The sequence below is a fragment of the Tateyamaria sp. ANG-S1 genome, from assembly GCF_000814025.1.
Classification (GTDB): Bacteria; Pseudomonadota; Alphaproteobacteria; order Rhodobacterales; family Rhodobacteraceae; genus Tateyamaria.
Map to the genome: position 1 here is coordinate 1 of NZ_JWLL01000015.1, position 57,671 is coordinate 57,671.

At 61.3% G+C, this 57,671-nt stretch carries 49 protein-coding genes, 1 tRNA gene, 3 pseudogenes and 1 riboswitch (1 of these 54 running past the window's edge); of the genes and pseudogenes, 28 read left to right on the forward strand and 25 right to left on the reverse strand.

Annotated elements, in window-relative coordinates:
- Positions 1-180 precede the first annotated feature (180 nt).
- From RA29_RS19560 to RA29_RS19595, 8 genes and pseudogenes are all read left to right on the forward strand, one after another.
- Positions 181-1,311, forward strand: a pseudogene (locus RA29_RS19560) (molybdopterin cofactor-binding domain-containing protein); the annotation flags it as partial.
- The gene (gene xdhC / locus RA29_RS19565) at positions 1,304-2,227 is read left to right on the forward strand and encodes a xanthine dehydrogenase accessory protein XdhC (RefSeq protein ID WP_039689231.1); all 924 of its coding nucleotides are present in this window, start codon (positions 1,304-1,306) and stop codon (positions 2,225-2,227) included. The pseudogene RA29_RS19560 and the gene xdhC, both read left to right, overlap by 8 nt.
- Positions 2,224-3,738 (forward strand): ABC transporter ATP-binding protein, encoded by a 1,515-nt coding sequence (locus RA29_RS19570; RefSeq protein ID WP_039689232.1) that lies wholly within the window; start codon positions 2,224-2,226, stop codon positions 3,736-3,738. Before xdhC ends, RA29_RS19570 begins: the two co-directional genes overlap by 4 nt.
- 57 nt (positions 3,739-3,795) lie before the next feature.
- Positions 3,796-4,878 carry an ABC transporter permease gene (locus RA29_RS19575; RefSeq protein WP_039689234.1) on the forward strand — a complete coding sequence of 361 codons (1,083 nt, stop codon included), beginning with the start codon at positions 3,796-3,798 and terminating at the stop codon, positions 4,876-4,878.
- A complete protein-coding gene (locus RA29_RS19580) occupies positions 4,878-5,255 on the forward strand; it encodes a hypothetical protein (protein ID WP_039689236.1) in 378 nt (125 codons plus the stop codon). The genes RA29_RS19575 and RA29_RS19580 overlap by 1 nt, the downstream gene beginning before the upstream one ends.
- A 5-nt stretch (positions 5,256-5,260) precedes the next feature.
- Positions 5,261-6,181, forward strand: coding sequence for an ABC transporter permease (locus tag RA29_RS19585; protein WP_039689238.1), 921 nt, complete (start codon positions 5,261-5,263; stop codon positions 6,179-6,181).
- A gap of 33 nt (positions 6,182-6,214) precedes the next feature.
- Complete coding sequence (locus tag RA29_RS19590; protein WP_039689243.1) at positions 6,215-7,288, forward strand: BMP family ABC transporter substrate-binding protein; 1,074 nt, start codon at positions 6,215-6,217, stop codon at positions 7,286-7,288.
- A gap of 82 nt (positions 7,289-7,370) precedes the next feature.
- On the forward strand, positions 7,371-7,760 hold the full coding sequence (locus RA29_RS19595) for a tautomerase family protein (protein ID WP_039689245.1): 390 nt from the start codon (positions 7,371-7,373) through the stop codon (positions 7,758-7,760).
- Between the two features lie 6 nt (positions 7,761-7,766).
- Here the strand turns inward: RA29_RS19595 and RA29_RS23330 are convergent, their stop codons facing one another.
- From RA29_RS23330 to RA29_RS19610, 3 genes are all read right to left on the reverse strand, one after another.
- Positions 7,767-8,492 carry a hypothetical protein gene (locus RA29_RS23330; RefSeq protein WP_039689247.1) on the reverse strand — a complete coding sequence of 242 codons (726 nt, stop codon included), beginning with the start codon at positions 8,490-8,492 and terminating at the stop codon, positions 7,767-7,769.
- A 116-nt stretch (positions 8,493-8,608) separates the two neighbouring features.
- On the reverse strand, positions 8,609-9,484 hold the full coding sequence (gene ppk2, locus RA29_RS19605; RefSeq protein ID WP_052249809.1) for a polyphosphate kinase 2: 876 nt from the start codon (positions 9,482-9,484) through the stop codon (positions 8,609-8,611).
- 52 nt (positions 9,485-9,536) lie between these two features.
- Positions 9,537-10,217 carry a DUF2461 domain-containing protein gene (locus tag RA29_RS19610; protein ID WP_193743592.1) on the reverse strand — a complete coding sequence of 227 codons (681 nt, stop codon included), beginning with the start codon at positions 10,215-10,217 and terminating at the stop codon, positions 9,537-9,539.
- Positions 10,218-10,509: 292 nt separating this feature from the next.
- On the opposite strand from RA29_RS19610, the gene RA29_RS19615 reads away from it, so the two are divergent.
- The 3 genes from RA29_RS19615 to RA29_RS19625 are packed head-to-tail and all read left to right on the forward strand — an operon-like array spanning position 10,510 to position 13,276.
- A complete protein-coding gene (locus RA29_RS19615; RefSeq protein ID WP_039689249.1) occupies positions 10,510-11,436 on the forward strand; it encodes an aldo/keto reductase in 927 nt (308 codons plus the stop codon).
- Positions 11,433-12,488, forward strand: coding sequence for an FAD-dependent oxidoreductase (locus RA29_RS19620; protein ID WP_039689250.1), 1,056 nt, complete (start codon positions 11,433-11,435; stop codon positions 12,486-12,488). Before RA29_RS19615 ends, RA29_RS19620 begins: the two co-directional genes overlap by 4 nt.
- 17 nt (positions 12,489-12,505) lie before the next feature.
- Positions 12,506-13,276, forward strand: a complete 771-nt coding sequence (locus RA29_RS19625) for a GH25 family lysozyme (protein WP_039689252.1) — start codon at positions 12,506-12,508, stop codon at positions 13,274-13,276.
- 85 nt (positions 13,277-13,361) lie between these two features.
- Here the strand turns inward: RA29_RS19625 and RA29_RS19630 are convergent, their stop codons facing one another.
- The 4 genes from RA29_RS19630 to RA29_RS19645 all read right to left on the reverse strand — a co-directional run bounded on the left by RA29_RS19630 (position 13,362) and on the right by RA29_RS19645 (position 20,329).
- Positions 13,362-15,860, reverse strand: coding sequence for an FAD-dependent oxidoreductase (locus tag RA29_RS19630; RefSeq protein WP_039689253.1), 2,499 nt, complete (start codon positions 15,858-15,860; stop codon positions 13,362-13,364).
- A 196-nt stretch (positions 15,861-16,056) separates the two neighbouring features.
- Entirely contained in the window at positions 16,057-17,460 is a 1,404-nt protein-coding gene (locus tag RA29_RS19635) for an FAD-linked oxidase C-terminal domain-containing protein (protein WP_039689254.1), read from the reverse strand.
- Positions 17,461-17,487: 27 nt separating this feature from the next.
- Positions 17,488-19,269 (reverse strand): gamma-glutamyltransferase, encoded by a 1,782-nt coding sequence (gene ggt / locus RA29_RS19640; protein ID WP_039689255.1) that lies wholly within the window; start codon positions 19,267-19,269, stop codon positions 17,488-17,490.
- Positions 19,270-19,342: 73 nt separating this feature from the next.
- A complete protein-coding gene (locus tag RA29_RS19645; RefSeq protein WP_039689257.1) occupies positions 19,343-20,329 on the reverse strand; it encodes a D-glycerate dehydrogenase in 987 nt (328 codons plus the stop codon).
- Positions 20,330-20,475: 146 nt separating this feature from the next.
- Between RA29_RS19645 and RA29_RS19650 the strand changes: the two genes are divergently transcribed.
- The gene (locus RA29_RS19650) at positions 20,476-20,946 is read left to right on the forward strand and encodes an SH3 domain-containing protein (protein WP_241462664.1); all 471 of its coding nucleotides are present in this window, start codon (positions 20,476-20,478) and stop codon (positions 20,944-20,946) included.
- Here the strand turns inward: RA29_RS19650 and RA29_RS23800 are convergent.
- Positions 20,943-21,071 carry a hypothetical protein gene (locus RA29_RS23800; protein ID WP_275041520.1) on the reverse strand — a complete coding sequence of 43 codons (129 nt, stop codon included), beginning with the start codon at positions 21,069-21,071 and terminating at the stop codon, positions 20,943-20,945. The two genes, RA29_RS19650 and RA29_RS23800, sit on opposite strands and share 4 nt — an antisense overlap.
- 81 nt (positions 21,072-21,152) lie before the next feature.
- Between RA29_RS23800 and RA29_RS19655 the strand changes: the two genes are divergently transcribed.
- From RA29_RS19655 to RA29_RS23015, 4 genes and pseudogenes are all read left to right on the forward strand, one after another.
- Positions 21,153-22,145, forward strand: coding sequence for an NADPH:quinone reductase (locus RA29_RS19655; RefSeq protein WP_039689362.1), 993 nt, complete (start codon positions 21,153-21,155; stop codon positions 22,143-22,145).
- Positions 22,142-23,473 (forward strand): mechanosensitive ion channel family protein, encoded by a 1,332-nt coding sequence (locus RA29_RS19660; protein ID WP_039689258.1) that lies wholly within the window; start codon positions 22,142-22,144, stop codon positions 23,471-23,473. Before RA29_RS19655 ends, RA29_RS19660 begins: the two co-directional genes overlap by 4 nt.
- Before the next feature lie 63 nt (positions 23,474-23,536).
- Positions 23,537-23,612 (forward strand) — tRNA-Gln (locus tag RA29_RS19665).
- A gap of 196 nt (positions 23,613-23,808) precedes the next feature.
- A pseudogene (locus RA29_RS23015) lies at positions 23,809-23,949 on the forward strand (IS5/IS1182 family transposase); the annotation flags it as partial.
- 144 nt (positions 23,950-24,093) lie between these two features.
- On the opposite strand, the gene RA29_RS19675 reads toward RA29_RS23015, so the two are convergent.
- Entirely contained in the window at positions 24,094-24,777 is a 684-nt protein-coding gene (locus tag RA29_RS19675; RefSeq protein WP_152613093.1) for a hypothetical protein, read from the reverse strand.
- Positions 24,778-25,458: 681 nt separating this feature from the next.
- Here RA29_RS19675 and RA29_RS19685 point away from each other — a divergent pair.
- Positions 25,459-27,084: a hypothetical protein gene (locus RA29_RS19685; protein WP_152613094.1), complete on the forward strand. Its 1,626-nt coding sequence runs from the start codon at positions 25,459-25,461 to the stop codon at positions 27,082-27,084.
- Between the two features lie 265 nt (positions 27,085-27,349).
- On the opposite strand, the gene RA29_RS19690 is transcribed toward RA29_RS19685, so the two are convergent.
- From RA29_RS19690 to RA29_RS22610, 4 genes are all read right to left on the reverse strand, one after another.
- Positions 27,350-28,060: an ABC transporter permease gene (locus RA29_RS19690; RefSeq protein WP_193743593.1), complete on the reverse strand. Its 711-nt coding sequence runs from the start codon at positions 28,058-28,060 to the stop codon at positions 27,350-27,352.
- A 68-nt stretch (positions 28,061-28,128) separates the two neighbouring features.
- A complete protein-coding gene (locus RA29_RS19695) occupies positions 28,129-29,043 on the reverse strand; it encodes an ABC transporter permease (protein ID WP_193743594.1) in 915 nt (304 codons plus the stop codon).
- A 20-nt stretch (positions 29,044-29,063) separates the two neighbouring features.
- Positions 29,064-30,551: an ABC transporter substrate-binding protein gene (locus RA29_RS19700; protein WP_039689271.1), complete on the reverse strand. Its 1,488-nt coding sequence runs from the start codon at positions 30,549-30,551 to the stop codon at positions 29,064-29,066.
- Entirely contained in the window at positions 30,548-31,123 is a 576-nt protein-coding gene (locus RA29_RS22610) for a DUF1636 domain-containing protein (RefSeq protein WP_152613095.1), read from the reverse strand. Before RA29_RS22610 ends, RA29_RS19700 begins: the two co-directional genes overlap by 4 nt.
- An 11-nt stretch (positions 31,124-31,134) precedes the next feature.
- Positions 31,135-31,341, reverse strand: a riboswitch (cobalamin riboswitch).
- 158 nt (positions 31,342-31,499) lie between these two features.
- On the opposite strand from RA29_RS22610, the pseudogene RA29_RS23020 reads away from it, so the two are divergent.
- Positions 31,500-31,706: pseudogene (locus RA29_RS23020) on the forward strand (Asp/Glu racemase); the annotation flags it as partial.
- On the opposite strand, the gene RA29_RS19710 reads toward RA29_RS23020, so the two are convergent.
- Positions 31,669-33,231 carry a peroxidase family protein gene (locus RA29_RS19710; protein WP_039689274.1) on the reverse strand — a complete coding sequence of 521 codons (1,563 nt, stop codon included), beginning with the start codon at positions 33,229-33,231 and terminating at the stop codon, positions 31,669-31,671. The pseudogene RA29_RS23020 and the gene RA29_RS19710 overlap by 38 nt on opposite strands.
- Before the next feature lie 250 nt (positions 33,232-33,481).
- Between RA29_RS19710 and RA29_RS19715 the strand changes: the two genes are divergently transcribed.
- A complete protein-coding gene (locus RA29_RS19715) occupies positions 33,482-34,606 on the forward strand; it encodes an efflux RND transporter periplasmic adaptor subunit (protein ID WP_039689276.1) in 1,125 nt (374 codons plus the stop codon).
- 1 nt (position 34,607) lies between these two features.
- A complete protein-coding gene (locus tag RA29_RS19720; RefSeq protein ID WP_039689278.1) occupies positions 34,608-37,772 on the forward strand; it encodes a multidrug efflux RND transporter permease subunit in 3,165 nt (1,054 codons plus the stop codon).
- Here RA29_RS19720 and RA29_RS19725 read toward each other — a convergent pair.
- Positions 37,703-38,710: a helix-turn-helix domain-containing protein gene (locus RA29_RS19725; protein WP_082029640.1), complete on the reverse strand. Its 1,008-nt coding sequence runs from the start codon at positions 38,708-38,710 to the stop codon at positions 37,703-37,705. The genes RA29_RS19720 and RA29_RS19725 overlap by 70 nt on opposite strands.
- 77 nt (positions 38,711-38,787) lie before the next feature.
- On the opposite strand from RA29_RS19725, the gene RA29_RS19730 reads away from it, so the two are divergent.
- The 3 genes from RA29_RS19730 to RA29_RS19740 all read left to right on the forward strand — a co-directional run bounded on the left by RA29_RS19730 (position 38,788) and on the right by RA29_RS19740 (position 42,823).
- Positions 38,788-39,948 carry an acyl-CoA dehydrogenase family protein gene (locus RA29_RS19730; protein ID WP_039689280.1) on the forward strand — a complete coding sequence of 387 codons (1,161 nt, stop codon included), beginning with the start codon at positions 38,788-38,790 and terminating at the stop codon, positions 39,946-39,948.
- Between the two features lie 91 nt (positions 39,949-40,039).
- Positions 40,040-42,040 (forward strand): acetate--CoA ligase family protein, encoded by a 2,001-nt coding sequence (locus RA29_RS19735; RefSeq protein ID WP_052249814.1) that lies wholly within the window; start codon positions 40,040-40,042, stop codon positions 42,038-42,040.
- A 3-nt stretch (positions 42,041-42,043) separates the two neighbouring features.
- A complete protein-coding gene (locus tag RA29_RS19740) occupies positions 42,044-42,823 on the forward strand; it encodes a carnitinyl-CoA dehydratase (RefSeq protein ID WP_039689282.1) in 780 nt (259 codons plus the stop codon).
- Here RA29_RS19740 and RA29_RS19745 read toward each other — a convergent pair.
- Positions 42,820-44,202 (reverse strand): cytochrome c peroxidase, encoded by a 1,383-nt coding sequence (locus tag RA29_RS19745; RefSeq protein WP_342666434.1) that lies wholly within the window; start codon positions 44,200-44,202, stop codon positions 42,820-42,822. The two genes, RA29_RS19740 and RA29_RS19745, sit on opposite strands and share 4 nt — an antisense overlap.
- Here RA29_RS19745 and RA29_RS19750 point away from each other — a divergent pair.
- Positions 44,131-44,601: a tetratricopeptide repeat protein gene (locus RA29_RS19750; protein WP_039689369.1), complete on the forward strand. Its 471-nt coding sequence runs from the start codon at positions 44,131-44,133 to the stop codon at positions 44,599-44,601. The genes RA29_RS19745 and RA29_RS19750 overlap by 72 nt on opposite strands.
- 330 nt (positions 44,602-44,931) lie before the next feature.
- Here the strand turns inward: RA29_RS19750 and RA29_RS19755 are convergent, their stop codons facing one another.
- The gene (locus RA29_RS19755) at positions 44,932-45,696 is read right to left on the reverse strand and encodes an isocitrate lyase/phosphoenolpyruvate mutase family protein (protein ID WP_039689284.1); all 765 of its coding nucleotides are present in this window, start codon (positions 45,694-45,696) and stop codon (positions 44,932-44,934) included.
- A 338-nt stretch (positions 45,697-46,034) separates the two neighbouring features.
- Between RA29_RS19755 and RA29_RS19760 the strand changes: the two genes are divergently transcribed.
- Together RA29_RS19760 and RA29_RS19765 are read left to right on the forward strand one after the other, a co-directional pair.
- A complete protein-coding gene (locus RA29_RS19760; protein WP_039689286.1) occupies positions 46,035-46,871 on the forward strand; it encodes a penicillin-binding transpeptidase domain-containing protein in 837 nt (278 codons plus the stop codon).
- Positions 46,872-47,017: 146 nt separating this feature from the next.
- Positions 47,018-47,485, forward strand: a complete 468-nt coding sequence (locus RA29_RS19765) for a hypothetical protein (RefSeq protein ID WP_039689288.1) — start codon at positions 47,018-47,020, stop codon at positions 47,483-47,485.
- Positions 47,486-47,571: 86 nt separating this feature from the next.
- Here RA29_RS19765 and dctP read toward each other — a convergent pair whose 3' ends face one another.
- The 6 genes from dctP to RA29_RS19795 form a co-directional block, all read right to left on the reverse strand.
- The gene (gene dctP, locus RA29_RS19770) at positions 47,572-48,630 is read right to left on the reverse strand and encodes a TRAP transporter substrate-binding protein DctP (protein ID WP_039689290.1); all 1,059 of its coding nucleotides are present in this window, start codon (positions 48,628-48,630) and stop codon (positions 47,572-47,574) included.
- A 30-nt stretch (positions 48,631-48,660) separates the two neighbouring features.
- Positions 48,661-50,133, reverse strand: a complete 1,473-nt coding sequence (locus tag RA29_RS19775) for a TRAP transporter large permease (RefSeq protein WP_039689292.1) — start codon at positions 50,131-50,133, stop codon at positions 48,661-48,663.
- 1 nt (position 50,134) lies between these two features.
- Positions 50,135-50,719, reverse strand: coding sequence for a TRAP transporter small permease subunit (locus RA29_RS19780; RefSeq protein ID WP_039689294.1), 585 nt, complete (start codon positions 50,717-50,719; stop codon positions 50,135-50,137).
- 88 nt (positions 50,720-50,807) lie between these two features.
- Positions 50,808-51,320 carry a flavin reductase family protein gene (locus RA29_RS19785; RefSeq protein WP_039689296.1) on the reverse strand — a complete coding sequence of 171 codons (513 nt, stop codon included), beginning with the start codon at positions 51,318-51,320 and terminating at the stop codon, positions 50,808-50,810.
- Complete coding sequence (locus RA29_RS19790) at positions 51,320-52,210, reverse strand: aldo/keto reductase (protein WP_039689298.1); 891 nt, start codon at positions 52,208-52,210, stop codon at positions 51,320-51,322. The genes RA29_RS19785 and RA29_RS19790 overlap by 1 nt, the downstream gene beginning before the upstream one ends.
- Positions 52,210-53,364, reverse strand: coding sequence for an LLM class flavin-dependent oxidoreductase (locus tag RA29_RS19795; RefSeq protein WP_039689300.1), 1,155 nt, complete (start codon positions 53,362-53,364; stop codon positions 52,210-52,212). Before RA29_RS19795 ends, RA29_RS19790 begins: the two co-directional genes overlap by 1 nt.
- Before the next feature lie 75 nt (positions 53,365-53,439).
- Between RA29_RS19795 and RA29_RS19800 the strand changes: the two genes are divergently transcribed.
- Positions 53,440-54,177, forward strand: coding sequence for a GntR family transcriptional regulator (locus tag RA29_RS19800; protein ID WP_241462663.1), 738 nt, complete (start codon positions 53,440-53,442; stop codon positions 54,175-54,177).
- Positions 54,178-54,188: 11 nt separating this feature from the next.
- Positions 54,189-55,304: a Gfo/Idh/MocA family oxidoreductase gene (locus tag RA29_RS19805; RefSeq protein WP_039689373.1), complete on the forward strand. Its 1,116-nt coding sequence runs from the start codon at positions 54,189-54,191 to the stop codon at positions 55,302-55,304.
- 89 nt (positions 55,305-55,393) lie between these two features.
- On the opposite strand, the gene RA29_RS19810 is transcribed toward RA29_RS19805, so the two are convergent.
- Positions 55,394-56,716, reverse strand: coding sequence for a GH1 family beta-glucosidase (locus RA29_RS19810; RefSeq protein ID WP_039689302.1), 1,323 nt, complete (start codon positions 56,714-56,716; stop codon positions 55,394-55,396).
- Between the two features lie 2 nt (positions 56,717-56,718).
- A protein-coding gene (locus RA29_RS19815) for a substrate-binding domain-containing protein (RefSeq protein ID WP_039689304.1) crosses the window boundary here: on the reverse strand, positions 56,719-57,671 show its 3' portion. It continues 79 nt past the right edge of the window; 953 of the gene's 1,032 nt are visible here — the last part of the coding sequence; its start codon lies beyond the right edge, outside the window — the gene reads right to left on this strand; its stop codon occupies positions 56,719-56,721.

Below are 57,671 nucleotides of genomic sequence, written 5' to 3' on the forward strand. Positions count from 1 at the left end.
GGTTGGGGGGGGCGGGGGGGGTGGGGGGGGAGGGGGGGGTTTGTGGATGTGGGGGGGGGTCTTGGGGGGTTTGCCCCGGGGGGGGTGCGGGTTGCAATTTTCTATGGGGGGGGGCTGTCCCCCCCCCACGCCGATGGCGCTCCCCCCGAGGATTTTTTGGAAACAGGGAAGACTTATCAGACCACGCCCTATGGGCAGGAGGTGGACGATTTCATCGGCGATGCCCTGGTCGCGCAGTTGCGGGAGAGTTCGGACTACGATGCGCGGCGGGCGGCTGTAGCGGATTGGAATGCGGCCAATCCGGTGCTGAAAAAGGGGATTGCGCTGACGCCGGTGAAGTTCGGGATTTCTTTTACCCTGACGCATTTGAACCAAGCCGGTGCGTTGGTTCATGTTTATGCAGACGGGTCGATCCATCTGAACCATGGTGGGACCGAGATGGGACAGGGGCTGTTCCAGAAGGTCGCACAGGTTGCGGCAAGCCGGTTTGGCGTGCCGTTGGAGATGGTGAAGATCACGGCGACCGACACCGCTAAGGTGCCCAACACCTCGGCGACGGCGGCATCGTCGGGCAGTGATCTGAACGGGATGGCGGTGAAGGCCGCCTGCGACACCATTCGGGATCGGATGGCAGAGCATCTGGCGCAGTTGCACCAGGTGCGCCCGGATGAGGTCACCTTTGCCGACGGGCGGGTGCTTGCAGGAGCCGAGGAGTACAGTTTTGCCGAGGTTGCCGCCCTGACCTACATGGCGCGCATCAGCCTGTCGGCGACCGGGTTCTACAAGACGCCTGACATCAAGTGGGACCGGATCAAGGGACAGGGGCGGCCGTTTTTCTATTTTGCCTATGGCGCAGCCGTGACCGAGGTGGTGATCGACACGCTGACGGGTGAGAACAGGATTTTGCGCGCTGACATCCTGCATGACGCGGGTGCTTCGCTGAACCCGGCGCTGGACATTGGACAGATCGAGGGTGGCTATGTGCAGGGCGCGGGTTGGCTGACGACCGAGGAGCTGGTTTGGGACGATGCGGGCCGTCTGCGCACCCATGCGCCATCGACCTACAAGATCCCCGCCTGTGCAGATCGTCCGGACGTGTTCAACGTGGCGCTTTGGGACGGTGAAAACCGGGCCGACACGATCTACAAGTCCAAGGCCGTCGGCGAGCCGCCCCTTATGCTGGGGATTTCGGCGTTTCTGGCGCTGAGTGACGCAGCAGCGGCTTGTGGGCCGCACTATCCGGACTTACAGGCCCCCGCCACTGCCGAGGCTGTGTTGAAAGCGGTGCACACCGCGCGCGGCGATGTTTGATCGCGCGGGTCTGATTGCCGCCTGCGCGGCCCATGGCCGTGTGGTGCGTGTCGTGGTGGCCCATGTGCAGGGGTCGGCCCCGCGCGAGGCGGGCGCGGCGATGCTGGTCTGGGACGGCGGGCAATCCGGCACCATTGGTGGCGGTGCGCTGGAGTTTGAATTGTCGGCGGCCGCACGCAAGTTGAAGCGGGACACGCGCAGCCGTCACGCGCTTGGGCCAGACCTTGGTCAGTGCTGTGGTGGGGCGGTTGAAATCCTGTCCGAGATCTACGACCTGAACCGCGCCCGCGCCCTGCCCCATGATCTGGTGGCGCGGGGGCCCGACCCGATGCCCCTGTCCATCAAGCGCATGATGAAGGCGGCGCGCAATCAGGGCACCCTGCCCGCATCGCAACTGAAAGACGGCTGGATGATCGAGCCGGTGCGCCCGGAGGATCAGGAGGTCTGGATCTGGGGCGCGGGTCACGTGGGCCGTGCGCTGGTCGATATTCTGCGCCATGTGCCGGGGCATCGGTTGACCTGGGCGGATACCGGGCCGGAGCGGTTTCCCGAAGATGTGCCGGACGCAGTGACCACGGTGCCTGCCGTGGATCTGCCTGCGCTGGCGGCCCATGCGCCCAAGGATGCGCATCACCTGATCCTGACCTACGCCCATGACATTGACCTGGGCCTGTGCCACGCGCTGCTGAGCCGTGGTTTTGCCACTTGCGGGTTGATCGGGTCCAAGACGAAATGGGCGCGCTTTCGCAAGCGGTTGGCTGAACTGGGACACGCTGCGGATGAAATTGACCGCATCACCTGCCCCATTGGCGATCCATCTTTGGGCAAGGACCCGCATTTGATTGCGATTGGGGTCGCCTATCGGCTAGCACAGTCCACGCAGACCATACCGCTACGACTGGAGACCCGTGCGTGAGCCCCCTTTTGTCCCTGAACGGGTTGACCAAGGCCTATCCCGGCGTTGTGGCAAATGACGACGTGTCGTTGGAGATCGCACCCGGTGAAATCCACGCCCTGCTGGGCGAGAACGGGGCGGGCAAGTCGACGCTGGTCAAGATGATCTATGGGTTGGTGAAGCCCGATGCTGGTGTGATGCAGATGAATGGCGCGGGATTTGCCCCGTCGGACCCGCGTGCGGCCCGTGCGGCGGGTGTGGGCATGGTGTTTCAGCATTTTTCGTTGTTCGACGCGCTGAGCGTGGCGGAGAATATCGCGCTGGGGATGGAGACACCGCCGCCTATGCGGACGCTTGCGGCGCGTATTCGCGAGGTGTCGGAGACCTATGGGTTGCCGCTGTCCCCGGATCGGACGGTGGGAGATCTGTCGGCGGGCGAGCGGCAGCGGGTCGAGATCATTCGGTGTCTTTTGCAGGACCCGAAGCTGTTGATCATGGACGAGCCGACCTCTGTGCTGACGCCGCAGGAGGTGGAAATCCTGTTTGAAACTCTGCGTAAGTTGAGCGCGGAGGGGACCGCGATCCTGTATATCTCGCACAAGCTGGAAGAAATTCGCGCGCTCTGCGATGCCGCGACGATCCTTAGGGGCGGTAAGGTGGTGGGCACGTGCGTGCCGCGCGACACCTCGGCCCGAGCCATGGCCGAGATGATGGTGGGCAGTTCGCTGGCCACGCCCAAGGCCGCGGCCCATGAGGCGGGCGAGGTGCTGTTGTCGGTGACCGGATTGTCGGTTTTGTCCCCCTCGGCCTTCGGCATGTCTTTGAAAGACCTGTCCTTTGACGTGCGCGCGGGCGAGGTGCTGGGCATCGGCGGGGTCGCGGGCAACGGGCAGGACGAGTTGCTGGCGGTGTTGTCCGGGGAATTGCCGTGCGGGCCGGGGATGGTGCGGTTCAAGGGGGATGATCTGGCCAAGGCAGGGCCGGAGGCGCGGCGCGGTTTGGGTGTGCTGGCAGCCCCCGAGGAACGCTTGGGCCATGCGGCGGCACCGAATATGTCGCTGACGGAGAATGCCATGCTGACCGGGGCCGCGCGCGAAGGGTTGGCGCGGCGGGGGATACTGGACTGGCGGAAGACACGCAGCTTTGCCGAGCGGATCATTTCGGGCTTTGACGTGCGTACGCCGGGGCCTGAGAACGCAGCGCGGTCACTGTCAGGGGGCAACCTGCAGAAATTCGTGATCGGGCGCGAGGTGTTGCAAAAGCCGGAAGTGCTGGTTGTGAACCAGCCGACTTGGGGTGTGGACGCAGCCGCGGCGGCGGCCATTCGGCAGGCCTTGCTGGATTTGGCGGCCGAGGGATCTGCCGTGGTCGCCATTTCGCAAGATCTGGACGAGCTGATGGAAATCTCGGACCGGTTTGCGGCGCTGAACGAGGGGCGTTTGAGTGCGCCGCGTGCCACGGCTGGGTTGGATGTGGAGCAGATCGGGTTGATGTTGGGGGGTGCCCACGGGATGGAGGTGGCGCATGTTTGAGGGTGCGGGAGCCTCCGGCGGCGGTTTATTTGGCGAAATGAAGCTGGGGATGTTTGAATGATCCGGATCGAGGCGCGGCCGCAGCCCTCTGCTGTGATGGCCTATGCCACGCCTGTGCTGGCGGTCGTGCTGACCATGATCTTTGGTGGGGTGCTGTTTGCGGCCTTGGGCAAGGATCCGTTGCAGGCCATTGCGACGATTTTCTGGGAGCCGCTCTTTGGCGAGTTTGCGTTCTTTTACCGGCCTCAATTGCTGATCAAGGGTGCGCCGCTGGTGTTGATCGCCATCGGTCTGGCGCTGGGGTTCCGAGCGGGTATCTGGAATATTGGGGCCGAGGGGCAGTACATCGTGGGCGCCATTTGTGGTGCAGGTGCGGGGCTGGCTTTTTACCCCACTGAGAGCGTTTTGATCTTTCCGCTGATGGTGCTGGCCGGGGCCTTGGGCGGTTGGGCCTGGGCCATGATCCCGGCGGTGTTGAAGGTGAAGTTCGGGACCAATGAGATCTTGGTGTCGTTGATGCTGGTCTATGTGGCGGAACAGTTGCTGGCCTCCATGTCCCTGGGATTGCTGAAAAATCCGGAAGGGTTTGGCTTTCCCGGATCGCGGAACTTGCAGCAATATCCCAGCGCGCATAATGCCGAGATCATCTCGGGCACCGGCATGCACTGGGGTGTTGTGGCGGCGCTGATCGCGGTGATCTTTGCCTATGTGTTGCTCACCCGGCACCGGTTGGGCTTTGCCATTCGGGTAACGGGAGAAGCGCCGCGGGCGGCCAAGTTCGGGGGCGTCAATCCGGGGCGGTTGGTGCTGTTCTGCCTTGGCATGTCCGGTTTGCTCGCAGGGCTTGCGGGCATGTTCGAGGTGGCGGGGCCGGCGGGTCAGATCAGCATTGATTTCAACGTGGGCTACGGGTTCACGGCGATCATCGTGGCGTTTCTTGGCCGCTTGAACCCGCTTGGTATCGTGGCTGCGGGGCTGTTGATGGCGCTGACTTACATTGGCGGCGATATTGCGCAGTCGCAGTTGGGTCTGCCTGCCGCCGCCATTCAGGTATTTCAGGGGATGCTGCTGTTTTTCCTGTTGGCGCTGGATGTGATGACAAACTACCGCGTGCGGTTTGGCCGGGTGGAGGTGGCGTGATGAGCACAACAGCCGCCATAGCCCTCGCGACGACCACCTGGTTTTGCGACAGTGGACCTTCGCTCGCCAACCTTGCCGTGCCCTATTTCAGCCTCGACTTAGAATTCGCGTCCGACGACACGTTCACGGCCACCGGCACACGCAGCGAAATGGGGTTCGAAGACAAGGTGTCCTGGTCTGGCCGCTGGACAGATCAGAACGGGACACTTTGGCTGATTGGCGACATGGCGATCAAACAGGCATTCAATCACACGCCACCGCACCGCGAGGCCCGAGCCATGTCGACACGCGTCGAACCGGACGTTCTGATGTTCGAAATATCACTCGAAGGGGACGCCCCACGGCTTGTGCGGTGCCTCACGCACCTCCTGAGATAACGCAAATGGACCTGTCTTCGATCAACCCAATCCTCCTGATCGCCGCCATGATCGCGGCGGCCACGCCCATCCTGCTGGCCGCCATCGGAGAGCTTGTCGTTGAACGCGCGGGTGTCCTGAACCTCGGGGTCGAGGGGATGATGATCACCGGCGCTGTCTGTGGCTTCATCATTGCCGTGAACACCGGCTCGCCCACGGTTGGGTTTATCGCGGCGGCCATTGGCGGTGCCGTGCTGAGCCTGCTTTTTGCCTTTCTCACGCAGGTGGCGCTGGCCAATCAGGTGGCCTCGGGCCTTGCGCTGACCCTCTTTGGCCTTGGGCTGTCGTCGCTCATGGGGCAGTCCTATGTGGGGATCAAACCGCCGCGCGCCGAAGCCACGCCGCTTGGACCGCTGGCCGACATTCCGGTGATCGGGCCGATCGTGTTTGGGCATGACCTGATGGTCTATCTAGGCCTCGGCATCGTCGCGGGCACATGGGCTGTGCTGAAATTCACTCGCATGGGCCTCGTCCTGCGCGCCGTTGGTGAAAACCACGATGCCGCCCATGCGCTCGGTTACAAGGTCAAGCGTATCCGCACGCTGGCTATCCTCTTTGGCGGGGCCTGTGCGGGGTTGGGCGGGGCCTACATCTCGCTCATCCGCGTGCCGCAATGGACCGAGGGGATGACCGCCGGTGTGGGCTGGATCGCCCTCGCCCTTGTCGTCTTTGCCTCGTGGAAGCCGTGGCGTGTCCTGCTGGGTGCCTATCTTTTTGGCGGGATCACCCAGCTCCAGTTGAACCTGCAAGGCGCGGGCGTTGCCATTCCGGTCGAGTATTTGGCAATGTCCCCCTACATCGTGACGATCATCGTTCTGGTGATTCTGAGCGCAGACAAATCCCGCGCCCCCGGCTCACTGGGGCGCACATTCCACGCCTCGGGATAAGGGGCGCGCACCTAAATGGGGAGAACACCGAAAATGAAATTCACGACACTTGTGGCAAGTGCCGCGCTGGCGCTTGGGCTGGCGGGCGGCGCACTGGCCGACGATCCGACCAAGGTTGGCTTTGTCTATGTGGGCCCTGTCGGCGACGGCGGCTGGACCTATGAGCACGACCAGGGCCGTCAGGCGGTTGAGGCGGAGTTCGGCGACGCGGTCGAAACCGTGTTCGTTGAAAACGTGGCCGAAGGCCCCGACGCCGAGCGCGTGATGACGCAGATGGCGCTGGATGGGGCCGATCTGATCTTCACCACGTCCTTCGGCTTCATGGACCCGACCATCAACGTCGCGGCCAAGTTCCCGAATGTGAAATTCGAGCACGCAACCGGCTACAAACGTGCCGACAACGTGTCGACCTACTCCGCCCGCTTCTACGAGGGTCGCGCGGTTCAAGGCCACATCGCGGGCAAAATGACCGAGAGCAATATCATCGGCTACATCGCGTCTTTCCCGATCCCCGAAGTGATCCGCGGCATCAACTCGGCCTATCTGCACGCCTCGAAAGTGAACCCGGATGTCGAGTTCAAGATCATCTGGGTCTACACGTGGTTTGACCCCGCGAAAGAGGCTGACGCCGCCAAGGCCCTGATCGATCAGGGCGCGGACGTGGTGCTGCAGCACACCGACTCCACAGCCCCGCAGGCGGCCGCACAGGAAGCAGGCAACGTGATGACCTTTGGTCAGGCGTCGGACATGGCGCAATACGCCCCCTACCCGCGCGTGTCGTCGATCATCGACAACTGGGCGCCCTACTATGTCGAGCGCACGCGCGCCGTGATGGAAGGCACCTGGGAAAGCGTCGACACCTGGGACGGCATCCCCACCGGCATGGTTGAGATCGGTGAGATCACCGACGCAGTCCCAGCCGAGGTGAAGGCCGAGGCCGAAGCCATGATCGAAGCGATGCGGACGGGCGAATACCACCCCTTCACCGGCCCCATCAACAAGCAGGACGGCAGTGCCTGGCTGGCCGAGGGCGAAGTGGCCGATGACGGCACGCTCGCGGGCATGAACTTCTACATCGAAGGTGTGGACGGCGACATTCCGCAGTAAGCCGGATCAACGTCGAAGACATGGAAGGCCTCCGGTTTCGGGGGCCTTTGCTTTTTCACGATTGCTTTGGAGGGTCCGAGACATGCCATTCAACAAACTTCACGTGCCGCGCGCGCTGGCGCCCAAGATGTGCCAGCAGATCAACCGAAACTTGCACGCCGCTTTGGTCGACACCTGCGCCGTCAATCCCGATGATGATTTCTGCCTGGTCTGCCGGTACGAGCCGGAGGACATGGCGTTTCACCCCACTTTCCTCGGGCCGCGCGACCCGGCGGCGACGATTGTCATTGAAATCGCCCTGCTCGGCGGGCGCACAGATGCGCAGAAAGAGGCGCTTTACTCTGATATCCGGGCACGATTGGAGAGCATCGGGTTCCCGCCCGAAAACGCGATCATCTTTCTGATCGAGAACGCGGCGATTGACTGGTCCTTTGGCCCGCAAGGGTCGGTGAAGACCGTGCTGGGGCTGTAGCCGCAGTCACCGTGCGAAGATGTGTACCATCTGGGCGTCGAAATGCGCCCATGTCATCGTCGCCTTGTTCCCGGCATAGCCGTGGTAGTGCGATTTGCCGGTGTCATTGGGCAGACCCGCCCAGATCTTGGCGAGGTTGTTCATAAAGGCGACGCGGTCCATCTCTCCGGCGAGGAAGGGACGCAGCCCCGCATCCGCCAGCAGAATGTCGGCCAACTGGTCCTGCACCTTGGGGCTGAACCGCTGGCGCGGATTGATGCCGGCCTGCCGTACGAGCCGCCGCAGGGTTGGCGGGATGAACTGGTAGCGCCCGATGGCGTGGGGTTGGCCCGGTGTTGCGTCGATCCAGTCATAGATCTGCTGGATCGTCAGCCGTGTGGGATCGGCGGGCGGTTTGATCGTGGCACCGTACTGCACGGCGTCATAGCCTTTGGACCCGGCCTCTGCCTGCGCGATCAGGGTCCGCAGGCGCGCAATACGGTCGCCCGCCGGATAGTTGCGCAGCTTTTCCAGCTCTTCTGGATCAGGTGGCGCAAACAGGCCCGTCTCCGACCGTCCCACAAACAGGCTGGGGCCGCTGTGCCGGATCATCGGCGGGTCAGAGGGCGCGATCAGCGGTGCCGCTTGGGGCAACAGGCTCGCCCGACTGACCATCGGCAACGCCTCTGCCCAGGCAAGGGCCGCCTGCCCGATCAAAGCCGCACATGCCAAGACACACCAGATCCACCGCATCGCAATCCCATTCTGAAACCATCGCGTGCGGTGTTCTTGCGGCGCGACACCTAAACAGCAGGTTGCCGCGCCGCCATGTTCTGAACCGGATTTATCTCAAATGCGATCTATGCGCGTCAGCTCTTGCGGGACTGCGGGTGCAGGGACGCCGACAGAATATGTTCCGAACTGTGCACCGCCGTGTCTGCATGCTGCACGATCAGCGGATCGGGTGCGGTGACGACGCTCAGATCCTTGTCCGGATACTCAAGCCCCGCCAGAAAGTGCTTCATGCAATTGATGCGGGCGCGCTTCTTGTCGTTGGACTTGATGACGGTCCAGGGCGCATCGGCGGTGTCGGTGTAGAAAAACATCGCCTCCTTCGCCTCGGTGTAATCGTCCCACTTGTCGAGGCTCGCGCGATCAATGGGCGACAGTTTCCACTGCTTCAGCGGGTCGGTCTTGCGCGCCTCGAACCGGCGGCGCTGCTCGTCGCGGGTCACGGAAAACCAGTATTTGTAAAGCTGGACACCCGAGCGGGACAGCATCCGCTCAAACTCGGGGGTCTGGCGCATGAATTCGAGATATTCATTGGCAGCACAGAAGGACATCACCCGCTCCACGCCCGCACGATTGTACCACGACCGGTCATAGAGCACGATCTCGCCCGCCGTCGGCAGATGTTTCACATAGCGCTGGAAAAACCACTGCCCGCGCTCTTCGTCCGTGGGCTTGTTCAGGGCCACGACACGGGCCGCACGGGGGTTCAGATGCTCCATGAACCGCTTGATCGTACCGCCCTTGCCAGCGGCATCACGGCCCTCGAACAGCAGGACGAACTTCTGGCCGGTCTCCTGCACCCAAAGCTGCACCTTCAGCAACTCGACCTGCAGGGCCGCCTTTTCCGCCTCGTAATCTGCGCGGCTCATCTTGTCCGGATAGGGGTATTGCGCCGTGTCAAAGGCCTGCGCGGCCGAGGGGTTGTCGTTCAGCGTCTGGGCAGTCTGGGCCATGGGTCGTCTCCTTGCAGTGTGCAAAGAGGCAGACACGCAATGTAAGACGCTGTCATTGATGTGTATCAATATGTAAGCGTTTGTCGAAAACGCTCCAGACCGGCATCAATGCCTCGATCCGGTTCAGCGTTGCCTTGACGACCCCGGTCTCTCGCCAGTCCTCGGGCATGGGGCCGGACACGGCCAGCGCCTTGCGCTTGAGCAGATCGGCATGGGGGTGATCCTGGTCATAGGGCTTGGGCACCCGCTTGAGCGGCTCGGGGCCCCAATCGCTGATCTCGGCCCCGCTCTCTGCGGCCTCATCCAGCGCGTCCTGCAACCCGTCGCCCAACGTGTCGATAAAGGCCCGGTAGCGGGTCAGATGTTCGCCCTGCAAGCCCATCACGCCCATGCCAAGGATGAAGTAGTCGCGCGACAGCCCCCAGAACCACGAAGGCGCAAGCGGGTCCTGCACCGTCGGCTGCCACATGATGTGCAGATGCGTGTTCAGCGGCGTCTTGTCCTTGGAAAAGCGCACATCGCGGTAGATGCGGAACACCTTGGGCTTGTGCGGCTTGCCGGTGGTGCGGGCCACATCCTCCGCCATCAGATCGGCAAAGAACTTGGCGGGTCCGGCAATGGCCTCTTTGTAGTGCGCCTTATGCGGCTCGAACCAGTCCTTGGTGTTGTTCTTTTCCAGCTTGGCAAAGAAGGTAAGCGCCTCGTCCACCATCTGCTCAAACCCGTCGGCCATGTCGCGTCCCTCCATCTATTGCCGCGCTTTACCTATCGCGCGGCCTGGCACAATCCACCGCAGGCTGGTGCCAGTTTCCGGCAGTGGCCGCCATTTACGCTTTGGTAACAAACCCCACCGCACGGTGCGTTAACCACGCCAAAGGTGCATCAGGGGGTGTACGGGGGGTGCATGAGGGGTGTACGCCCGGTGCCCCCTGCAAATGCAGGCCATTAAGGGATTTCCGCCCGATCCCCGGCGTGGGCCGTGTTAACCGTTGCGCGTACGGTGCCCCCGTGCCACGACTTGGCCCATGATTACGTCCCTGAATGGCACCCCGCTTTCGCCCCTTACCTTTGGCACCATGCAGTTCGGCGGACGGGCCGACGCTACTGAAAGCCGAGCGATGTTCGACGCCGCCCGCGCAGCCGGGATCACCCATTTCGACACGGCTTTCGTCTATACCGGGGGCGCATCGGAAACCCTGTTGGGTGAAATGGCGCAGACGGATCGCGAGGGCCTGATTATCGCCACCAAGGCCGCGTACGAAGGCGGATCAGGCCGCGACAACACCCTGACGGGTTTCGCCACCTCGCAGCAGCGGCTCCAGATGGATATGATCGACATCCTCTACCTGCACCGCTTCGACGACGACACGCCGCTACAGGAAACCTTCGACGCGCTCGCGACTCTCAAACATGAGGGGCGCATCCGTTACATCGGGGTCTCAAACTTCGCCGCATGGCAGATGATGAAGGCGCAGGCGGTCGCGAGCCAATTCGAAGTCCGCATCGACATCATCCAGCCCATGCACAGCCTGGTGAAACGGCAATCGGAGGTCGAGATCTTCCCCATGGCCGTCGATCAGGGCATTGAAATCGCACCCTATTCTCCGTTGGGTGGCGGCTTGCTGACGGGCAAGTACGCCGCCGGTGGCACCGGGCGCCTGACCGAAGACGACCGCTATGCCGCGCGTTACAACGTGGATTGGATGCGCGAAGCGGCGGTCAAACTGACGGCACTTGCGTCCGATCTGAGCACCAGCCCCGCAACCCTCGCCGTGGCCTGGGCCATGGCGCACCCTGCCCGCCCGCGCCCTATCATCTCGGCCCGCTCTGCAGAGCAATTGGCACCGTCATTGGCAGCACTCGACTTCGATATGACGGCGGACCTCTACGACCAGATCACAGCGTTCAGCGTCACGCCGCCGCCCGCGACCGACCGGATCGAGGAAGCGTGACAGACATCATCGTCATCGGTGGCGGCATCGCGGGCATCTCCGCCGCTGCACGCCTGTCCGAAGGGGCGAATGTCACCGTTCTGGAGGGCGAAAGCGCACTCGGTTACCACGCCTCGGGCCGCTCCGCCGCGCTCTTCGAAGAAAACTACGGCTTGGCCCCAGTGATCGCACTGAACAAGGCCAGTGCCGAGTACCACCAACCCTATCTCAGCCCCCGCGGCTTTCTGCTGGTGGCCCGCGCGGGCGAGGACACTCAGTTCGAAGCGGATGCCAAAACCCTGAAATGCCCCGAGATTTCAGTGGACGAGGCCCGCGCGCACGTCCCCATCCTGAACGGCTTGATCACCCGCGCCGCCTATCACGCCGACGCCTGGGACATCGACACGGACCGCATGATTCAAGATTTCGCAAGGACCGTGCGCTCCAATGCTGGGCAGGTTCTGACGGATCGCAAAGTGACCGAGATAAACCGCGACAAAGGCTGGACCGTCCGTTGCGGTAACGAAGTCTTAACCGCCGACCTGCTGGTCAACGCCGCGGGCGCCTGGGCCGACCAGATCGCGACCATGGCCGGTGTCAAACCCATCGGCATCACGCCCCAGCGCCGATCCATGGCCCGCCTGCCCGCACCGGGCGGGCAAGCCGTTGATAAATGGCCGATATTCTTCGGCGTAGGCGAAACATGGTACGCCAAACCTGACGCCGGAAAACTGCTCGTCTCCCCCGCCGACGAAGACGCGGTAGAGCCTCACGACGCCTGGGCCGACGACATGGTGCTGGCCGAGGGGCTCGACCGCTACGCCCAACACGTGACCGAACCCGTCACCCGCGTCGAAACCACTTGGGCCGGCCTGCGCAGCTTCGCCCCGGACCGCTGCCTGGTGTTGGGCCGCGACCCCCAAGTCACTGATTTCATTTGGTGCGCAGGCCAGGGCGGCTACGGGTTCCAGACGGCCCCGGCGGCCAGCCAACTCCTCGCCGACATCGTCCTCGGCCACGCTCCGCAGCTCGACGCCGCCACCATCAATTCCCTGTCGCCAGCCCGCTTCTGAGCGGCTAGGCTCAGCCCATGTTGATACGCCATTTGATGCTGGCCGCACTGGTCCTCGTGACCGCCTGCGGCGCCCCCGCCCCGGCCCCTTTCACCGACCCCATGGTCATCGGCGACACTGACCCGGTCCGATTTTCCGGTCGCCAACCAACCACTTACCCGGTCCAGGGCATGGACGCCGCCCGCTTCCAAACCAGCGTCGATTGGGAGCGCGCCAAAGCCGTCGGCATCGAATTCGTCTTCCTCAAAGCCACCGAAGGCGGCGACCTGCTCGACCCCGCGTTCCAAGACCACTGGCGCGGCGCAGGCCGTGCAGGGATCAAGCGTGGCGCCTACCATTTCTACTACTTCTGCACCGCTCCGGAGGTGCAGGCGCAATTCTTCATCCGCACGGCTCCCAAAACACGCGGCAGCCTGCCGCCCGTGCTCGACATGGAATGGAACCCCTTCTCCCCCACCTGCCAGCGCCGCCCAGATGCGGCCACCGTTCAGGATGAAATGCGCCGCTGGCTTGACCTCGTGACCGCGCACTACGGCCAACGCCCCATCATCTACACCACCCCCGGCTTCTACGAGGACGCACAGCTAAACACCTTCAAAGGCTATGAATTCTGGCTCCGAACAACAGCCAAAACGCCGGCCGAGGCCTATCCCGGCCAACCCTGGCGCTTCTGGCAATACACAGCCACAGGCACACTGCCCAACACCGCCGGATCAGTCGACATCAACGCCTTTAACGGCTCGACCGCGGATTGGGAGGCATGGCTGGACCGCCGCACCATCCGCTAAAGCCATTTCTTCTGGCTAAAAATACCTCGGGGTCTGGGGCAGAGCCCCAGCCGGTCGCCGCAGCGCAAGCGCGGCGAAACCGCTCCTACCCGTCCTTCCGGATCACCTCGTTCTTGGGATCGTAGGGGCTGTCCTCGACCACCTCAGCGTCCCAAAGCTGATCGAACATCTTGACCTTCAGCTTGGTCCCCGGCATCGCCAATCCGGGCGTGACATACCCCATCCCAATCGACTTGCCGAAGGCCACCGAATACCCGCCTGAGGTCAAACGCCCCACGCGCGTCTCGCCGTCATAAAGCGCCTCGCGCCCCCAAGGGTCCGCATCCTCCGGCCCGTCAACCAGCAGGGTCACGCATTTCGACCGCACCCCGATCTTCTCCATCGCAGCCTTACCATGGAAGTCCTTTGACAGATCAATAAATCGAGGCAAATCAGCCTCAATCGGCGTCGCATCCCGACCCAACTCGGTGCCAAAGGCACGATAGGACTTCTCCTGCCGCAGCCAGTTCTGCGCCCGTGCACCCACCAGCTTCATGCCGTGCTTCTCACCAGCGGCAACCAGTTGATCCCACAAGTAATTCTGCATCTCGATCGGGTGGTGCAACTCCCAGCCAAGCTCGCCAGTATAGGCCACGCGGATAGCACGGACCGGACACATGCCCAATTCGATGTCGCGATAAGACAGCCACGGAAACCGCTTGTTCGACAACACAGTCGCCGGGTCCGCATCCTTCACCAACGCGTTCAGCACATCGCGTGACTTCGGCCCGGCAATGGCGAACACGCCCCATTTGGTCGTCACATCCTCTTCATTGATGCGTCCGAACTCCGGCTCTTTGTCCATGATCGCTTTGTAAAGATAATCCTGATCATATTCGTGCCACGCACCTGCCGAGACGAGGTAATAGTCATCCTCAGCCAGCCGCACGATGGTGTATTCGGTGCGCGTTGTCCCCGCCGCAGTCAGCGCATAGGTCAGGTTGATCCGCCCCACCTTCGGCAGCCTATTCGTCGTGAACCAATCGAGGAAAGCTGTCGCCCCCGGCCCGGAAATCCGATGCTTGGTAAAGGCCGTGGCGTCGATCAGCCCCACGCCCTCACGGATCGCCTTGGCTTCTTCCACGGCATACTGCCACCAGCCACCACGGCGGAACGACCGCGCATCGTGGTCAAAGCTATCCGGCGCATCCAAAGGCCCGTAGTAATTGGGCCGCTCAAACCCGTTCACACAGCCAAACTGCGCGCCCGCTGCCTTCTGCCGGTCATAGGCTGGCCCCGTGCGCAGCGGGCGGCATGCCTCCCGCTCTTCGTCGGGGTGGTGCAGGATATAGACGTGTTCGTAGCATTCCTCATTCTTGCGCGCCGCATACTCGGTTGTCATCCACGACCCGTAGCGCTTGGGGTCGAGTGAGGCCATGTCGATCTCGGCCTCCCCCTCAACCATCATCTGGGCAAGGTAGTATCCGGTGCCGCCAGCAGCGGTGATGCCGAAGGAAAACCCTTCGGCCAGCCACATATTCTGCAAGCCCGGCGCAGGCCCGACCAGCGGGTTGCCGTCCGGCGTATAGCAGATCGGGCCGTTGTAATCGTCTTTCAAGCCAACGGTTTCCGAGGATGGGATCCGGTGGATCATGGACATGTACTCTTCCTCGATCCGCTCCAGATCGAGGGGGAACAGGTCGGCACGGAAACTGTCCGGCACGGCATATTCAAAGCGCGCCGGTGCATTACGCTCATAGGGGCCAAGTATCCACCCGCCACGCTCCTCACGCACGTACCATTTGGCATCCGCATCGCGCAGCACAGGGTGTTCGGGATTGGTCTTGCGCCATTCGACCAGCGCAGGGTCAGGCTCGGTCACGATGTACTGGTGTTCGACCGGAATGGCCGGGATCTTGATCCCAAGCAATTGCGCTGTGCGCTGCGCATGGTTGCCTGTCGCCGTCACAACATGCTCTGCATGAATAACGATCTGCTCATCAGATGGCACTAGGTTACCGCCTTTCTCGACCATCTTGGTGCAGGTCACATCCCAATGATCACCGGTCCAGTGATAGGCATCGACCTGCCACTTCCGCTCGATCAGCACACCGCGCTGCCGCGCACCCTTGGCCATCGCCATGGTGACGTCGGCAGGGTTAATATAGCCATCTGTCGGGTGGTAAATCGCACCCTTCAGATCCTCAGTCCGCACCAGCGGAAACCGCTCCTTAATCTGGGCAGGGCTCATCCACTCATAGGGCACGCCGCAGGTCTCGGCGGTCGAGGCGTAGAGCATGTATTCGTCCATGCGCGCATCCGTCTGCGCCATGCGCAGGTTGCCGACCACGTAGAAACCGGCATTCAGACCCGTCTCTTCCTCAAGCGTCTTGTAGTACTTGATCGAATAGTCGTGGATGTGGGTCGTCGCATAGGACATGTTGAAATATGGCAAGAGACCAGCGGCATGCCATGTACTGCCCGAGGTTAACTCGTCGCGTTCCAGCAACATGACATCGTCCCAGCCTGCGCGGGCCAGATGATAGGCTATCGACGTGCCAACAGCGCCGCCACCCACAACAAGCGCTTTCACATGGGTTTTCATGTCCCGACTCCCTCGCAAACCGTTCCTGCCGTTCTAGGCGAAGCGTGTCCCGCCCGCGCCAGCAAGCCGACCGAACGCCGCAAAAAAACGACGCCCGCCACGCAGCACCCTTCCCTGTTTCAAAAAATCCTGGGGGAGCGCGGCACGCGCGGGGGCAAAGCCCCCTAAACAATGTCGTCGCGCAGCGGCCTTTGGATCAACGCCCGAAAATCTTGCCCGGGTTCATGATGCCCTGCGGATCAAGCGCCGTCTTGATGGCGGCCATGTATTCGACAGTGGGGCCCAGTTCCTTGATGAGATACGGCACCTTGCCCTGCCCGATCCCGTGCTCGCCGGTACAGGTGCCGTCCATGCGGATCGCTTCATCGGCGAGGTATGCAGTGAACTCTTCGGCCCTGCGGACCTCATCGTCATTGTCCATGTCGATCAGTACGAGCGAGTGGAAATTGCCGTCGCCCACATGGCCAACAATGGGCGCCAGCAGATCAAGCTCGGCGGCCTTAGCCTGCGCACCCGTCACCGCCTCGGCCAGACGGGAGATCGGCACGCACACATCCGTGGAAATGCCCTGCGCCCCCGGCCGCAACTGTAGGGTCGCCCAATACAGATCATGGCGCGCCTTCCACAGCTTGTTGCGTTCCTCTGCCGTGGCGGTCGCGGCAAAATCCGTGCCGCCCACGTCTTCGGCAATCGATCCGAACATCTCTGCCTGTTCGATCACGCCGCTGTCGGAGCCGTGGAATTCCAGAAGCAAAAGCGGCGTTTCCGGTAGATTCAGCCCGGCATAGGCGTTGGCCGCCTTTACATTCAACTCGTCCATCAACTCAATCCGCGCCACAGGAATGCCGTACTGGATCGTCGTCATCACCGCCTGGCATGCCGCATCTATGGATGGGAAAGACATCCGCGCGGCCGAAATCGCCTCGGGTATGCCCTGGAGCTTCAGCGTGATCTCTGTGATCAGGCCAAGCGTCCCCTCCGATCCGATCAGCAGGCGCGTCATGTCGTAGCCAGCCGAGGTCTTTTTGGCCCGTTGCGCTGTCCGAATGATCCGCCCGTCGGCCATCACCGCCTCAAGGCTCAGGACATTGTCCTTCATCGTACCGTAGCGCACCGCGTTGGTGCCGGACGCGCGGGTCGAGGCCATGCCGCCGAGCGAGGCATTGGCACCGGGGTCGATGGGAAAGAACAGGCCGCGGTCCCGCAGGTATGTGTTGAGCTGTTCGCGCGTGACACCGGGTTGGACGACGCAATCAAGGTCCTCGGCATTCACCGTCAGGATCTGGTCCATCTGCGTCAAGTCAACCGAGACACCGCCCGCGGGCGCATTGACATGCCCTTCGAGCGACGTGCCGGTGCCGTAAGGGATCACTGGCACTTGATGGGTCGCACAGACCTTGACGATATCCGATACCTCCTTGGTCGAGGTGGGGAAGACCACCGCGTCCGGCGCCTGCGCCCTAATCCATGTCGTCGTATGGGCGTGCTGGTCGCGTATCGCCTGCCCGGTATGGAACCGGTCGCCAAACTTCTGCTTGAGGATCCCGAGCGCGGTCGCGATCCCCTCTTCATTGCGTGGCAGATCTATCGCCTGCGGCATGCTCTTTCCTCCCTCGATACGCGGGGCTCAGTCACCCAGCGCAATCCCTTCGCGACGGGGGTCTGCCCCGCCCTGCAGCGTCTCGCCAATCTCAATCGCATGCAGGCCGGAATTCAAGTCCCGCACGTTCACTTCAAAGCCAAGTGCCTCAAGCTCGGGCGCTAGATCCTCAGCGGATGTACCTGCTTCGAAATCAAAGGTGCCGAAGCGATTGACTGCGTGGGGCAGGCTGACGGCCTGCTGTACGTCCATGTCCCAGTCCATCCATGCGATGATGGACTTGGCGGTGTAGCCGATGATCCGGCTGCCACCGGGAGAGCCAATGGCCAGCACCGGCGCGTCATCCTTCATCACGATGGTGGGCGACATCGACGAACGAGGGCGCTTGCCCGGAGCCAGGGCATTGGCGATGGGCACGCCGTCGGAGTGCGTGCGGAAGCTGAAGTCCGTCAGCTCGTTATTCAGCAAAAAACCATTGGTCATCAGACGCGATCCGAATGCGTTCTCGATCGTTGTGGTCATCGAGGCAACATTGCCGAAGCTGTCCACAATCGAGATATGCGAGGTCGATGGCAGCTCGAGACTTTGGTCATCCGCCCAGTTCCGGCTGTGGTCAAAACCAGGGTTTCCCGGTTCCACCTCTTCGAGTGCTTCATCGCCATCGAGCAGCGCAGCTCGATCCGCAAGGTAGTCGGCATCAACGAGCCCGGCGGTCGGCATCGGAACAAAATCACTGTCCGCCATGAATCGGCCCCGATCCGCAAACGCAAGGCGCGAGGCATCGCCGATCAGCCGCCAGCTTTCGGGATTTTCAGACCCGAGTTCCGCCAGATCATAGCTGTCCAACATGCCAAGAATCTGCCCCACTGTCAGAGCCCCGGACGAGGGCGGACCCATTCCGCAGACTTCGTGATCACGGTAGGTCGCGCAGACCGGCGCACGTTCCTTGACCTGATAGACAGCCAGATCAAGCTCTGACAGTACTCCGGGATTGCCTGCCGCAGTCTGCACTGTTTCCACGATGTCGCGTGCAATCGCGCCGGTATAGATCGCGTCGGCCCCCTCTGACGCCATCTTGCGCAAGGTGGCCGCGTATTCTGGGTTTTGAAGGACCGTACCAACGCTCAGCGGTGTGCCGTTGGGTAAAAAATATTCTGCGGTCGTCGCAAAGGTGCCTAGCCTTTCAGCATCCCGCTCAATCAGTCCCGCCAGACGGGGAGACACCTCGAACCCGTCTTCGGCCAAGCTAATGGCGGTATCGAATAGACGCGACCAAGCCAGGCCGCCCCAGCGGGTGTGCGCGTCTTCCAACAATGCGGGCGTTCCGGGCGTACCGACGGACCGGCCGCCAACCACTGCATCGAAGAAACCCATCGGCTCACCGTCCTTGGTTTGGAACAGTTGGGGTGTCGCCGCCAGCGGGGCTGTTTCGCGCCCGTCGAGGGTGGTCAATTCCTGTGTCTCCGCATCGTACCAGATCAGGAACGCCCCACCGCCGAGACCAGAAGACTGCGGTTCGACCAACCCGAGAACAAGCTGCACTGCCACCAACGCATCGGCTGCGGTGCCACCGGCGGCCAGCACCTCGACCCCCGCCTGCACAGCGAGCGGGTTGGCCGCAGCGACTATGTAGTTTTCGGCTGTGACCGGTTCACCGGCATCCTTTGCGGCCTGTGCGGCAGCCACGGCTTCGGTCGTCGCCACGGCAGCGCCTGTTGTGGACCCTTCGGGCTGCACGGCATCTGCGGTCTGTTGGGCCAAAGCGGCCCCTGCAATCAGGGAAAAGGCAACGGTCAGGGAAAAGCGCATTGGGTCCTCCTTTGGCGCAGGCGAGGCAATCTATTCGGCAATCTTGGACCGGGCGGACACGCCGCCCGAGGCATCACAGCATGGACGGCACAACCTGGTCCGGGGGCCGGTGGCCGTCGTCGAAGGTCTTGATATTGATAATAATTTTCTCGCCCATCTCGACCCGGCTTTCGCGGGTGGCTGAGCCCATATGGGGCAGAAGGACGACATTGTTCAACTCGCGCAGACGCGGGTTCACCTCGGTCCCGTTTTCGTAGACGTCAAGGCCAGCGCCCGCGATCTCGCCCGCGCGCAGCATCCGGGTGAGCGCGTTTTCGTCGATGACCTCACCACGTGACGTGTTCACGATCACCGCGTCCGGTTTCATCAATTTCAAGCGGCGGGCGTTCATCAGGTGAAAGGTCGAGGGCGTGTGCGGGCAGTTGACGCTGATCACGTCCATGCGCGCGACCATCTGGTCGAGGCTTTCCCACCAGGTCGCCTGAAGCTCTTCCTCAATCTCGGGACGCAGGCGGCGGCGGTTGTGGTAGTGAACCTGCATGCCAAAGGCGGCCGCCCGGCGGGCAACCGCCTGCCCGATCCGGCCCATGCCGAGGATGCCAAGACGACGCCCCGCGACGCGCCCGCCAAGAAAGGCAGTCGGTGCCCAGCCGTCCCAATTCCCCGACTGCATCGCGGCGAGCCCCTCGGGCAAACGGCGCGTGACGGCAAGGATCAGGCCCATGGTCATATCGGCGGTGTCATCTGTCAGAACGCCGGGTGTGTTCGACACCAGAATGCCGCGCTGCCGTGCGGTTGAGACATCAATATTATCGACCCCCGCACCGTAGTTCGCGATCAGTTTCAGACGCTCGCCAGCCTGCCCAATCATGGCCCCGTCAATCGTGTCGGTGATCGTGGGCACCAGCACGTCAGCCGTTTTCATCGCCTCGACAATTTCGGACCGCGACATCGGCGCATCATCTTCGCGCAGCGTCACGTCAAAAAGCTCGCTCAGCCGGGTTTCGACCTCGGCGGGCAACCGTCGCGTAACGACAACACTCAGACGTTCCTTTGGCATCGCGTCCTCCCCGGTGCTTGGCCTTGGCCACCGTTTTTGGCATGGTGGCGGATGTGAGCACGAGGCACAAGAACCTCGGCCATATCAAGAGGCGTGTGATGAGCGGAAAGTTCCCGATGGTTGCGGTGTGGCGATGTGTGCTGTCGATGCTGGTGGTGCTGGGTCTGACCCTGCCGCTGATGGCACGCGACACTGGGCCTGTGACCAACCTGCCCCTGCCCCGTTACGTGTCGATGAAAGCTGCAGAGGGCAACGTGCGCCGGGGGCCATCCCTGACCCACCGCATTGACTGGGTGTTCAAGCGCCGCGACATGCCCCTGCGCATCACTGCCGAACACGGCCACTGGCGCCGCGTCGAAGACCGCGATGGTTTTGGCGGCTGGGTCCACTATTCGCTGCTGTCCGGCACGCGCACGGTGATTGTGGAACAAGACATGCTGACCCTGCGCACCAAACCGGATGCCGCGGCACCCGTCACTGCAGCACTGGAAGCAGGCGTCGTCGCCCGTTTGGGTAAATGCGGGCCGGAGTGGTGCCGCATAAGCTCCGGCGGCTACCGGGGCTGGGCGCCCAAGGCGCGCCTTTGGGGTGTGGCCATTGACGAGTTGCGCGACTAGCGCAGCGCAGCAATAGCACGGATTTCAACAACAGCACCGACGCGGCGCAGACCAGCAACCTCGACCGCGGTCCATGCCGGGTATGGTGCGCGCAAGGCGGGCGGGATCAGAACCTGTCTTGTCATCGGAACTCTCCTTGCTCTTACTGGGAACTTGGGTAGCATTCTGGGGACGCGCCGCGCGGCGATTTGGAAAAGATCATTGAAATGAACTGCATACAATACTCACGTTTCGGGGCAGCCGCCGACGTTCTGACCCTTGCCCAAATGCCGACGCCGGACCCTTCCCCTGGCGAGGTGTTGGTCGAGCTGAGCTATTCCGGCGTGAACCCGTCCGACGTCAAGGCGCGGGGCGGCACGCGCCCCGGAGTGACCAAACCGCCCTTCGACGCGATCATCCCGCACAGCGATGGCGCGGGGCGTATCGCGGCTGTGGGCGATGGCGTCTCCGCAGAGCGTATCGGCCAGCGTGTCTGGATCTGGAACGGGCAATGGCAGCGTCCTTTTGGCACCTGCGCGACGCATATCTGCCTGCCTGCGGATCAGGCGGTTCCTTTGCCAGACGCAGTGTCCGACCAAACCGGAGCGGTGCTGGGCATTCCGGGGCTGACGGCGGCGCAGGCTGTCTTTGGCAGCGGGGACGTGACGGGGAAAACCCTTTTGATCCAGGGCGGCGCGGGAACCGTGGGCCTCCTGGCCGTGCAACTTGCCAAGTGGGGTGGTGCGCGCGTCATCGCTACCGCCCGTGACGCTGGGCTGGACCGCGCAAGTGCGGCGGGCGCGGATACCGTTCTGAATTATACTGACACGGACCTTGCCGATCATATCCTTGCCGCGAACGGCGGCGCGCCAGTGGATCGCATCATAGAGGTCGAGCTGGGCCGAAACATCGACACCGACGCGCAAGTCATCGCGCCGAACGGCACGATTGCGGTCTACGGCTCCGCCCTCGACATGACCCCGACGCTGCCCTTCGGCCCCTTGCTGTTCAAGGCGGCCACGTTGGACATCCTGTTGATCTACCTGCTGCCAAAGGCCGAACGGGAGGCTTGCATATCGCGCCTGCACGGCGCGCTCGCGGACGGCGCGTTGTCCTGCCCCGTCGCTCAGGTCTTTCCACTCGCCGAAACAGCTGCCGCGCATGAAGCGGTCGAACGCGGTGGGCGGGATGGGGCCATTCTGGTCGAGGTACAGGCATGATCCGCCTCCTCGCTCTACTGCTCTGTCTTTGCGCGGCACCGGTCTGGGCACAGGATACCACCCAGCCCCAGGGGACTATCACGGTCGAGGACAGCGCGACCCAAGATGCAGCCATCGCCGTGCGCATCCGGGACATTCTGGGCGAGTTGGACGGGTTTGACGGCGTCACCGTCGCGGTCTCTTCGGGCATCGTGACCCTGCGCGGCACAACCGTTGACGCCAATACGGCCACACGGCTGAACGAGTTGGTTGGCCGGGTCGAAGGGGTCGTCGCCATCAATAACGAGGTGACGGAAACCACGGATGTGGTCGCCCGACTTAACCCCGCGGTCGAGCGCTTCCAGGCCCGCATCATGCAAGCCATTGCGCTTTTGCCGCTGCTCGCCATTGCTGCGCTCGCCTTTATCGGGGTGCTGACGCTCGGGATGCTGCTGGCACGCGCGCGCAACCCATGGGACCGGATCGCGCCCAATGCCTTTATCGCCGACATCTACCGGCAGGTCGTGCGCATCCTGTTCTTTGTTGCGGGTGTGGTCATCGCCCTCGACATCCTCGGGGCCACAGCGCTTTTGGGGACGATCCTGGGGGCTGCGGGGATTGTCGGTCTGGCCATCGGCTTTGCCGTCCGCGACACGGTTGAGAACTTCATCGCCTCGATCATGCTGTCTATCCGCCAGCCCTTTCGTCCCAATGACGTGGTGGAGATCCAGGGCGACATCGGCAAGGTGATCCGCCTGACCAGCCGCGCCACAATCCTGCTGAGCTTTGACGGCAACCACATCCGCATCCCGAATGCGACTGTGTTCAAGAGCCGGATCGTAAACTACTCGACCAACACCGAACGGCGCTTAAGCTTCGAGATTGGCGTCGGTTCGGACGCCGATCTGGCAGAGGTGCGCCAGATGACGGAAGAAACGGTTGCCGCCCTGCCCTTTGTCCTGGCCGAGCCTGCGCCGATGTCGTGGATCGAACGGATCGGCGATGGTGCAGTTTTCCTGACGGTTACCGGCTGGATCGATCAGGAAGCGACATCTTTGGTGCGCGCAAAGGGCGAGGCGCTGCGCCTGGTCAAGGCGCGGATCGAAGGCGCTGGTATTGAAGTGCCCGACACGACATACCGTGTCCAACTGCTGGGCGGCACTGCCCCGGCAAGCGAGGCCGCCCGTCCGACGCAGCCACCGACACCGTCGAAACCGAGCGAGGTGCCGGACGTGAATACGGCTGATGTTACCGACATGTCGGAGCCAGGACTGGACAAGCTTGTCGACGCCGAGCGCAGCGACCCGGATGCACCCGATTTGCTGACCGATGCCGCACCAAAGGAATAGTAAGGAATTTGGTGCAAAGGGGCTTGCGCGCGCCGCAGCGCCGCTCTAATTAGCGCGGCACGTTGGGATGTAGCTCAATTGGTAGAGCACCGGTTTTTGGTACCGTAGGTTGTAGGTTCGAGTCCTACCATCCCAGCCATTTCAAAGGTTTGTGTGTCGTCCGGCATGAAACTCAACTCGCCCGGTGAGAAAGCCAACTTTTGTCGGGCAAGAACGCAACTTTTAGCAGGTTTGCTGGATCTGACCTAAGGCCGTCCGCCCAGTTGACGGTTTTCCTCTTTTACAGGAACAGCTGTGATAACTTCGGTCAGGTTTCCTTGGATTCGGCACTCAGGGCATATTCCGACAATTATCTGATCGACACAGACCACGGCGTCATCGTCGACGTAGAAGCCACCAAATCAATCCGACAGGCTGCGGTTGGATCGACCAAGACGATGCTGAAGCGGGTGAAGCAGAAGTTTGATTTGCACCCAAAGGTGGCAGGCGGCTGCTGCCCCACCGCGCAGCAGGCAACATTGAGCAGTGTCCGTTTTAGGAAAGCTGCAGTGCAGAACATGAGAGCACGGCAAAGGGCAGCTTTGGGCCGGACAGGCCGAACCCAATGAAGAAATCTAAGTTTAAAGTGGCACGGGTTCAAGCCAAAGCTCCAAGGTCTTGCGGCGAGGCTTAGCGCCCTGAAAATTGGTGAAGTCAGCTAGGGAAACATCTGCCTTTAGGCCCATCACGAGCAAGACATCGTTTAGCTCCTTCATCAACCCCTCTGCTTGCTCTCGATCTTCGTCGAAGAAAAAGCGGATCTCACGTTTCCCTGCGGCAATCGATGTGCGTTCTTCTCCCGGCATGAAATAACCTCGATCTTCTAATCTTGCGGAAATTGCCTCGGCCAATTCACGGCTAGATCCAGCAAATTGAAAATAGACGGTTGTAGTACCCACATCGCTCGGCTTCTCGGATGCAACCTCCGCAACCGCTTCTTCTATCACTGCACCGTCCGCACCTTTTTGGAACAACTCTTCGGTCGTTGAAGCCTTCTGAGTGAGCTCCAAGAGTTGATCATTCATAGCTGCTAGCTGAGCGCCAAGGAGATCGACCGACCGGGCAACAGTTTCCAAGTCGCCTGCGCTGGCTAGCCGGTTTAACTCAATTCCAAATTCCTCAGTGCGGGTCTGATACTCAGAAAGGTTGTCATTCAGAAATTGAAAATTCTCTGCGAGCTCTTGCCTTGATGCATCTAATTCTTCAGATTTTTCTCGTGTAGTTGCAAAAAATGCCTCTGTTTCTTCCCGCATTTCTTCAGCCAAGCGACGTTGTGCTCTGGTATCCGATCTGACTTCTCTCAGTATTTGCTCACGGCGGTCGAGATACTCATCGATGCTCTGTAGCCTGATCGTCGCCGCATCGGCAGCGCTCCGAGCCTCAGCTGCAGCATCAGTGGCTTCCTATATTACAGTTTCGGCTTGCTGAATCGCGGGTTGAGCTGCGTCCTTGGCTAAGCTAGTGGCCTGGTCCCTGACAGAATCGATCACTGACCAGCCAAAAACGCCGATTACAGCTCCCACGAAAGTACCCATATATAAATACTTGCGAAAAAGGCGCTGTTCTACCGTTTGGTGAACCCGTTGGACAATTTCACTTTCGAGCTACTCGAGGTACTTGTGGTCAATCTTCATAGATCACTCAAACGAATACTTTTGCTATGGACGTAGCTTAGCGCGTTCTTACCCTTTTTGAAGCTATAAGTTTAAGCCATCGAGCTATCGAGCCATCGAGTCATCGAGCCATCGAAGGAGATATAGTCAGATCTCTGCGTTCGCGTTGTTCCCGTACGGCTGCTACGCGGAATGCGGGTGCAGCATCGCAAATCGTCGGTGAAAGGCTGCTTTGGGCCGGGAAATCTGCTTCTCAAACCCTCATTTGGCTGAAACGGTTCGATTGTGTACTCTAAAGAGTATTGAGAACCAAAGAAAATTAGGGAGAGTGTGATGCCAGCACGAGACAAATGGTGGGATGATGTCGTTAAGTCCGACACTGCTCGCTACTATTCAACCGCCGCAAAAGCAAAATCTGACGATGGGGGAAAACCCCCAAGCGGCCAGCGAGGTACCTTCATTTGGGGTGATCGAGTTCGGGTTTTGCAAACAGATGGCGATGTTAAAAGAATTTCAGGTCGTGGAGGTACCAATTGGGTGAACAAACGCCATCTTGGCGGTGAGGCATTGCTTGAAGTCTACATCATCGACGTGGGCCAAGGCGACGGTCTACTAGTGGTGACTCCAGAAGGTCATCACGTGATGGTCGATGGGGGAAACATTCGCAAGAACCAACAGGGCGGGAAGAACGCTGCTGACTTCGTAGATTGGAAGTTCGCCCGCGACTACGTGAATTTCAAAGATCGCGATAACGTCGAGAAAACGAAAATCCGCCTAGATGCAATGATTGCCAGCCACAACGATTTGGACCATTTCGGTGGACTTTGGGATCTGATCGACCAAGACGAAAAGAATCTGAAAGAACTGGATGCTGGTGGAGTGACGATAGAGACCGTTTACCATGCCGGACTGTCTTGGTGGTTTAATGGTCACACTGCCAGTGGCAAAACGAAGCGTTCGCTTGGAACGGTCAGCAACGGCAACTATACAAAGTTGTTGACAAATCGTTCGAGTGCATTGGCCGCGACTGCAAACTTGGCGAACCCTGATTTTGATACTTTGAATGGCTCATGGGGCAAATTTATTGCCGCAGCTACACAGTGCAAACGTAACTCTGGCGCGCCGAGCCGCATTGACCGTATCTCAGACAAGACAGGTAAATTTTTGCCTGGATTTGGACCAGGCGGCGACAGTGATTGTCAGATGCGCGTGCTTGGACCAATTGAATCCGACGTTAGCGGGCAGCCCGGACTAAAGCGGTTTCCGGATGGAACTTCAAAAAACACAAATGGTCATAGTATTGTGCTGCGTCTAGACTACGGCGACCGGCGTATTCTGTTGACCGGGGATCTCAATACTCATTCGCAAAATCACATCATGGAGACGTTTGGGTCGAATTTTACAACCGAGTATCGATGCGACGTTGCCAAAGGCTGCCATCATGGCAGTCACGATGTTTCGTACAAGTTCCTCGATGGGCTTCGTCCTCTTGTAACCGTAATTTCGTCCGGGGATGCTGAAACGCATGATCATCCGCGCCCGACAATTGTTGCAGCCAGCGCTTTGACAGGTAGGCGCTTACTAGAGGGCGACCATCTGGTCGCACCTATGGTCTATATGACCGAAGTGGCGCGCAGCGTCGGGATTACCAAAATCGGACAAATGAACGAGTATTCTGAGCCGCAGCCCAAATATGAGCGCAAGCGTCCGGTAGGCGCTAAAAAGGTTCACAATACCAAAGATGAAATGGCACACTACAGGCTGTTCTTGGGTTCTAGCCAGAGCTCATCATTCGACTGGCCGCGGTTGGACACGGTGAAGGCTGTGAGCGGAATTCGCTACGGTCTGATTAATGTTCGTACTGACGGCAAACGCATCTTTACGGCGCAGTTGGAGGAAAGCGGCGGCGACTGGGCCTATCACGTTCTGAACGAACAACAGATCACTGACGCGCGATAAGACGAAGAACGCGGCAATGGCAAAAGAACCTTTAACGAGTGGTTCTTTAGTCTTTGGGTGTGCCTCTGCGCCGCAGCGAATGGCCGGTAAGCGGGCTGTGACCGCAGCATCCAAAGGCCAAGCTCAAGGTCGGCTTTGGGCCGTATCGATAATGACTACTTTTACTCTAAAGCGCTAGAGAGCGAGCTCTTATCCAGTACTCCGGCCACAACAAAGTTAACACTCATGCAAATCGCATTTCCAGGCCCTCGCGATACAGCTTTTCCTAGCGCCGACGGTCTCCTTGGCGATCAAACAACAGGTGCAGCAGGGTGGTGACCAGCGCGCATGCGATAACTGGGGCAAGTACCAGACGCGGCTCGGTAAAAAGAAACACCCGGTACTCGTAGATCATTGCGCCCCATTCCGGTCGACCGGTATCGGCAGACAGGCCGATGAAGCCCAAAGACGCGACCAGTATGACGGCGCGGCCAGCATCCGCGCCTGCCAAAGCGCCGATCGCGGGCCATGCATTGGGCAGCATGTGGCGCCACAGCGCTGCAGGCAACGTGGTCCCCAAGGCCTCACTAGCGCGCCAGTAAGTCTCGCCGCGGATGCGGTCAAACAGCGCCGCGATGGTGAGCGCATAGGGGGCCCAGGACGTCACAATGAGGGCCATCGCAACTGTCCAAACACCGGCGCCAAAGATAGCCGATAGAACCAGCGCTGTAACGAGTGTGGGCACGGCAAGAACCGTTTCTGCAAGCCAAGCGACTGCACCTCGTAAGGCGGGCGGCCCCAATGCAATAACCCCACCGGCGGTCACGCCAATGCCGATGCCGCCAACAAGCACCATCGCGATAGCCGTCAGTGAGGGAACAATGCCTAGTACGACCCGAGTTGCGAGGTCGCGCCCCAAATGATCAGTGCCAAGCGGCGCACCGACAGATGGCTTTGCAAGCCTATTGGCGAGATCAATCGAGTGCGGGTCGTTCAAACCAGCTGTGAGAATCCAACTGCCTATCCCAACGACAATCATCCCAATTAGGATAAGCGAGGGTTGTCTCATGCCAGTCTAGGATCCAGCGCATGGCGCAATGCGCGTCCGGCCTGCAACACAACAGCTACCCACAACGCCACAAGGGCAATGTAGGGCTGCAGGATGGCATAGTCGCGGTTGTTAACAGCTTGTACGACCCGTTCTGAGACGCCCGGCACGGCAAAGACGATCTCTGCGACCGCAGTGCCTCCGACGATCCAGGCCAGCTCGGGCGCAAGCGCCGCGATCAGCGCCAGAGCGCCCGAAGCTCGCCCGTGATGCCAAAGAGCGCCGGTGGTCGAGCGACCCTTTGCAAGTGCAGTGCGGAAGTAGGGACTGGCTTTGACATCCATGAACCCCGCACGCGTGATCCGCGCCATTGAACCTATAGAGAACACCGCCACCAAGAGCATTGGTAAGACAACGCGCTCAACCGGGCCGCCGCCAAAGACGTTGATCCAGCGCAATTGCACGCCAAGCACCCAAAGCAAGACGAGGCCCACGGCGAACGCAGGCAGAGCCTGGCCCGCCACGACCAGCGCACGGGAGCCAACATCTGCCCATCCATGCGGCCTCAATGCTGCCAAGAATCCGAGCCCATAGCCGCCTAAAACGGCCAATGCCATACCGCCGAATCCAATCGCGGCTGAATATGGCAGACGCGCCGCGAAATCCTCGGATACGGCGCGACCCGTCTCGAACGAAACACCCCAATCCAGGGTTAGAAAGCCCAAGAGCCAGCGCAGGAACTGACCGAGCAAGGAGCCATCAAGACCCCATTGTGTTCGATAGGCTGCAACCGTCTCAGGCGAAGCCTGGACAGACAATTGGTCGAGAAAGATTGCGATCGGGTCGCCGGGCATCAGCCGCAAAAGTACGAAAGCGGCAGCCGTAACGGCCAACCAGGACAAGACCAGTCGACCGAGGGTTCGTGCTGCCACCTCTATTCGCATCCTGCGGGCTACTCAGCGACCACTAGATCAGGACGGATTACATAATAGTCCGAGCCCCAAGGTTCGTAACCCGCCAGTGCAGGCGACAGACCCACATGCCATTCGGGCGTTACGAGAAAAGAGACCGGCGCTTCGGCTGCGATCATCTCTTGGGCCCGAAGGGCCAGGTCGATGCGAGCTTGCGGATCACCCTCTGCGCGCAGCTCGGCGATCAAAGCATCATAGTCAGGGTTTGACCAACGGCTATGGTTCCAGATCGCATCGGTTTCAAAGAAAAGCGACAGGAACAGACCCGGGTCCCCCGCTGGGGCCGTATGGGTTGCCCAAAGGAACATATCGAACTCGCCGCTGCCTGCGAGTTCGCTGGCGGTATCGGTCACCTGGGTGGTGACGCCGATGCCAATCTCAGCCAAGGCAGCACGGACAACCGGTTGAAAGGTCACAAGGTCGGGCCGCTGCGGATAAGCGTAGAGCACGAGCTCAAGCTCCACGCCATCCTTTGCGCGGACCCCATTTGCACTCACTGTCCAGCCCGCCTCATCAAGAAGCGCGGCGGCGACCGTAGGATCATAGGTTAATTCTTCCGTCGCAGCGAAGGGAAAGCTTTGTGCAAACGCGCCTGTTGCGGGAACGCCTGCCTGGGCAGCGGTAACCAAATCAGAGCGATTGATAGCCATGTCGATCGCCTGCCGCACCCGCGTATCTGACAAGGCAGGCGAGGTCGTATTCATCCACATCATGTATTGATAGCCTACGGGGAAAGAAACCGTTTCGCCCTCGACGGCCTCCAGCATTGGCAGCGACTCGACGGGAAGGTTGAAGGCCATGTCCAACTCGCCCGATGCAAAAGCCAGAGCCATCGACTGCCCATCAGCGATCCGGCGCAGTGTTACATTGGGACGGTTTTCTGCGTTCTCGTAGTGCGCATTGGGGACCATCTCGATCGAGCCACCTGGCTCAAACTCCGTCACTACAAATGGTCCCGTGAAGACAGGAATTTCGCCGTCCATCTTGTAGACTGGAAAGGCCCATTCCGCGAGGATCGAGGGCAGGATCGTGGTCGGTTGCTCCGTCGTTACGCTTAGCGTGTTTGCATCCAGAGCCGTGAACGTCAGTCGGCCCGCAGTAGCGCGAGCTGACGGGTTGCTCTCGCCGGTCCGGTTGAACCCCTCGGCGACAGCTTCCGCCGTGACCGGTGTGCCATCCGAGAAGAAACGGTCCGTCGCAAGATCAATGGTCCATGTCCCATCATCATTCAGAACTGCAAAGGCGGCGAGGTTCGGCACCACTTCGCCCTCGCGTGAAACGCGGAACAATTGCTCGCCGACTCCGTGGCTGACGACGGCCCAACCGTTTGAGCCCTCTGCTGGGTCGAGGCCGCTCGCCAGAAAGGTTTGGCCGATGGTGACATCTTGGGCCTTCAAGATCATTGGCGCCATCGTTGTGACTGCAATGGCTGCTACAGCAAGCAGTCGATTCGATCGGAAACGGATCATTGGACGTCGTCCTTTTGTGTGTGATGGGAAGGTCGAGGGATGATTGGCTCAATCAGCTCGCCATTGAAGTCGAGCGGTGGGATGCGGCCCAGAATGCCCGCTTGCAAAACATCGGGGCGAACATTGCGTGGCAATAAGCCGGTTGCTGATTTTGCGTAAGCTGCAGCAACGGCAAGCACATCAGCTGCGCCGATCTCTGGATCAAGATCCCCGAAAAGATAGGTAAAGCGGGCTCTGCCCGAGAGCGCGATTGTGCATGGGCGTTTGCATTGGCTCATGCAATTTACGCCGCGCAATTGGACGCCAAGCTGAGCGGCCTCGCTTTCGGAAAAGGCAGCTGCCACCCCCTGAGATAGCCGCTGCCCGCCTCGTTTTTCCAGATCAGCGTCGCGGGTCTCGCGCCCATCGCGACACCGCAAACAAACTGATAGCGTTAGATTTGCATCCCGCATGTATCCCACCCCGCTGAACAGCAGGGGAAGGTCGGGCCAGGCTGCCGAACGGTGCCTGAGATGCACAATGGAAATGTTGCCGTATAGGCGTCGTGCATCGGTCCACTCCTCCCAGGTCACCCCGCCTGGTTGATCGAATTTGATCAGCAGGCAGGTCTCCTGACTTGCGGATTGATGTTGGCACCAGCCTTCCCAAACGCAATTGCGCTCAGTGGCCTCTATGGTGCCAGCGCTCCGCTTACAGTTGCGGGGGCAGTCAAGGACTTGGGCAAAGCGCCCGCACCTCATTCCCTCTTAGCGCCACCCAGAGGTGACGACCATGCTGACGAGTGGATGGAATGCGATCGCTTACCAATTGTCAATTAGGATGAAACAAGAGGACATGACAGATCAGGTTGTGCCTCAAGACATTCGTCAGCCCAGAGCAGGAGGGCGATGAGCTTGCCCCAATGTCATTCGGTTAGTTGAAAGCTGTGATGGAAGGGCGAAACTCGATCAGGTCGATGCGTTGTTCCTGTCCTGCACGAACCTTCGGACTCTTGACGCCATTCCAGTGATTGAAGCCGCGCAGGGCATTCCTGTCCTGTCCAGCAACCTTGTTCTGGCATGGCATATCGGGCAACTGGCCGGTGAACCGCTCGCACCCGGCCTGCCCTTCCGACTTACTACTCAGGCCGCCATTCCGGTCGGGTCATCCCGATAAAGGTATCACCCGCGCCACCATCGACATTCCGATCAACCACGTCACGCAGGGTCTGCGTGCGGTTGATCGCGCGCCAGCCGGGGCCGGAGAAGGTCGACCGCTTGAACACGTGCCGCGACAAAAGCGGATTGGTCAGTGCCTGGCTGAACGCATCTAGCGCCACGAACTTCAGCACAAGGTTTGGCAAGGGGCTGTTGGGCACGCGGTCCTCGCAGAAGAGCCCCACATGGAAATCCACGTCGCGCGGGCCGTCGTAAAAGTCGCGCAGCATCCCCGCCACATCCGGGTCGGACGAGATCGCCTCGAAGTTCACGGGGCGGCGTTGGCTCATGTAATCGCAATAGTCCGAGAACCCTGCCAGCGCGCAGTCGCGGTCCTGTTTGATCGAGGCCACCTCGATATGCAGAAGCTGCTCTGCCGTGTTGCAGGGCCCCAGCTCAGCCGCTTGCGTGGCGCTGATCCCTTCGAAAGCCGACAATAGCCCGCCGTCGATCAGAAGCGCGTTGTTCATGAAGGTCGATGCGACCGGGCGCGCCTCAGCACCCCACTTGAGCGCGTCGGGGATCAGCGCGTGCCAACGGTAGAGCAGGCTGAACTCGGTCGTGATCCAGTTGGGCTTGTTCCATGGCGCGTTCCACGCGACGGAGGGGTCGGCGCGCAGGCTAAAGGGCAAGGGCGAGATGTGGTTGATGTAGTCCTCGACCACGATATTGATGAACATCACGATCACGCTGTTGCGGGCCGTCTCGAACACGCGGTCATCGTCCCAATCGGGATGCTGCACCTCAATCTCAGCCGCGAGGCGGTTGTGTTCGCGCAGAAACAGCGTGTTGAGCATCGCCACTTGCGGAACGGAATTGGCCCGGTCGCCGCCAAAGGCAAAGAGGGTCGCGCGCTGCGTCTCGGTCGTTTTGCTGAGACCCAAAGGTGGGTCCAGTACCGCGAATTTCGGGTTCACCTTGTCGTTTTCATATAGAAACGGCGCGTACTCCTCATCGTTGATCATCTGCGAGGCAAGGCGCCCCTTTTCACCCGCTTTTTCAGACCGGTGCCGCAGCGCGAGCGTCTGTTCCCGGTTCCGTCCGTAAAGCGGGCAAAGGTCAATCTCGTGGTTGGACGTGTTGCGCTTGAGACGGTGCGCCGGGTCTTCTCCGTCCGGCACCAGATCTTCGGACTCGGTGCGGATGAACCCATCTGTCAGATACTGGGCAAAGGCCGGAAACAGGCAGGTCGACTTGGGGCACATGCGTTGAGTGCCATCCTTGCGTCGAAACAGATCGGCAAGTGCTTCGGGATCCGGGGGATTGTCCCGTGGACTTGGCGGCAGGTGCCGCCCGCTCCACCGCCTGTCGGTCAGACCGCCCCACCAGACATAGTCCCGCTCGGTGCTGAGCGGGTGCGGCCGGGGTCGCGCGCGGTTCACAACACGATTGATCGCCCATCTGTTAACAAGGGTTGCTGCGGGTGGAATGGCTTCAATAACGGAAAAAAGGACCCGTTGGACGGAATACGGAAGGACAGACATAATGTGCTCAAACAATTGGCGGTAAGAATAAGCCAATCATCGCCGATGATTGTCAAAAATGCTAGAATAAGTTGAAAGCTGCACAGGCTTGCCCTTGGAAAACAAGGCATTTGACGTCACCAAGTGATATGCTGAAGCCGACTGTGCGCAGTTCACGAGACAATTCCTGTCATCATGATGTGTGATCGCGTGCATTATACAAACGACGTGCACCACGATTCGAAGGCGCCGCACAGATAGGAACGTTTCCATGAAAAATTACGTATTTCTTTGCTTTTGGGTTCTGGCGTTCTTTGGCATCGCGGCCTCGGCCCAGCAGGGCCCACCGACGGTGACGGTGGCAAGCCCGGTCGTCAAAACCATCGTGGAAGATGACGAATTCGTGGGCCGGTTCGAAGCCCAATCCGAAGTTGTGGTGCGCGCCCGCGTGTCGGGGTACCTCGAAGAGGTTCATTTTCAGGACGGCAGTCTGGTCGAGCAAGGCCAGCTTTTATTCACCATCGACCAACGCCAGTTCAACACGGCCTTGCGTCAGGCCCGCGCGCAAATCGACGTGGCCACCGCCACCTATGATTTTGCCGAGGAACAGCTTGAACGGGCACAGGCTCTGATCGGCAACGGCACCATTCCGCAAAGTGTCCTGGACCAACGTCGCGAGGCGTATCTGGCCGCCCAAGGCGCATTGGAACAGGCGCGCGCAGCGGTGGAATTGGCCGAACTGGATCTGGAGTTTTCCCAAATACGCGCGCCCATGGCAGGTCGGATCGACCGGTCGCGGCTTGATCCGGGCAACCTTGTGTCCGCCAACCAGACCGAGTTGACGAGCATCGTCTCGAACGACCCCATCTACTTTTTCTTCGACATCGACGAGCGGTACTTCCTTGCTTATGCCCGCGACGCCCGGGCGCGCGGCAGCGCTTTGCAAGAGGGGGGCGGCGCGCTTGAGGTCAAGGTAACGCTGTCGGATACACGCATCCCGGCACAAACCGGCCATCTGGATTTCTCAGAAAACCGGATCGACGCCGCGACAGGCACAATGCGCGTGCGAGCCGTCCTGCCAAATCCGGACGAGTTGCTGACGCCGGGCCTGTTTGGCCGCGTGAACGTCCCCGGCTCGCTGCCCTATGAGGGCATCCTTGTGCCGGATCGCGCCATTGTCGCGGATCAGAATCGCCGCCTGGTGATGACGGTTGGGGAAGACGGCGTTGTGACCCCCTTGCCCGTCCGTCCGGGGCCACGCATCGACGGCTACCGGGTCATTCGAGAGGGGATGGACGGCACCGAAACCATCGTGATCGATGGGCTGGTCACGGCACGCCCCGGCACAACCGTGAACCCCGAGTGGGTTGATCTACCGCTAATCGCGGAAAACTAAGATGGGCCGCTTTTTTGTTTCTCGCCCGATCTTTGCGGTCGTTGTGTCGCTGATCATGACCATCGTCGGTCTGATCTCGTTCTTTCAACTCCCGATCGAGCAGTATCCGGAGATCGCACCGCCCTCTATCGTGGTGCGTGCCGCCTATCCGGGTGCTGATGCCGAAACCATCGCAAACACCGTGGCCACCCCGCTGGAACAAGAGATCAACGGGGTCGAGGGGATGCTGTACCTGTCCTCCTACTCGACCGCCGATGGCACGGTGAGCGTGACAATCACGTTTGAGCTGGGCACGGATCTGGATGCCGCGCAGGTGCTGGTGCAAAACCGCGTTGCCATCGCCGAACCGCGTCTGCCGCAAGAGGTGCGGGCACTGGGGGTCACCACAACCAAATCCTCGCCCGACCTGATGATGGTCGTGCACATGCTGTCGCCAGACGAAAGCTTCGATCAGCTTTACGTCTCCAACTACGCCCGCGCCCGCGTGCGCGACAGGTTGATACGGATCGACGGGGTCGGCGATCTGGTGATCTTTGGCGAACGCGAATTTTCGGCCCGTGTCTGGCTGGATCCGGACAAGTTGACGTCGCTGGGCCTGACTGCCGGTGATGTGGTTGGTGCCTTGCGCGAACAGAATGTGCAGGTGTCGGGTGGCTCGCTTGGGGCACCGCCAAATGCGGCTGACAATGCGTTCCAGGTGTCCATCACGACCCAAGGGCGGCTGGAAGACCCGCGCGAGTTTGGGCGCGTGATCGTGAAAGCGTCCGAAGATGGCCGCGTCGTGCGCGTGCGCGATGTAGCACGGGTAGAGATCGGGGCACGGTCCTATGTCACGAACTCCTATCTCGACAACAAACCCGCCGTGGCACTTGGCGTGTTCCAGCGACCGGGGTCAAACGCGCTCGATACCGCTGCCGAAGTGCGCGCAACAATGGATGAGCTGGCCGAGGACTTCCCCAATGGCCTCGAATACCGTGTGGTCTACAACCCGACCGAATTCATCAGCGCCTCGATCGACGCTGTCTACACCACGCTTTTCGAGGCGGTGCTGCTGGTCGTCATCGTGATCCTTGTCTTCCTGCAAAGCTGGCGCACGGCGGTCATACCCCTGCTGGCCGTACCCGTGTCCCTGATCGGGACATTCGCGGTGATGTTGGCCCTTGGGTATACGATCAACCTGCTCACACTCTTTGGCCTGATCCTTGCCATCGGGATCGTTGTCGATGACGCAATCGTCGTCACCGAAAACGTGGAACGCAACATCCAAAACGGACTGTCCCCGCGCGAAGCGTCCAAGCGCACTATGGATGAGGTGCAGGGCGCCATCTTCGGCACATCACTGGTGCTGATCGCCGTCTTCGTGCCCGCAACCATGGTGCCAGGGATCACCGGGCAGTTCTACGCACAGTTTGCGGTGACTATTGCCGTGGCGACGATCATTTCCAGCCTCAACTCGCTCAGCTTGTCCCCGGCCCTCGCCGCGATCCTGCTGAAGCCGCATGATGCCAAGCCATCCCGCAATCCGCTTGCGCGCGTCGTGGATATCTTTGCCGGCACGTTTAACCGGGGCTTCGACGCGATGACACGCGGCTACACCGCAATCGTTCGCCTGATCGTGGGCACATGGGGCATGATGGCTGTGATGTTCCTGGCCTTTATTGCACTGCTGGGTTCTGCGTGGTGGGTCAACGAACAGGTGCCGACCGGCTTTATCCCCGACGCCGATCAGGGCTACGCCATCGTCGTGGTACAATTGCCCGAGGGCGCGTCTCTGGACCGGACCGACGCGGTGATGAAGCAGGCGACAGAAATCGCATTGGGCACACCGGGTGTCACAAACGCCGTGGCCTTCGCCGGGTTCTCCGGCGCCACCTTCACCAATGCCAGCAACCAGGGCGTGATCTTTACCACCTTCGCCCCGTTCGAAGAGCGGCTTGAAAGCGGGCTGAATGCCAATGCGATTGTCGGCCAGATCTTTGGCCGGATGCAGGCCATCCGCGAGGCGTTCATCATCGCCATCGCCCCGCCTGCAGTCAGCGGTGTGGGCACCGGCGGTGGCTTCAAGATGCAGCTTCAGGACACCGAAAGCGCTGACATGTCGCGGGTCTTGCAAACGGCCTACGCCATCATGGGCGCGTCACAGCAATCCGACAAGGTGACAGGCGTCTTCACCACCTTCTCAGCCAGCTCACCGCAGGTATTCCTTGAGATCGACCGGGTACGCGCGCAAATGCTGAACGTGCCCATTGGCGAGATTTTCGAGACTCTGTCGATCAACCTGGGCTCGGCTTACGTCAACGACTTCAACGCGTTTGGCCGCCTGTTCCAGGTCCGCGCGCAAGCCGACCAGCAGTTCCGACTGGATGAGGAGGACATCCGCACTCTGCGCGTGCGCACGGCAACAGGGGCTCTGGTGCCCCTCGGCACGCTGGTATCGGTTGTCGACACTGCCGGTCCCGCCCTTGTGCAACGCTACAATCAGCTTGTGTCCGTGCCGATCCAAGGCAACGCAGCGCCGGGTGTGTCCACAGGCGACGCGCTGATCGCGATGGAGGAACTGGCCGAGCAAATAATGCCGCCGGGCATCGATTACGAATGGACCGAACTTGCGCTGCAAGAGCGCAACCAGGGGAATGCGGCGACCTACATCTTTGCGTTTTCGGTGCTGTTCGTCTTTCTGTTCCTCGCCGCACTCTATGAAAGCTGGGTCCTGCCGCTGGCCATCATCCTCGTTGTGCCGCTGGCCGTTCTGTCCGCCCTGACCGGTGTCATGCTGCGCGGCATGGACAACAACATTTTGACCCAGGTGGGCCTGCTTGTGCTGGTCGGACTGGCGGCCAAGAACGCAATTCTGATCGTAGAATTCGCCAGACAGGCACAAGAGGAGAAGGGCATGTCACCCGCCGAGGCCGCAGTTGACGCCTGCCGCTTGCGCCTGCGCCCGATCCTCATGACCGCGTTTGCATTTATCCTCGGCGTTGTGCCCCTGATGATCGCAACCGGTCCCGGTTCCGAGATGCGGCAGGCCCTGGGCACAGCCGTCTTCTTCGGCATGTCAGGGGTCACGTTCCTGGGTCTGTTCTTTACGCCCGTATTCTACGTCGCCTTGCGCCGCATCTTCCCGATGCGATCGGCCGAAGGGGAAACGGTACCGAAACCCTCCTGATCCTCGCCCCGGCGCAGCGCGCTGGGGCTTTGGCCAAAGGCGTGCCGGAATGCGCGCGTCAGCGCGCTGGCATTGTCGTAGCCGCACCGCCCCGCGATTTCCGAGACGGGCAAATCGCTGTCGAGCACCAGCCGCCGCGCCGCGTTCAAACGCTGCCTGCGGTAGATGGCGGAGGGGCTTGCGCGCAGCGCTGTCTTCATCCGCTGCTCCAGCGTCTTCTGGGTGCACCCCACCCGGCGAGCCAGTTCAGGGATCGAGAGCGGGGTTTCGACATGATCCTGCATCAGCGCCACTGCACGGGTCACGCTGCGCCCGGCCTTGAGCGGGCGCACCGTGGGCACCGCATCGCGCAACATGAACATCTGTGTGATGTCGAGGGCGATACCCGCCCCGTGGGCCGCAGCGATGAGTTCTGTCACAAGATCGAATGCAGCCATCGCCCCCGAACAGGTGACCCGATCCCGGTCGATCACGTGGCGGGCGCGCAGCGTATCGGTGTCGGGAAAGGCCTCGGCAAAAGCGTCCAGCACATCCCAGTGGATTGTCGCCTGATAGCCATCAAGAAGCCCCGCACGCGCCAGCAGCCATGCGCCGGTGTCGAACCCGCCAAGCAAACGCTTGCCCCGTGACGCCTGTTTGAGTGCACGCACAACCTCTGTCCGATCAAGGTCGCGGATGCCGTAGGATGGCATGAGCATCAGCGCCCTGCCATCCGCGTCAGCCAGCGCTGCATCCGGCGCAATCCGCAAGCCACTTGAACTTTGAACCGGCGCGCCATCCAGCGTCACGAAACGCCACCTGTAGTGCCGTTGTTGCAAAAACCCGTTCGCCGCCCGCAGGGGTTCCACAAAGTTGGCGAGGCAATGATTGGAAAACTGATCAAACAGCACGATGTCCACATGCTGCATCGCGTCATGGATTTCGGGCCAATTTTGCATGATTGAAACCTAATACTGCACAGCATATCCCAGCAAGCCACCGTCACATTCCCCAACCGGAAAAGGGATGAACGGACATGCAGTTTGGCCTAAGCGAAGAACAGGAGATGATCGTCTCGACCGTGCGCAGCTTTGTCGAGAACGAGATCTATCCCCATGAGGCCGAAGTAGAGCGCACCGGTCACGTGCCCCAAGAACTCGGGGAAGAGATCAAGCGCAAGGTCATCGACATGGGGTTCTACGCCTGTAACTTCCCCGAAGAGGTTGGAGGCGCAGGGTTGAGCCATCTCGATTTCACGTTGGTCGAACGGGAACTGGGGCGCGGGTCCATGGCGCTGACCCATTTCTTTGGTCGACCGCAGAACATCCTGATGGCCTGCAACGATGAGCAGCGCGAGCGCTACCTGCTGCCTGCCGTGCGAGGTGAGAAGATGGATGCGCTCGCCATGACTGAACCCGATGCCGGGTCGGACGTGCGCGGCATGAAGTGTACGGCTGTGCGGGATAGTGGCGATTGGGTCATCAACGGTTCCAAGCATTTCATCTCGGGCGCCGAACACGCCGACTTCTTCATCGTCTTCATCGCGACAGGTGTGGATGACACGCCCAAGGGTCCGAAGAAACGGATCACGACCTTTCTGGTGGATCGCGGCACGCCGGGGTTCGAGGTGCGGGACGGCTACAATTCGGTCAGCCACAAGGGGTACAAGAACTGCATCCTCTATTTCGACGACTGCCGCCTGCCCGGTGCTCAGGTGCTGGGCGAGGTTGATGGCGGTTTCGCCGTGATGAACGAGTGGCTCTACGCCACACGACTGACGGTTGCGGCGTTCTCTGTGGGCCGCGCGCGGCGCTGCTTTGACTACGCCTTGAACTACGCAGCTGAGCGCAAGCAATTCGGCCAACCCATCGGCAAATTTCAGGGCGTCAGCTTTCAGATTGCCGACATGATCACCGAGATTGATGCCGCCGACTGGCTGACATTGGCCGCCGCGTGGCGGTTGGATCAGGGGCTGCCGTCGAACCGGGAGATTGCGTCGGCCAAGCTCTATGCCTCTGAAGCCCTCGCGCGGGTCACGGACACGACTTTGCAGATCTATGGCGGCATGGGCCTCATGGACGACTTTCCCATAGAACGGTTCTGGCGCGACGCGCGGGTCGAGCGCATCTGGGACGGCACAAGCGAGATCCAGCGCCATATCATCAGCCGCGACCTATTGCGGCCCTTGGGTGCGTAAAATGGTTTCGTATGGGCAAGGCCCATCCGACAGGAGCGAGGGGCCAGCCCCTCGCGCTCCCCGGGATTTTTTTGAAACAGGGAAGAAGGGCGTGCAGCGGCTGTTGCGCCCCAAATCCATCGCCGTTATCGGCGGCGGCGCGTGGTGTGTTTCGGTGATCGAGCAAGCCGAGCGCTTTGGTTTTGACGGCGCCATATGGCCCGTGCACCCGACGAAGGCGATGGTTGGCGGACATGGCGCATTTCCGTCAGTTGCTGACCTGCCGGACGCGCCTGACGCTGCATTTGTGGGTGTGAACAGGGCGGCAACGATTGGGGTGGTGGAGGACCTGTCGCGTATTGGGACTGGCGGAGCCGTCTGTTTCGCCTCCGGTTTTTCGGAAGCAGGGGCCGAGGATACGGATGCCGCAAGCTTGCAGGACCAGCTGGTCGCAGCGGCAGGTGACATGCCAATTCTTGGCCCGAACTGCTATGGTTTTATCAACGCCCTGGATCAGGCCTTGCTGTGGCCGGATCAGCATGGCTGTGCGCCCGTGGACCGGGGTGTCGCCATCCTGACCCAAAGTTCGAACATCGCCATCAACCTGACGATGCAGCAACGCGCCTTGCCCATCGCCTATGTGATCACTTGCGGGAACATGGCACAGACCAGCCAGGCCGAGTTGGCCCTGGCGCTGCTGGACGACCCGCGTGTGACGGCGATTGGCCTGCATGTGGAGGGGTTTGGCAGTCTGCGTGGTTGGGAAGCGCTGGCGGCCCTCGCCCATGAGCGCGGTGTACCGCTGGTCGCGCTCAAGGTGGGTGCGTCCGATCGGGCGCGGCAGGCCACCATATCGCATACGGCGTCCCTTGCCGGATCAGACTCAGGTGCCCAGGCGTTTCTGAACCGCTTGGGGATTGCGCGCGTCGCAAACTTGCCTGACTTTCTGGAAACGCTGAAGCTGCTCCATTTGAATGGTCCAATCAGCGGCAACGGCATCGCGTCTATCAGTTGTTCGGGCGGTGAGGCGAGCCTGATTGCAGATATGGCTGTCGGCACGGGATTGACCTTTCCCAGCCTGTCGCATGGCCAGAGAGCATCCTTGCGCGACGCCTTGGGCCCTATGGTTTCTTTGGCCAACCCGTTGGATTATCACACCTATATCTGGCGCGACGCCCCGCGCATGGCCCAAGCCTGGGCCGCCATGACAGGGGAAGAGATCGGAATGACACTGTCTATCGTCGACTACCCCGCCACGGATGCAACCGACTGGACCTGCACGGTGGACGCAGCCATTGCCGCAAAAGCAATGACCGGAGCGCCGTTCGGCGTCGTCGCAACATTGCCCGAGTTGATGCCCCCGGAGACGGCAGAGCACTTGGCAGCCAATGGTGTCGTACCGTTTCACGGGCTGCGCGAAGCCCTTGCCGCGGTTGATGCGGTGCAAAGCATCGAACCACCGCACAAAGACCCTATTTGTTTACCCGGCACAGCATCCGCGGACACGGTGCTTTTGGAAGCCGAGGCTAAGGCGGCGCTGGCGGCATACGGCATTGACGTCCCTTGGAATGTCGCGACCGCACCCGAAAACATGGCGGACACCTTGCCGTCGCTGTCGGGCCCGTTCGCCGTCAAAGGCATAGGTATCGCACACAAGACTGAGGCAAACGCCGTGCGGTTGAACGTTGCCAGGGAAGACATCCTGTCCACTGCCAAAGACATCGGAACACCTACCGTCCTGATCGAAGAGATGGTGACAGATGACGTGGCCGAGATGCTGATCGGGGTTGTGCGCGATCCGGCGCATGGCTTCGTGCTGACCATCGGGGCCGGCGGCGTGCTGACCGAGTTGGTGCAGGACACCGTGCACCTGTTACTGCCCGTCCGTGCAACGGATGTGCAGGCTGCCCTCTACCGCTTGCGCTGTTCGGCACTTTTGGATGGCTATCGTGGCAAGCCTGCCGCCAATGTGGCGGCTGTCATCGACGCGGTCCTTGCCATCCAGAACTACGTTCTTGCCCATTCCGACACCGTCAGCGAGGTTGAGGTGAACCCGCTGATCTGCACCCCCACCCGCGCCGTCGCCGTTGACGCGCTGATACGAAAGGCCTAAGCCATGAGCCCCATAAAAACAAGGCGCGAGGGCGCGATCCTGGAAGTCATCTTGGACCGCCCCAAAGCCAATGCCATCGACCTCGCCACCAGCCGGATCATGGGTGAGACGTTCATGACGTTTCGGGACGATCCGGAGCTGCGGGTCGCGATTGTAACGGGCGCGGGAGAGAAGTTCTTTTCCCCTGGTTGGGACCTGAAAGCCGCTGCTGACGGGGATGCCGTAGATGGGGATTACGGCGTTGGTGGCTTTGGCGGCTTGCAGGAATTGCGCGGGTTGAACAAGCCGGTGATTGCAGCGGTGAACGGGATCGCCTGCGGGGGCGGGCTGGAGCTTGCGTTGAGTGCGGATATGATCCTTGCCGCCGATCATGCGACCTTTGCCTTGCCCGAAATACGGTCAGGTACGGTGGCGGATGCGGCGAGTATCAAGCTGCCTAAGCGCATCCCGTATCACATCGCGATGGAGCTGTTGTTGACCGGCCGCTGGTTCGATGCGGAAGAAGCACATCGCTGGGGGTTGGTCAATGAAACCGTTCCGAATCAAGGGCTTATGGATCGCGCGTGGGAACTGGCCCGGCTGATTGCGTCGGGGCCGCCGCTGGTTTACGCGGCGATCAAGGAGGTGGTGCGCGACGCCGAGGACTCCAAGTTTCAGGACGCCATGAACCGGATCACGAACAGCCAGTTGCCGACGGTCGAGACGCTGTACAGGTCTGAGGACCAGTTGGAAGGCGCGCGTGCGTTTGCCGAAAAGCGTGACCCGGTTTGGAAGGGCCGCTAGTTCGAAATCCTCGGATCAACGGGCAGGCCACTGGGCACGGATGTGGGCACGCCGAGCCTGTCGGTGTTCGCGGTCTCGCCCGTGAGCGCATGTAAAAACGCAATGATGTCATCGACTTCTGTGTCGCTGAGCGGGATCGGCTGTAGCTGTACCGCCGCGCGCTGACGGGCCATTTCGCGGCTGTCTTGCCAGACCATGAAATCAATGGCGGCAAGCCATGGGACATCTGGCAATGCTGCTGTTTCACGTGTCCAATTGTCCAATGATTGCAATGGATTGAGGTGATGACGCACGATCTCTTCGAGCGTGGGGTAGGCGCCGTTGTGGCCGTAGGGCGCTGTCAGAGCCACATTGCGGAGCATCGGTGTCTTGAAGGCGTAGGCATCCTCAAGCGCGTCGCTTTCGCCCATGCGCCCCACGTCGCGGACCATGGGGTCGAAACGGCGGGTGCGGCCGGGGCCGAAAGGGGGGAGGCCAAGGGCGTGGAATTGCTGGTCGGTCATCAGTGGCCCGCTGTGGCATGTGCTGCACTGCGCTTTGTCATAGAAAAGATCAAGCCCTTGTTTTTGCTGGGTATCGAGTGCGTTTTGATCACCTTCAAGATAGGCATCGAACGGGCTGTCGGTGCTGGTCCATTCCCAGATCATGAAGGCGCTGAGGGCGTTGGCGATGTCGGCAATCGCGATGTCTTTGGCCGTCGTGATGTGGGGGTACGCATCGACAAACTCCTCGACGTAGGCGGGGATGTGACGGATGCGGTCGGCGAGGATGGGCCAGGCATAATCCATACGCTGATGGATGGCGCCTGCGACCTCGTTTTCCTTGGGGTTTCCGGCCATTTCGAATTGGGCGACCAATGGGAAAATTGCTTGTGCTGCCAATAGGTTATCCAGACCTTCGGGCAGCCATTCCTCGGCCGGGGAGTTGAAGCCGTTTTCGTAGGTGTCAGCGACGCTGAGGCGGCCGTCGTGGAAGATGGTGTGCAGGTCCTTGGCACCCAGATTCCAGAGGCCGGGTGCATTGCGGGGGATGCGTTTGCGGATGCGGTTTTCGCGGGTGCCAGCGGTGCGCTGGGGGCCCAACCCTTCGCCCCCTTCGCCGATGCCGAGGCTCAGCCCGTCGGCGGTTCCGAGGTCAGGGTGATGGCAGGTCGAGCAGGCGATATTGCGGTTGCCGGAGAGGATGCGATCGTAGAACAGAAGCTGGCCGAGTTTGGCTTGCGCCGGGTCGACGGCGATGAAATCATCCGGTGTCAGAGGACGCGGCAGATCGTCTGCAAAGGCAGGGGCCGCGGCGAGGAGGATGAGATGCGCAAACTTGCGATAACCCTTGTTTTTATGGCGTTTCCGGCGCTGGCCGAAATCGAGGAAGCGCGCGATTTGATGGAGGCCGGAGAGTACAAGGCGGCCTATGATGCGCTGTGGCCCGCGGCCCGGTCGGGCAATGCGGATGCCGAGGAACTGATCGGTGTCATGTACGCTTTGGGCCTGGGCGTCGAGCGCGATGATGAGCGGGCGTTTGAGTGGTATTTGCGGTCGTCCATGAAGGGACATCCGGGCGCGCAATCCGGTGTCGGATGGTACTACGAGGTGGGGCGCGGGATGCCTGCGCCAGACCTTGTGCGCGCCTATATGTGGTACACTCTGAGCGCGATTGGAGGCGATCCGGACGCCGCGATTTCGCTGGAAGAGGTGGTCAAGAAAATGACCAAGGACGAGATTGATCGGGCGCATATTCTGGTCGCTGATTACAAGTTCTGGATGTATCCGTTCCGTTGAGTTTGGCAGCAGATTTTCGGCTTGGAAAGTCTGATGACCGTACGGGGGCGTTAACGCTGCGTACGGTGGTTAAAATCAGGTAAAATACACATTTTGGCGAGAAAACTGCGTGTTTTTGGCGTCCGTAAACAGGGTGTTTTGGCGCGATTTTTGCGAAACTGCGAAGTTTGGTCCTGAAACTGCGCGTTTTGCCGGGGCGGATCGCGTTAAGGGGTCGTTCATTATTGGCCCGTGTTAAGGTTTGATCGCGGGCGGTAACTTTTGGTTAGGGCGTGGCGGGGTGAAACCCCGCCCTACCGCGTCGGTGCGACGGCGGTGTGTGGATTGCCGTCAGCTTGCGGCGGCAGCCTTGTAGCCCTCTGCCGCCTGGCGCATCGCGTTGGCGAAGGGGCCGGGGCCGTAGCTGGTGCGGGCGACACCGAGGGCTGCGACCTCTGACACCGAGCCGAGCGCGCCGCGCATCATCACGTTGACCGGCAGAGCCGTGCTGGCGCAGACCTTTTCGATCATGGCGTGATCCGTGAGGCCCGGAATGAAGAAGCCGCTTGCGCCCGCATCCGCATAGGCTGCCGCGCGGTCGAGCGTTTCGGGCATCTGATCGGCGTGGGCTTCGGGCTTGGCCTTGAGGAACAGGTCGGTGCGCGCGTTGATGAAGAGCGGGACATTCGCGGCGTCCGCAGCGGCGCGCACGGCTTTGATCCGGGCGACTTGCGTGTCGATGTCGTGCAGGCCATCGCCACCGACAACCTGATCTTCGAAATTGAGGCCGATAGCACCGGTGCCAATCAGCGCGGTGATGTTGGCGGCGAGCGGTTCAGGATCGCTGGCATAGCCGCCCTCGAAATCGATGGAGACGGGCAGGTCCGTGCTGTCCACGATGCGGGTCGCGATGGGCAAGAGCACGTCGAGCGGCAGCTTTTGACCGTCGGGAAAACCCTGCGCTTCGGCCACGGACCAACTGCCGGTTGCGATGGCCCTGGCCCCTGCCCCGGCGACCGCCTTGGCCGATCCTGCGTCCCAGATGTTGTAGATCACCACCGGTGTTCCGGGCACGTGGAGGGCGGCGAAGGCTTTGGCTTTATCGGTCTGGGACATGGGGCACCTGTTTTGTTGTGCAGTGAATGCGCGCACCATTGCCCGTGTGCTCGGTCGGGGCAAGTGGCCGGTGCGGGATGTGCGGTTTGATGGAGCGGACGGTGACATCGTCCTTTGAGTGATCCGGAGGACTGTAGCGGGCTGGCAGCGTTCAGCCGATGGATTTGGCGGCGGTCCAGCGCGGGTTGTGACACCCCCGATCCGCGTCTACCCCTAGTGCAGCTTTGCAACCTGCGCGCGCTGCCACATTTTGGCGCTGATCCGTTGCGGGGCTCGTATTTGTCAAATCAGTAAAACATCGTTTCAAATCAAAACTCCTGTTTCAAGGACACCAAAACATGAGCAGCACTTTTTCTAAGCGGACGTTTGGGGGCCTGAAGGCGTGCATTTTCGCTGTATCCGCCCTTGTCCTGTCGGCAAATGTTGGTGCCGCAGCCCCTGTGGACGTCGCGAAGACGGTCGAGATGGCGGGTGTTGAGCCCAACGCCTCGACCATCGTTGTGCGGCGGCTGTCGGACGATCAGGTCTGGGTCAGCAACGCCGAACGGTCGAGCCAGCGCTTTGCGCCTGCGTCCTCCTCCAAGATCCCGCATACGTTGATTGCGTTGGAAACCGGCGTGGCGGCACCCGATACCGTATTTGCGTGGGACGGCAAGCACCGGAGCTTTGACGGGTGGAACCGCGATCACAGCCTGAGCTCGGCTTTTCCGAATTCCGTTGTGTGGGTGTATCAGGAGATTGCCCGCCGTGTCGGCCTGGCAGGCATGACCGAGTGGTTGGGCCGTTTTGGCTACGGCACTGCCGAGACTGGAACCGAGGATACGTTGACCACCTATTGGCTGGACGGCACGTTGCAGATTTCCGCGACCGAGCAGATTGCATTCCTGGAGCGGTTGGCTGAGCGTGATCTGCCCCTGTCGGACAGCACATATGCGGCGGCGGACGCCATCATGCAGTCGGATGCGGGTGACGGTTGGACGCTGCACAGCAAGACCGGGTGGAACTTCAATCGGGCGGCCATGGACATCGGTTGGTATGTTGGTTGGGTCCGGTGCGATGCCGAGACTTTCGTGTTTGCGCTGAATATGGATATGCCTGATCGGTCTTATCTGCCGCTGCGGGCATCGGCCGCGCGGGTGGTTCTGGACGCGGTGGGTGCGTTCGAATGCCGGTAACGGGTCGAGGCGCGACCGGTGGAATTTGCACGCTCGTCTATGGTGCTGGATTGCGAGATCTGCGAGGCCGTCCGAACATCAACTCGGCATGTTCGCGCAGCCGTGTCACGCTACCGAAGGGCCCCGTTTTGTGCTAACATCTGGCCATGCCAAACGTTGAGCTGTCGACATTTCTGGATGCTCCGCCGGATCAGGTCTGGGACGCGCTGCACACCCCGCGGCTATTGCTCTTTGTGGCACATCCAATCCTCAAATTTGACCCGGTGGAGCCTGCACAATTTCCCGAGCGATGGGCCGAAGGTGATTACACGGTGAAGATGACGTGGCGCGGTATCATTCCGCTGGGTCGGCAGGTCATCCGCATTTCGCATCCTGAAACGGCGGAGGGTATTCGACAGATCCGCGACAACGGCTCAAGCGCTCTGATCCGGCGCTGGGATCATCTTGTGACCGTCGCGCCGGAGGGTGCAGGCACGCTGTACACCGATAAGGTCGCCATCGAGGCGGGTGCCTTGACCTGGTTTGTCGCGCAGTTTGCCAGATCATTTTACGCGCATCGGCAAAAGCGGTGGCAGCATCTCGTGGCGCAAGGGTTTGACTATTGTGCGGTGTGATCTGATCACATGCCGTTCAATGGCCAAAACGAAAAGAGCCGCCCCGGTGTGGGACGGCCCAAAAGTAAGGTGGATCCTGATCCGCCTTAGTTCAGGTCGGCTTCGCGTGCTGCGTTCACGTCGGCTTCGGCTGCAGCCACGGCTTCTTGCAGGGCGGCGAGGATTTCGTCACCGCGGGCCACGTTGGCCACAAACCAGTCATTGACCGGAGCCGCGGCCTCGGCGAAGGCCGCTTTCTGCTCGGGCGTCGGCACGTAGAGATCACCGCCGCCTGCGACGAACTCTTCGTAGGCCTGGATCGACTTGCGCTTGGGCGAGGCGAAGGTGGCCTGTTGCAGCGCATAGAAGCCGTCAACCACGACGCGGCGCATGTCTTCGGGCATGGCCATGAAATTCTCGTTCGACATCCACCACAGCGCGCCCATGTAGGCGTGTCCGTCGAGTGTGACGTATTGCAGGCCCGCATCGGGGAACTTCATGCCCATGATGTCGGTGATGCCGTTTTTGGAGCCCTCGACCACGCCGGTCTGGAACGAGGTGAAGAGTTCAGGCCACGGGATCGGGGTGGGCGATGCGCCCAGCGCGCGGACCAGCTCTTGCGGCAGGTCGGCGACCACGGTGCGGATCTTCAGCCCTTCCATATCGCCCGGCTCGGCGATGCGGCGTTGGGTGTTGGCGAAGTTGCGCCAGCCGCCGGTGTTGCCGATGGTCATCAGGCGGATGGTACCACCGGAATCCTCAAGCGCCATGTTGCGCATGGTGCGGACGAAGTCGCCTTGCAGCACGTGTTCGGCGATGCGGTCGTCGGCCATCAGGTAGGGCAGGTCGAGCACCTGGACGTAGGGGAAGATGCCCGAGGCGCCGCCGGAGGTGGAGATGAAGACGTCAATCGAGCCGTCGGCCACGCCTTGCAGGCACTCCGCACCGTTCGAGCAGAGCTGCGTGCCGATGAAAAGCTCTACGGCGATGGCGCCGTTGGAGGCTGCTTCGACGTAGTTCTTGAACACGACAAGGCCGTCATAGTCTTCGTCATTGGTGTTCGAGTTGGCGGTGGCGCGGATCGTGTAGTCCTGCGCGGTCGCCATCATGGCTGAGCCCGCGACAAGCGCGGCCGCCGTGAGGGTTTTGAGGGTCGTTTTGAGCATGTGGTTAGGTCCTCCCGTTAAGCTCTTTGATCAGTTGGCAAACCCCGTGAGACGGGGAATGGTCATGGAAATGGCGGGCACGTAGGTGATCAGGAAGATCACTGCGATCTCGATGGCGAGGAAGGGCAGGATCGCCTTGGCGATGGTTTCGACCTTTTCCCGGCTGACGGCAGCAGCGACGAACAGCACAAGCCCCATGGGGGGCGTGGCCAGCCCCACGGTCAGGTTCACCGACATGATGATTGCGAAGTGGATCGGGTCGACGCCGAGGTCGACGAAGATCGGGCCGAGGATGGGGCCGAGGATGATGATCGCTGGTCCTGCGTCGAGGAACATGCCGACGACGAAGAGCAGCAGGTTGATCAGGAACAACAGGATCAGCGGGTTTTCCGACAGCGTCAGGATAAAGTCGGCGAGGATTTGCGGCGCGTAGCTGAGCGAGACCACCGTTTTGAACGCCATGGCTGCGCCGACGAGCAGGAGGACCACGGCAGAGGTGAGCCCCGCGCGGCTGAGGATGTCGGGCAGGTCTTTGAGCGACATGGTGCGCAGGACAAAGAGGGCGACGAAGACGGCGTAGGCCACGGCCACCGCTGCGGCTTCGGTCGGGGTGAAGACGCCGCCCAGGATGCCGCCGAGGATCAGGACCGGCGTTTGCAAGGGCACGATGGCGCGTTTGCAGATGGTGCGGAATTCGCTGCTGACTTGGGTACGCAGGGCGAGCATGAGGGCGTGCGCGACGACGACTGCACCTGCAAAGGTGCCCCAGAGGATCAGCGGTGTGGTGTCGCCCAACGGTAGGAACGCCCAGAGGAGGAGGCCGATGTTGAGCCGGACGAGCGCCCAGGACACCCAACGCTCCATCGGGCTTAGCTCGACACCGTCGAACTGCACCTTGTGCGCGGCGGGCAGGTCGTAGCGGTCTGCGGTCAGTCGGATCATCACCATGAGGCCGACGCCGACAAGGATGCCCGGCACGATGCCTGCAAGGAACAGGGCGGCCACGCTTTCGCCCATGACATAGGCATAGATGATCATGATGCCCGAGGGCGGGATGATCGGGCCGATCACGGATGAGGCCGCGGTGATCGCAGCGGCGTAGCGGCGGGTGTAACCTTCTTTTTCCATCGCTGGGACGAGCATGGAGCCGAGGGCTGATGTGTCTGCCACGGCGGAGCCGGAGAGGCCCGCAAAGAGGATGGAGGAGAGGACGTTCACTTGGGCGAGACCGCCGCGCAGGTGGCCCATGAGTGCCTGCGAAAACTGAACAAGGCGGATAGTGATGCCGCCCTTGTTCATCAGCTCACCCGCCAGCATGAAGAACGGGATCGCCATCAGTGGGAAGCTGTCCATCCCGTTGTAAACATTGCGATAGAGCAGCGTGATATCGCGTTCCTGACCATTCAGGTACAGCAGGATTCCGGGTGCGGCGAGCAGGCCAAAGAAGACCGGCAGGCCGATCAACAGGAACAGAAGGAAAAGCGGGAGGAACCAGATCAGCATGTCATTCGCTCCCCGCGGCCATGTCGCCTAGGTCGAGGTCCGGCAGTTGGTCACCGCCGCCCATCATCTCAACCAGTTTGCGCAGGATCAGTTCGATGTTGACCATGATCAGCAGGACGACCCCCACGAGCAGGGACAACATCATCCAGCTGCGCGGGATGCGGAACCAACCGTCAAATGTGGGCAGGTAGAGGGAGGCTGTGGCGAAGCGACCACCGAAGCCTGTGACCTCGGACCAGCCGATGGGCAGGGCGACGAGCAGGATGGCAAGCGAGATGAGCAGCAGAAAGAGGCTGAGGAGCGCCGCAACGGCGCGAGGAAGCACGCCCGAAATCATGTCGAGCGCCACGAACCCGCCACGCCGGAAGGCTGTGGGCGCCATGAGGCCTGTCATCCACAGCATGCAGAAGCGCGCGGCTTCATCCGGCCAGGGCAGTGCGTTGTTGAATACGTAGCGCGCGACCACCTGGATCAGGATCGCGATCACCATGGCCGCAATTGCCACGATGCCGATGGCGCGCCCGATCTTGAGCAGGGCACCATTCACCCATGCAAACGGTGCAAGCACCGCCAGTAACAGACCCATGAAGGGCCCTCCCTTTGTCGGTCGCCCGGCGGTTTGTCCACCGTGGCCCATTTTCCGCTTTCACCCCGCGGGCGGGTCGTTTTTCACGTCAGGACGTGACGGAGCCGAAATCGCCCCCGAAGAATGTGAGCGGCTGGCCGTCGCGCATTTCGGTGCGCTGGACCTGGCCCACGATGATGACGTGGTCGCCCGCGTCATGTGCAGCCACCCTGCGACATTCGAACCGCGCAAGGCAATGATCAATAAGGGGAACGCCGTCGGCGTTCAGAATGTGCGGATGCTCGCTCAGAACATGCGCGTTGCGCGCCGCCTGTTTGCACAGGTCGCCCTGCTCCGCCGCCAGCACGTGGATTGCGTAGTGGTCCGCCGCGTCGAAATAGGGGAAGCGCCGGGCGTTCCGGTCCACGGACCACAGCACGAGGGCCGGGTCGAGCGAGACCGACGAAAAGCTGTTGGCAACGATAGCGATGGGGCCGTCGGCGCTGGGGGCCGTGACCACTGTCACACCGGTTGCGAACTTGCCGAAGGCATCGCGCAACTGGCGGCTGCTGTCTGCGTCGGGGGTGAACACGGTGGGTTGCTGCGGGCTTTGCATCGTCATCAGGCCACCTCGTGTCCGAGCGCCGCCTCGTAGAGGCGGAACCACGTGGGTCGGTCGAGCGACACCTTGGTCGCCGCACCGATGTTCTTGATCCGGTCGAGGTTGTTGGTGCCCATGACCGGGATGATGTTTGCGGGATGCGCCAGCAGGAAGGCTGTCGCGACCGCGGCGCGGTCTACCCCGTTGGCGCCTGCGATCTCGTCCATGACATCGTGCAGCTTTTCGCTGCCGGTCATAAGCCCGCCCCCGCCCAGGGGTGACCACGCCATGAGTGGCTGGCCGTGCTGTTGGTGGAAGGCCAGATCGCCGTTGGTGAAGGGGCTGATTTCGCTGAGCGAGATTTCGATCTGGTTGGTGACCAGTTGGGTTTTCATGCCCGATTGCAGCAGTTTCCAGTCCCACGGGCGGAAGTTCGACACGCCAACGCTGCCGACCTTGCCCGAAGCCACAGCCTCGTCCAGTGCGGCGCCCGTTTCGTGGTGGTCCATGAACGGGTCGGGGCGGTGGATCAGCAGAAGGTCGATGTGGTCGATGGCCATGTCGCGCAGCGAATTTTCGATGCTTTGCATGATATGCGCGCGGGAGGTGTCGTAGTATTTGACCGGTGCGTCGGCATAGCGGCCCATGGGCGCCACGATGTCGCATTTGGTCACGATCTCCATCTTTGACCGCAGGCCGGTGTCGGCCTTGAGCGCTTCGCCCAGCGCAGCCTCAGCCACGTAGCCGCCGTAGATGTCAGCCTGGTCGAAGGTGGTGATCCCCTGGTCGAGGCAGGCGTGGATCTTGGCCTGCACGTGGGACACGGAGGTGTCGCTGTCATCGGCCAGCCGCCACATGCCGTAGACGATGCGCGAGAAGTTGAGGGTATCGGATAGGTGGACGCGGTCCATTAGCGGCGCTCTCCTGCGGCGAGTGGGGTTGCGGGGGCGCTGTCTGGCACCCGGCCATAAGCATGGGGCAAAGAACAGGTTTTCAAGTGCGGCATGACGCGCGCGCCGAAATGTTTTGCTTCTTCCAGGTGCGGGTAGCCCGAGAAGATGAAGGCGCGGATGCCCATCTTTTGATACTCTTCGATCTTGGACATGACCTGGTCTGTAGAGCCCACAAGCGCCGCACCGCAGCCCGAGCGCGCCCGGCCTACGCCAGTCCAGAGTCCGGGTTCGACATAGCCGAACTTGTCAGCCAGTTCGCGGGCTTTGGCCTGGTGGGCGACGCCGAGCGACGTGGAGTCGAGCGCGCGGTCGCGGATCAACTGGCCGTATTCGTCATCGAGCTTCGACACAATGTAGTCAGCATATTCACGCGCTTCCGCTTCCGTGTCACGCACGATCATGTGCACACGCAGGCCGTAGTCGAGCGTGCGGTCGTATTTCTCGGCCACCGCGTTCACGTCGCGCATCCGCTGAGCGATGTTCTCCTGCGGCTCGGGCCACATGAGGTAGACGTCACAATGCTGGCCGCAGAGTTCGAGGGCAGCGGGCGAGTAGCCGCCGAAATAAAGCAGAGGGCCGCCGGTCTGGTAGGGGCGCACGGGGTCGGTGGTGAGGCCGGTGAAGTTGTAGACCTCGCCCTCGTAGTTGATCTCGTCCCGTGTCCAGGCCTGCTTCAGGATTTCCACCACTTCGCGCGAGCGTTGGTAGCGGTAGTTGCTGTCCGCCTTCTCGCCCGGGAAGTCGGAGGAGATGATGTTCACCGTCAGCCGACCCTCGAGCATGTGGTCGAGCGTGGCGATGGTGCGGGCGAGCATGATGGGCTGTACTTCGCCACAGCGGACGGCGGCCAGCAGGTTGATTTTGGACGTGATCGGCGCGCAGCCTGCGACGAAGGACAGCGTGTCCTGACCCACCTGATACGATGACGGGCAGAGGATGTTGCGGAAGCCCTGCGCTTCCGCCTCTTTCACGATGTCGGAGCAGTGTGCCCAGCTCGACCGCAGGTCGCCGTCGGGCACGCCAAGGAACTGGTAGTCGTCCGAGCACAGCGCCGAAAACCACGACACTTCGGCCGCGTCGAGGTCAGGGGATGTGATGGGGACGATGGTCATCGGCGCACTTTCCGTTTGGGTCAAGTTGGGACTTGCGTAACACTGTCATTGATGTAGATCAATGGTGTATCAATTTTGTTTTTCGACGCGCTCGCCCATCCTGTGACTGATCCACGCCCTTCCCCCCATGCGCTGCCGATTTATGTGCAGATCGCCGAACTTCTGACCCGCGATATCGTCGCCGGTCGGTTGATCGACGGGGAGCGCCTGCCGCCCGAGCGGGACATGGCGACCGAGTTGGGTGTGAGTGTCGGCACGCTGCGCAAGGCCCTGCGCGATATGGGCGAGAAGGGCTTGGTCGAGAGCGTTCAGGGGTCGGGCAACTACATCCGCGCGGGCGGGGACACGGGCACTGTATACGCGATGTTCCGGCTGGAACTGCTGGAGGGCGGCGGGCTGCCGCGCGCGCAGGTGTTGTCGGTGGACCTAATGGACAAGCCCGCCGACCTGCCCGCCTTTGGCACATCCGCACAAGCCACGCGCATCCGTCGTTTGCGGTCGCTCAATGAAACAATCATGGGCGTGGAAGAGATCTGGCTGGATGCGGATGCGGGAATCGTGTCGGAAGCGGCAATGTCCGAATCCCTTTACGCCACCTATCGCAAGGAATTGGGTCTGTGGATCCAGCGCGCCGAGGACCGGGTGTCGCTTGGCCTCGTCCCGGACTGGGCGCCCGAGGCATACGGCCCCTGCCCCGGCGAAACCGTCGGCTATATCGAGCGGCTGAGTTGGGCGGACGCAGCGGCACCCATTGAGTTTTCCCGCACATGGTACGACCCCGCACGGGCCGTTTATGTGCAACGACTGAAGTGAAGGAACGCAAGTTGGATCAGGTACGCTATGGCATCATCGGATGCGGCATGATGGGGCAGGAACATATGCGCAATATCGCGCTGTTGCCCGAGGCGAGCGTGGCCGCGTTCTTTGAACCCGATGACGGGATGGCGGCATTGGCTTCGGCTATTGAGCCTGCCGCTGTGCGAGTGGGGTCACTGGCTGAGCTGCTGGCGGTTGAGGAACTGGACTGCCTGCTGATCGTCAGCCCGAACTATTGCCATGTGGCGCAGATGGAGGAGATCGCCGCCACGCGCCCCTTGCCCCTGCTGGTGGAAAAGCCGCTGTTTACCGATCCCGACGACGCGGCGAAGCTGGCGGCGTTTCGCGACAGCTATCCCTGCCCGGTCTGGGTGGCGATGGAGTACCGCTATATGCCCGTCATTGCGCAGTTTCTTGAGAGAAGCGCTGAGGCAACCGGCGGCATCAAGCAATTGTCCGTGCGCGAGCACCGCTTTCCGTTCTTGGAGAAGGTGGGCGACTGGAACCGGTTCAACCGGTACACCGGCGGTACGTTTGTCGAAAAGTGCTGCCATTTCTTTGACCTGATGCGCTTGGCGATGGGGGCGGAGCCGGTGCGGGTGATGGCCTCGGCCACGCAGGCCGTGAACCATCTGGATGAGGATTATGGCGGCGAGGTGCCAGACATCATCGACAGCGGCTACGCGATTGTCGATTTCGACAACGGCACGCGGGCGATGCTGGAATTGTGCATGTTTGCCGAAGGCTCTGCCTATCAGGAGGAGCTGTCCGCTGTTGGGCCCACGGGTAAGATCGAAGCCTTTGTCCCCGGTCCGGGGCGGTTTTGGCCGGAGCATTTGGGGCCTGCCCCGGTGGCGAAGCTGGTGACGTCGCCGCGTCATCCGCAGGGGCCGGTGACGCATGACATTCCTGTGGACCCAACCCTGTTGGACGCGGGCGATCACAATGGATCGACCTTTTACCAGCATCAGAAATTCGCCGCCGTTGTGCGGGGGCAAGGCACGCCTGAGGTCACGTTGGCCGATGGATGGGCGGCTGTTGCGATGGGTATGGCTGCACAAGAAAGTGCGCAGACTGGTCGGGCCGTTGATCCTCGGCAATGGATGCCTGCTTCTTCCGGCTGAAATACCTTAGGGAGTTTGGGAGACAGCGTCCCTCATTCCATAAAGTGGATCGCGTGCGGCGAAGCCGCTCTTTTTTGGGAGCTGCCTATTCAACCTGCCAGCATCGCTTTGAACGCATGCCATGACGCTTTGGGCGTGCGTTCGAGACTGTCGAAATCGACATGGACCATGCCGAAGCGCTTTTCGTAGCCGAGCGCCCATTCGTAGTTGTCCATGAGCGACCACGCCATGTAGCCCTGCACCGGCACGCCCTTGGCGATGGCGTCTCGGACGGCTTGCAGGTGGCTTTGGAAATAGGCGATGCGTGCGTCGTCCTGTACGGAACCGTCTGTGACTGTATCGGCGTTGGCCATGCCGTTTTCTGTGACGAAAAGTGGGAGGTCTCCGGTGTAATCCTTCGCCGTTCTGACGAGGAAGTCGTGCAGGCCCTGAGGGTAGACCTCCCACCCCATTTGCGTTTTTTCGAGTGGCCCTTCGACCCCGTGGTGATGGGGCCATGGGCCATCGTTCGGGGCGATGATGGAGCGCGTGTAGTAGTTGATGCCGGCCCAGTCGAGCGGGGCCTTGATCGTTGCCATGTCGTCTTGCCAGCCGTCCGGCAGGTGGGGGCCGAGGTCGCGGACGAGGCGATCGGGATATGTACCCTTGAACGCGCCTGAGACGAAGAAGTGGTTGTAGTAATCGTCGTAGAGCGCTGCAGCTTCGGCAGCTTCGGGGCTGTCGTCGGCGGGGGTGGCCCATTCCATGTTGAAGACGGCGCCGAGGTTGCCGACGCCCATGCCGCGCATCCGTTCGATGGAGGTGCCGTGGGCCAAGAGCACGTGGTGCATGGCGCGGGCGGTGGCGCGGATGTCGCGCAGACCCGGGGCGTGGTGGCCGAGGAAGTGGGATAGGAAGGACACGCACCAGAATTCGTTGATTGTGGCAACCGAGTAGGTGCGATCACCGATGCGGGCCATGACGGCTTCGGTGAAATCGCCGAACCAGCCCGCAATGTCGCGGTTGCGCCAGCCGCCGAGGTCGGCGAGGGCTGAGGGCAGTTCCCAGTGGTAGAGGGTGGCACATGGTTTCAGCCCACGTTCGAGCATCGCGTCGACCAGCCGGTCGTAGAAATCGAGACCCTCGGGGTTCACCGTCCGCCCGTCCGGCATGACCCGCGCCCAGCTTGTGGAGAAGCGGTAGGCATCGAAGCCGCCGTCGCGCAGAAGGTCGAGATCGGCCTCGTATCGGTGGTAGTGGTCGCAGGCGCGTGCACCGTCTTCGGCGCGGACGACATTGCCGGGCGTGGCGGCGAAGTCGTCCCACATGGCGCGGCCTGCCCCGCCGAATTGGTGCCCTTCGATCTGGTAGGCAGAGGTTGCGGCCCCGAAGAGGAACCCTTCGGGAAAGTCGGTGCGTTTGTGTGTGAACATTGTCAGTCCTTGGATGGGGCCGGGCCGGTTGAGGTGCCTTCGACAAAGGCCGCCTCCCAGAGTTTCGTATCGTGTGGGGCGCGTGGGGCGCGGATGCGGTCGATCAGCATCTCGGCGAGCGTGGCCCCCGCCTCGCGCACCGAAGACTGCCAGGCGGTGAAGACGGGCCTGTCGCCACCGTTGGCAAAGTAGCTGAGGCAGTCGTCGAAGGTGACAATCGACACGTCCCTGCCCACGCGCAGGCCCCGTTCATCCAGAGCGCGCCGGATGCCTGCGGCGCAGATGATGGAGGCGACGAGGAACGCGGTGGGCGGGGTGTCCAGATCCAGCATCGTGTTGGCCTGGTTATAACCGTAAGCCTCTGTCATCTCGCCCGTGCTCATGAGCGCAGGATCGATTGTCAGGCCCGCAAAGCGCAGCGAGGATTCGTAGCCCGAGCGCCGCCGTATGGCGAAGTCCATCGTCTCCTGACCGTTGATCAGCGCGATGCGCTTGTGGCCGAGGCCGACGAGATGGGACGTCGCCTCGGAAAAGGCGCGGGTGTTGTTTACGTCGAGCCAGGAATAGGGCGTCGTGACGCCGGTTGAGCGGCCATGGACCACATAAGGCAGCCCGATCTTGTCAAGCAGCTCCATACGCGAATCGTTGCGGCGCGGGGCGTGGACCACAATGCCGTCGACGGCGCCGCGGGCCTTGAGGTTGCGGTAGGTGTCGGCCTCGTCCTGCGCGCCAACCCGCGTGACCATCATATCGTAGCCATGCGCGGAATAGGTTTCGCCCGCACCGGCCATGAAGTCGCCGAAGATCGGGTTCACCATTTCTGCCGAATCGCTGACGGAAATGACATGGCCGATGCACTTTGAATGCCCGGTGGCGAGGCCCTGCGCGCGCGTGTTGGGGCTGTAGGCGTGGGCCTCGGCCGCCTGGATCACCCGTGCGCGGGTTTTCTCCGACA

Excerpts from the sequence above, each read along its gene's own strand:
- xdhC (WP_039689231.1), top strand. The coding sequence starts at position 1,304 with ATGTTTGATCGCGCGGGTCTGATTGCCGCCTGCGCGGCCCATGGCCGT.
- RA29_RS19575 (WP_039689234.1), top strand. The coding sequence starts at position 3,796 with ATGATCCGGATCGAGGCGCGGCCGCAGCCCTCTGCTGTGATGGCCTAT.
- RA29_RS19580 (WP_039689236.1), top strand. The coding sequence starts at position 4,878 with ATGAGCACAACAGCCGCCATAGCCCTCGCGACGACCACCTGGTTTTGC.
- RA29_RS19585 (WP_039689238.1), top strand. The coding sequence starts at position 5,261 with ATGGACCTGTCTTCGATCAACCCAATCCTCCTGATCGCCGCCATGATC.
- RA29_RS19590 (WP_039689243.1), top strand. The coding sequence starts at position 6,215 with ATGAAATTCACGACACTTGTGGCAAGTGCCGCGCTGGCGCTTGGGCTG.
- RA29_RS19595 (WP_039689245.1), top strand. The coding sequence starts at position 7,371 with ATGCCATTCAACAAACTTCACGTGCCGCGCGCGCTGGCGCCCAAGATG.
- RA29_RS23330 (WP_039689247.1), bottom strand. The coding sequence starts at position 8,492 with ATGCGGTGGATCTGGTGTGTCTTGGCATGTGCGGCTTTGATCGGGCAG.
- ppk2 (WP_052249809.1), bottom strand. The coding sequence starts at position 9,484 with ATGGCCCAGACTGCCCAGACGCTGAACGACAACCCCTCGGCCGCGCAG.
- RA29_RS19610 (WP_193743592.1), bottom strand. The coding sequence starts at position 10,217 with ATGGCCGACGGGTTTGAGCAGATGGTGGACGAGGCGCTTACCTTCTTT.
- RA29_RS19615 (WP_039689249.1), top strand. The coding sequence starts at position 10,510 with ATGATTACGTCCCTGAATGGCACCCCGCTTTCGCCCCTTACCTTTGGC.
- RA29_RS19625 (WP_039689252.1), top strand. The coding sequence starts at position 12,506 with ATGTTGATACGCCATTTGATGCTGGCCGCACTGGTCCTCGTGACCGCC.
- RA29_RS19630 (WP_039689253.1), bottom strand. The coding sequence starts at position 15,860 with ATGAAAACCCATGTGAAAGCGCTTGTTGTGGGTGGCGGCGCTGTTGGC.
- RA29_RS19635 (WP_039689254.1), bottom strand. The coding sequence starts at position 17,460 with ATGCCGCAGGCGATAGATCTGCCACGCAATGAAGAGGGGATCGCGACC.
- ggt (WP_039689255.1), bottom strand. The coding sequence starts at position 19,269 with ATGCGCTTTTCCCTGACCGTTGCCTTTTCCCTGATTGCAGGGGCCGCT.
- RA29_RS19645 (WP_039689257.1), bottom strand. The coding sequence starts at position 20,329 with ATGCCAAAGGAACGTCTGAGTGTTGTCGTTACGCGACGGTTGCCCGCC.
- RA29_RS19650 (WP_241462664.1), top strand. The coding sequence starts at position 20,476 with ATGCTGGTGGTGCTGGGTCTGACCCTGCCGCTGATGGCACGCGACACT.
- RA29_RS23800 (WP_275041520.1), bottom strand. The coding sequence starts at position 21,071 with ATGACAAGACAGGTTCTGATCCCGCCCGCCTTGCGCGCACCATACCCG.
- RA29_RS19655 (WP_039689362.1), top strand. The coding sequence starts at position 21,153 with ATGAACTGCATACAATACTCACGTTTCGGGGCAGCCGCCGACGTTCTG.
- RA29_RS19660 (WP_039689258.1), top strand. The coding sequence starts at position 22,142 with ATGATCCGCCTCCTCGCTCTACTGCTCTGTCTTTGCGCGGCACCGGTC.
- RA29_RS19685 (WP_152613094.1), top strand. The coding sequence starts at position 25,459 with ATGCCAGCACGAGACAAATGGTGGGATGATGTCGTTAAGTCCGACACT.
- RA29_RS19700 (WP_039689271.1), bottom strand. The coding sequence starts at position 30,551 with ATGATCCGTTTCCGATCGAATCGACTGCTTGCTGTAGCAGCCATTGCA.
- RA29_RS19710 (WP_039689274.1), bottom strand. The coding sequence starts at position 33,231 with ATGTCTGTCCTTCCGTATTCCGTCCAACGGGTCCTTTTTTCCGTTATT.
- RA29_RS19715 (WP_039689276.1), top strand. The coding sequence starts at position 33,482 with ATGAAAAATTACGTATTTCTTTGCTTTTGGGTTCTGGCGTTCTTTGGC.
- RA29_RS19720 (WP_039689278.1), top strand. The coding sequence starts at position 34,608 with ATGGGCCGCTTTTTTGTTTCTCGCCCGATCTTTGCGGTCGTTGTGTCG.
- RA29_RS19725 (WP_082029640.1), bottom strand. The coding sequence starts at position 38,710 with ATGCAAAATTGGCCCGAAATCCATGACGCGATGCAGCATGTGGACATC.
- RA29_RS19730 (WP_039689280.1), top strand. The coding sequence starts at position 38,788 with ATGCAGTTTGGCCTAAGCGAAGAACAGGAGATGATCGTCTCGACCGTG.
- RA29_RS19740 (WP_039689282.1), top strand. The coding sequence starts at position 42,044 with ATGAGCCCCATAAAAACAAGGCGCGAGGGCGCGATCCTGGAAGTCATC.
- RA29_RS19750 (WP_039689369.1), top strand. The coding sequence starts at position 44,131 with ATGCGCAAACTTGCGATAACCCTTGTTTTTATGGCGTTTCCGGCGCTG.
- RA29_RS19755 (WP_039689284.1), bottom strand. The coding sequence starts at position 45,696 with ATGTCCCAGACCGATAAAGCCAAAGCCTTCGCCGCCCTCCACGTGCCC.
- RA29_RS19760 (WP_039689286.1), top strand. The coding sequence starts at position 46,035 with ATGAGCAGCACTTTTTCTAAGCGGACGTTTGGGGGCCTGAAGGCGTGC.
- RA29_RS19765 (WP_039689288.1), top strand. The coding sequence starts at position 47,018 with ATGCCAAACGTTGAGCTGTCGACATTTCTGGATGCTCCGCCGGATCAG.
- dctP (WP_039689290.1), bottom strand. The coding sequence starts at position 48,630 with ATGCTCAAAACGACCCTCAAAACCCTCACGGCGGCCGCGCTTGTCGCG.
- RA29_RS19775 (WP_039689292.1), bottom strand. The coding sequence starts at position 50,133 with ATGCTGATCTGGTTCCTCCCGCTTTTCCTTCTGTTCCTGTTGATCGGC.
- RA29_RS19780 (WP_039689294.1), bottom strand. The coding sequence starts at position 50,719 with ATGGGTCTGTTACTGGCGGTGCTTGCACCGTTTGCATGGGTGAATGGT.
- RA29_RS19785 (WP_039689296.1), bottom strand. The coding sequence starts at position 51,320 with ATGACGATGCAAAGCCCGCAGCAACCCACCGTGTTCACCCCCGACGCA.
- RA29_RS19790 (WP_039689298.1), bottom strand. The coding sequence starts at position 52,210 with ATGGACCGCGTCCACCTATCCGATACCCTCAACTTCTCGCGCATCGTC.
- RA29_RS19795 (WP_039689300.1), bottom strand. The coding sequence starts at position 53,364 with ATGACCATCGTCCCCATCACATCCCCTGACCTCGACGCGGCCGAAGTG.
- RA29_RS19810 (WP_039689302.1), bottom strand. The coding sequence starts at position 56,716 with ATGTTCACACACAAACGCACCGACTTTCCCGAAGGGTTCCTCTTCGGG.